The following is a 57671-nucleotide window of genomic DNA, read 5'->3' on the forward strand; positions in this document are numbered from 1 at the left end:
AATAGCCAACGCACAGTTGAGTTAGAAGGTGGAAATCTTTATACCGCAAATAACCAAGTAACGTTTTCTGCAGATGCGAAAGAAGGCACAACATCAGGGGTTGTTGAAGGTGCTTTCTTTGGTGAAAGCGCAGAAGTGTTAGCGGGTATTGTGGTGTTTAGTTCGGATCACACAAAAGATATCGGTTTTGGTGGTACGAAAAATAGCAGTGAAAGTGAAGAAACAACAGCAAGCACGGATGCTTCTTAATTTTTTCAAAAATAATATTATAAATTTGTTTGGTAATACAATCGGTTAATTCTTTTAAAAGTGGTATTAGTGGTCATTAAGCTAAATGTTAGCAACAGATAATCTGGTATAGGGTTATCTGTTTTTTTTTATCAAAAATAAATCAATCTTAAGGGATAGGTCGGTTTTTATTATAAGGATATACCATGAATTATTATCGACTTTTAATAAGACGGTTATTGGCTTTACTACTCATTTTATTATCATTGAATAGTATGGCGATAGAAAATAATGATAAATTATTGCGTGAGCAATTTAATAAAAGAAGTGTCGCGGAAATTGGTCAGCAACTTTATCACTATTTGCAACAACAGCAGTGGCAGAAAGCAGAAAAATTACTGCTTTATTATCAACAGCTGCCTCAATATGAAGTCTTACTTGTCAATTATGCAAAGGCGTTACTGGCACAAAACAGAGGCGATTTTTTAAATGCTGAATTTTATTATCAGCAGCAACTTAAACAAAAAGCCGATTTTATCCCAGCTCAAACAGGGTTAATTCAGCTTTATTTTCATTTGCGAGAATATAAAAAAGCACAAGTACAACTCAATCAACTGAGCAATGTGGTTGATTTACCTAAAGATATTATCCACTCTATTGAGTTTTATAGGGTTAAGTTAGCCTCTTATTTTCAAGGCCAACGTTTCTATCAACTTAGCTTCTTTTATGATGATAATATTAACCATGCTCCTGATTTACCTGAGCAAATCGTCTCTCAATCTACTCAAAGAAAAATAACACTAAGAGGTGCTAAACCCATTGCATCAACAGGCCTTACTCATTATTTTTCTTTTTATCAACCTGTTATCATTTATTCTTACCATACTTTTTCTTCTTATAATTATGTACGATATATAGATTATCACTCTCATCGTAGCGCTAATTTTTTTGCATTATATACACAACTGGGTTATCGCTATCAAAAACCTCAATATCAATGGTTAATGACACCTTATTACGAAATAAAAAAATCACAAACTCAATATGAATATCAAGCATGGGGAAATGAAACACAATTTTTTTATTTTATTAATAAAAAGCAAACTATTAATTTAGCTTTTGATTATAAAATAAAGAAATATCAAATAGCGTTAAATAATTTAAATAGTCAGCGACTTAGTTATAGTGCTAATCATAACTATTATTTAAATAATAGAGTGCATTTAGTTAATCAATTAAATTATCAATCAGGTCGTAAAAAAAACACTTTATTAAATTATCAGCTGTATGGTATAAAAACAGGCGTTTATTATCCATTGTTAGAAAATTGGCAAGTATCTCTTTTTTTACAATATCAATTTAAACACTTTAATAATTATAATCCTTTATTAAAAAAGAGAAGAAAAGACAATAGCTTTGTTTTTACAACTAATATTAAAAATAAATCACCCTTTATTTTAGGGTTTTACCCCGCAATAGAATTACGTTATACCCGAAGATTAAGCAATGTGGATTGGTTATATCAGTATCAGCAACATGAAGTGTTATTTAAATTAGAAAAACAATTTTAATTAAATAAGTTACTTCCTTTATCAATTGAATAGGTAAAACAATGCATATAATGCTTTTTAGAAAGCGGAAAATTGTTTCAATCTTCGTTTCTCTCTCGCTATTTTCCCCTTGCTTTTATCTGCAAGCCAAAGAAGATAAAACCGATCTTGGTCATATTCAAATTTCAGATAATAAAGAAAAAGATAAACAAGGGTATGCTCAAGTGTATGAAAAAGATGTCTCTAATGTTTATTTAGGCAAAGAACTATTAGAGCGTTATCAAGGGGTATCACCAGCGGACTTACTAAAAAGTGCAATTGGGGTTTATAGTGGTGAAGCGCGTAATGGTGGGGCGCTTGACCCGAATATTCGCGGTATTCAAGGGCAAGGGCGAATTCCTGTTACTGTTGATGGGACAGAGCAAGCGATTACTGTTTATCGTGGGTATAGTGGTGCTTCTAATCGTAACTATATTGATTCTAATCTGATTAGTAGTATCTATATTGAAAAAGGTCCTTCATTAACCCCAGATATGAAAACAGGTATTGGTGGTGGTATTGCAATAAAAACCCTAGATATCCGTGATATTGTGCCTGTAGGTGACTCTTTTGGTATTAATTTTAAAGGGGATATGAGTAATAACGCTACACGGTATAAAGAAGTCTATTTAGATATGCTAGGAGATTACCGAAGTTATTCTCACTTCTATCATGAGGGAATAAAAATAATTGATCCTGCCTTAGAAATAACACCTCAAAAGAATAAAGCTTTGAGTTTTCATGATCATTCATTTCGTCTAGGTGTTGGGTTTGAAAAAGAAAAATTTAATTTATTATTTGCTTATGCACTACGAGAAAAAGGAAATTATTTAGCAGGAAAAAGAAATACAAAAGCCTATCTCGAAACCGATGATATGAAATCAATTCATTCTAATGATTATAAAGCAAGGTTAACACCTTATGTTCCTTTTATTGCCCATATTTATAGCCCCGGTAATGAAGTCCCTAATACATCTAGTCGTAATCGTTCCTTTTTAGTTAAAGGAGCATTATTCCCTGAATCAGCGCATCGTTTTTCCATTAATTACCGATACACTGACTTACTGTTTGGCGATATTATGCCATTACGATTAGAGTGGGCTCGTTACGAAAAAAATTTAGTAACTCAATGGCCATTAGCAACGATTAATCAACAGGCGGGAATATTAACTTATCAGTGGAAGCCAGAAGATAAGAAAGCGGATTTACTGTTACGGTTATGGGGTAATTTAACGTCTGGGCATACCAATACTCGTGGTGGTGAACCAAGAAGGCCTGTGCAGATTGATTATGACAAACGATTTTTTAATACATCACAATGGGATTTAAAAACAAATACTCACTTTATTGATACGGCTTCTCTTTACCAAGAAAATAATCGTTATGGTATTGATTTATCTTCGATATTTAAATTATCACCTCAATTTTCCATTTCATTTTCAAGTAACTATCAATTTGAAAAGTTAGATAGCGATGAAATTGAATTACCAGATAGATTTGATTTTGTTACCGCTGGGCGTGGTGGGCAACGCCATGAAATTAATTTAGCCCTTTCCACAGATTGGAAACCGCTTTCTTGGTTGGTCATTACTGCTGGCGGCAAATATCACTATTATCATTTAACAGATACTTTTTTAAATAATAAGCGGAAAAATAAAGTAAAGGGTTATGAGAAATCTCCCTCAATAAGAGGCTTTATTCTTCCTTATCGACGTACATTAACTGCGGAGGAGTATTTATTATATAGAGCACTTCACCAGATTGATGTGGAGACGTTACCTGAAGAGCTTAAAAATTATCGACGTTATCCAGAAATAGACAAAAAAATGCGTGAGTTTTTACAATCTAAATTTGTTTATCCTGAATATGAAAAATTATCACCTGAAATAAAAGAAAAGATTATTAATAGTAATGAAGTTAAAAGAATTCAGATTGATATGATGCAAGAAGATTTTCTTCGTGATGAACAAGGAAATCTCAATATACAATCTTCTCAAGAACGTCCTATGCTCACGGAATATACCGTCATACTTTATGACAAAAATGGCGAATTATCCAAAAGCAACAATATGTTCTTAAATGGTCATCTTAATACTAATGAAAAAGTACCCGATCCAATTACAGGTAAACGAGTTAATAAATATGAAATGGGTGTGACAAATCCAATCCCTATTTATCTTGATGATGATAAAGATAAATTTGCACCTGAGCCTAGCTATCAACATGGGGCATTTTCACCTCTAGTTTCTGCGACGGTGTATGCCAACGAGATATTACGTTTTTATGGACGCTATACTGAGCAACTGCGTTTACCTAATTTATTTGAAGATACTAGCGGGTTTTCAGGCTCTAAAGCTCGTTATTACGGTTTTAAATTAAAACCAGAACGCGCCAAAAGTACAGAGTTTGGGGTCGTGTTTGATTTTACCGATTGGCTTAATATAGAGCGCCATGCTGACGTTAAAATTAATTATTTTTATACCAATATTGAAAATGTGTTTGATAGAGATGCGAATTGGCAAATTAGGCAATTTGAAAAGCAAAAATTAGAAGGGTTGGAAGTTCAAGCGCGTTTTGATAACGGTTTTATCTTTATGGATACCGCTCTTGTTTATAGTCATAAAAATAAGGTATGCGATAAAAATGCTTTTAGTAACTATGATCCCTTTGGTTTCTTGGGTATTAAAGAGTGTATGACAGGGGGGTATCCCGGTGGTTTTTTACGTACCTCTATTCAGCCTAAATATTCAGTTAATTTACATTTAGGGACTCGTTGGTTAGATAATAAATTAGAAATAGGTAGCCGTTGGCTCTATTCATCAGAAGTAGAAAATAAAGATGAAAAATGGCTAAAAGAAAAATTACCAAGAGAAATGTATGGCAGAAATAATAACCCGATGCGTTGGGCAAAAGTCTTTACCGTTGATGCCTATATTAACTATCAATATAGCCCTAATTTATCTTTTGAAATAACGGGCAGTAATTTATTAAACGAATATTACATTGATCCATTAACGCGATCAGGTATGCCTGCACCAGGAAGAACGTTCCGATTCGGTGTGACTGCACAATTTTAATTAAAAGAGAGTAAGGAGCTTTTATTTATGTTGGCACTTTCTGTCAGGCATCCGTTTAATATTTATTATTGGCTAATAGGGATATCGTTAGTTTATATCGCCATATTAAGTTGGGTGTTACGTTCACTTTCTATGACAGAAAGTGCGCACCATATTCATCAGCAACAAGAAAATACATTATCTGTCTATCAAGTGGTATTTTCACCACCTCAACAATCGACAGTCGTGCCGGAGCCTTTAGTGGAAACGGAACCTCAAGAAACGCCCATTGTTTTACCCAGTGCAGAAAAAGGAGAGTTTGTTGAAGCTCCAAAGAAAATACCTGAAAAACCCAAAGAAAAACCTATACCCATAAAACCAATCACACCAGTGAAAAAGCCTGTGGTACAAAAAAAAGTAGAGCCAATAAAACAGCGTGATTTAGAAAACCAAATAGCACAAACGACATCTGAATCATCGGCAGAAAGCTTAACGCAACATACTGCAAGCTCGTTAGCAGGAAGAAGTCACGCATTAAGCGAGAAAGGGATAGGGCAAGGTGAATCTGACAATCACTATATTAGTTCACTGCGTCGAGAAATAGAGCGCCATAAACGTTATCCCTCACAAGCGCGTCGCATGCAACATGAAGGTCAGGTAGTGGTGAGTTTTTCACTAACATCAGAAGGTGCGGTTTCAAGGGTTGAGATAGAAAGTACTTCAGGTATTTCTTCTCTTGATAATGCGGCCATTGCGGCGGTTAAACGCGTAAAACCCATTGGCCCTAAACCCGAAGGCCTATTGAACCCTTTAATTGTTGCATTAGATTTTCAATTAAATTAATGAGCTAACGAAAACACCTAAGCGTGATTTTGACTTAGGTGTTTTTATTAGAATTGATGGCTAAAACAGCACAGTAATATCCGCTAATACCGTATCAGGTTTAGAAAAGTGTAAATAAAAATAAAGATTGGATTCGTTTTCACGTATGAATAAATAGTCTAATTCAAGCTGATAAGTACGAAAATAGGCTTTGTTATTTGTTACTGGATGATTAAGTAGAGGCGTTATTTTATAAACGACATTGTCCTGATTTAGGCCAAGTGAAAATGTATTTGAAGCAATTAAGGTACCGTTAATGGCATTACCTGTTCTCACTGAAACTGAAAGTGACTGTTCACTTTCAGCTGCACACTGTAATAACACCTTCATTTTTTGTGAATTATCTGTTTTTCCAATAGTTTCTTCTGAAGGCAAGCAAAAATAGGCTTCTTGATTTAACAAAATACAATTTTTACCTACCAGCATATCACTATACCCATACTGAGCTTTACTTAGTTGCGTATCAAACCCATGATTTAAATCCAGTTCGTAACTTTTTTGTGGTATTGGTAAGTGGTTTTTAGTTTCTAGCGTAAGAGATGCATAACCGTCATAAAAACGGAATATAGGTGCCGATTCTGTTAGCCAAGCACCAGAATCATCATGGCATTGTTTGCCATTATGTCGGCTTAAATAAAGGTTTACGCCATTAAAACAGTAACCAGGAATATTGAGATAAGACTTGTTCTCGCGACCGCCTTGACCAATGGTAAAACTATTATTGTTTACGTCATCAAGTACCATATAGTGTAATGCGCCCCAAGGGGTGTCAGAAATATAACGTACAGAAGGTAAAATTTGATTGGGTGATAAATATGACTTACTGCTATCTGGCGTAAAAAAGGTTTCTGTTTTTAATACATCACGGCTATCACCGGTTACACCATAACAGCCTTCATATTGAGAACTATCTGCTATTTTTTCAATACTTAAGTAGTTGTGTTTAATACGAATAACGGCATCAATATGAGAATAGGTTTCGATACTCTGTAACATTGATGTTCGGTGTAATATATCTTTGCCTATATCAAAATAAGCTTTGTAATAGCTGATTTTAGGATCATGGCTATAATCGTTTCCATATAGCTCTAAGCTATTCCAACGAGAAAAAGGAGTGTTAAATTCGATTTCAAAACTCTTTTTTATCCAAGTCTGATAAAAAGATAATCCTGATATATAAATACCAGATAAAAAGGTATTACTTTTATTGTAATCATCTTTAAATACACCAGAGGTTTGCTGATAAATTGTAGTGTGAATAGCACTATTAAATTTATCTATACTTTCTCTTAATGTTTTTAGATTGCTTTTAAAGTAATTATCACTTAACTCGAGTTTATCTTTATTGGTGAGAATATCGTAGTGTGCCGCAACAAAAAGGGCGCAACAGTGACAATAAAAAGGTAAGCCTGCTGATTGCGCTAAATTTAATACTAAGGGTTGTTGAGAAACAATAGTAGTAATGACATCATCAAAACGGTTGAGTACTTGTTCCCGTAAATCTTGTTTTTGTTGAGCCGAATAACGCATTGTGGGATCAAGATAACGAGCAAGTGAATCAGAAAATAACTGATAAACGTCAGATATTCCCTCTGTGGTAAGTTTGATTATCTTAACGTTATTATCAGCGATTTTAGCGTCAATAATACGAGAGACATGTTCGATAATTTGATTAGCTAACGAACTATCTTTCATATTTTTATTCATCAAACCAAAGAGCGCAGAGGTGATTTTTGATAATGCACCACCGACAACAGGGATTAAGCCAATAATATGCCCGATGACGGTTTGCCCTACAATCATGGGGGCATTTAAAGGATCTTGCTCATTGAATTTATCTACAATGGTGGGTAAGACATTACTGTTGCGGTTAATCATATCCAACATACCTTCTTGGAGTTCTTGGTAGTCGATACAGATTAATGGCTGTGTTGCGGGTAGTGATGAAGGACTAATGGCGACTTTTAATGGGTTTAAATACATAACAAACACTCCTTGTTTAAAATTAGTTCCATTGTTCGATTAATTGAGGTTGTCCTGATAGTCCGTTATAAACAGCAATAGAGAGTTGTGAGCCATTAACTCCAACAGATAAGTAATCCCCTTTAAATAAAGCGCCACTGTTATAAACGGGAACATCACCAAATATTTCACTACCACCATAACGGTTATCTTGCCCAACATAATGCGTATGGCCGACGAACACCGCTTTCACGCCATAATGCTCAAGCATATATTTAAAGAATGAGAGTTCTTCTTGTGAGGAGTTTTCAGGAAAATGTTGGTGACCATCATGAAAGTTTAAAATAATAGTTTTATTGCGATTCCGTGCTTGGATTAAATCTTTTTCTAACCAATCAATAGAGTCTGTCACATTAATGGTCGATGCTGCCCAGTGGTCGAGTACGACATGATAAGTGGGATAATTTTGTAATTGGACAAAATGAATATCGCCATATTCCCACGAATACGCTTTACTGCCTGAATATTCGCTACTGTCATATCTAAAATTACCTGAAGTCGAATAACCACGGTATTCTTCAATACGATAATGCATATCAAATACCATGCCTCGCGCACAAGCATTCATACTTAAATCAGAATTACTGGGTTCAGAGCAATCACCCACGTTATTTTGATAATCGTGATTACCAAGACCAACATAAGTAATAAACCCTAAGGGGGAAGGGGCAAAAAAAGAGCGAAAACTTTCACGTTGATAACGGCGACCAAACTCTGTCAAATCACCATTAATAATGCCAAAAACAAAAGATTTTTCATGGTGTAATAATTGAATACTATCCCTTACTTTTTTTATCGTTGATTCCCAACGAGATTGATCATCATTAGGATCATTATTATCTAAGTCTAGCCTCCAAGGCTGAGGATCTGACATCACGATAATATTGTAGTTTGTTGATTGTGTTGCACTCATAATTAATTTCCTTTTAAATGTGTCTTTCTCCCTTTATTTTTTGACGGAAATTTAAAATAAGCACAATATTAAATATTGTTAGTTAATTATAATTTTAATAACAAATGTCTTTATTTTTATCATTTTAAATGACCAATATATGATTTTTTAAATATAAATTATCTTCTAATTAAATTAATTTAAAATATCAATATTAGCGCTTATGGATATACCTTAGATTGATTTTAGATAATGTCTTTTGAGGAGATAAAAAAGCGGCTTTAGCATGACTAAACACCGCTTTTAGATTTGCGTTAGCATAAATAAATTACGCTGTTTTCGGCCATTTATTGGCAACCCAAAGCCCACTCATTTTCATCGAATAACCAAATAAAACACCAACGATTAATGAAGGGATAGTTTGAGCTAAATCCCCTTGTGCTGCAAATATTGTACATGCCCCAATAAATGTACCGGGGATATAAGCAAGTAATGCACTTTTAGCTTGAATACACATCACAAAGGCAATAACACCTGTTACTGCATACCCAAAAATAGATATATCACTAAAGACTTGGCTACCATAAATAATCGCCAATGCCCAAATTACGCCACTCATAATGGTAGCCATAGTAACGGCTAATCCTTTAATACCCTCTTTAGGATAAGCAAAATAGGCGGTACAACCTAAAAAGCCAGCCCAGCTTAATAAGTCAAATTGATTAGCAACAAATGCCCAAATGGCAGAAAGAATGCCTGTTGTCAGTGCAGTAAAGTAAAGCGTTCTCACGATAGACTCTTAAATAAAAGGGGGATATTTACCCAGTTAACTAAAAACGAAGTTTAGCATTATCATTAGTTGATTTACTATATTTAGATCATTAAAAAGCATAATTAAGATGCGTATTTATGCGATATTTAAAATCTATTTTTATTAGAAAAAATAAAGAAGATAAAGTAAACGTTTGCGTTGTTGATACACTAAAAAAAGTGTGAGAATAAATATTTTTTAGTTAGCTTAATAGTATTTATTAATATTCAAGTAACTATTATTTTTCAATAATATGAATATACAGTGTTCGAAGAGTGGAGGGTGAGTTGTTTTCTATTTCGATTAAGGTGAAACCATGATATTTATAAAGTTGAAGTAGCCTTTCATTATTTTCACATTCTAATATGATAATTCTACCACCAATAAGTTTTTGAGCTTCTGATAATACAGCATAAATTTCTTGTAAGATAAGTGCTAACGAAATAGGGTTATCAACTATTAATGTATTTTTTCCTATCTGCCCAATAAGAAAAGCTTTAACTTTTTCTGCAGTTCTAGAAATACCATCAAGTTGCTGTCTCTTTGTTTTACTTATTTTAACGTTATCAAGTATAAGCTCTTTAAAGGATAGAGAAAAATAAGCAAGAATTTCACCACTATCATTTAAAATCAAATAAGTTCTCGCATTATTGGTTTTCTCAAATCTAATTGCTTTAGTTGGAGAGATTAAAAACTTTTCAACATCGCTATTTAATTTATTAGAAAAACTGCGTAAAAGCTTAATTGTTGCTTCTTCACCAAACTCTTTTAGCAGTTCTCTAAGTTGGACAATCGTTGTTTTAATAGCGCAATCCCTTGTTTATTTTCTGCTTTGTAATTCCGTTTAACTATTTTTACATGGCGTGGGTAGCTTAAATCATGTTGGATAAAATCAATAGATTGCTTATCTTTAACAATAAAGCTTTTACTAAAAGAAGTAGTAGCCATAGGTATCTCCTATCGGTTTTCCTGTTTGAAAATATAGCAATATAGAGGGGTAGAAACAACTATTTTTGTTTAAAAAACGAACTACGAAAATAAATAAGAATATCACTTAGTTGTTTTTAAAGAGCCTATAGCGTGTGGTTAATTTTCTATTTACACGCCATAGGTAGTGGAAATGAGGCTTTACTTCCCAATACAGAAACTAGAGAAAATACGGCCTAATAAGTCATCAGAGGTAAATTCACCAGTGATTTCACTTAACGCTTGTTGAGCTAGTCTTAACTCTTCTGCCAATAATTCACCTGATTTTGCATAAACCAATTGTTCATGACCTTGCTGTAAGTGCTCTGCTGCGGTATTTAAGGCTTGTAAGTGGCGACGACGCGCTAAGAAACCACCTTCAGTATTACTATTAAAACCCATAGCTTCTTTTAGGTGATCGCGCAGCAATTCAATACCCATTCCATCGCGTGCGGATAAGCGGATCATCGGGTAATTACCTTGAGCCGTGATCTCAACATTCTCACCCGTTAAGTCTGATTTATTACGAATAACAGTAACAGGCAAGGTATTTGGTAAACGAGCCATAAATTCAGGCCAGATATCTTCAGGGGTTGTTGCATCAGTTGTGGTGCTATCAACCATAAATAACACTCTGTCTGCTTGCTCAATCTCTTTCCAAGCACGCTCAATACCAATACGTTCAACTTCATCACTGGCTTCACGTAAACCCGCTGTATCGATAATATGCAAAGGCATACCATCGATATGAATATGTTCACGCAATACATCACGCGTTGTACCAGCAATATCCGTAACAATCGCCGCGTCTCTGCCTGCTAATGCATTCAATAAGCTTGATTTACCCGCATTAGGGCGACCCGCGATAACTACTTTCATCCCTTCACGCAGTAAGCTGCCTTGGCGTGCTTGAGCCCGAACATCATCTAATTCTGCAATAACAGCGTTAAGTTTTCCTTCAATGATACCGTCAGAAAGAAAATCAATTTCTTCATCAGGGAAATCAATGGCCGCTTCAACATAGATGCGTAAGTGAGTTAATGACTCTACCATCTCGTTAATATGAGAGGAGAATGCACCTTGTAATGAATTAATCGCTGAACGTGCCGCTTGTTCTGAGCTGGCATCTATTAAATCAGCAATGGCTTCGGCTTGTGCTAAGTCGAGTTTGTCGTTTAAGAATGCGCGTTCAGAAAATTCACCAGGATTGGCAATCCGCACACCAGGAATTTGTAAGATACGTTTTAGTAATAAATCCAGAATAACGGGGCCGCCATGACCTTGTAGTTCTAGAACATCTTCGCCTGTAAATGAGTGCGGATTTGGGAAGAAAAGAGCGATACCCTGATCAAGCACGGAGTTATCATCATTGCGAAATGGCAGATAATCGGCATAACGAGGTTTAGGTAATTTACCTAAGACAGTTTGTGCCACAAGTGCTGCTTTAGGGCCAGAAACGCGTAGGATACCAACACCGCCTCTTCCCGGAGGTGTGGCCTGAGCGACGATAGTATCAGTGCTATGCATGGTGTACTCGCTTAATCAGAATAATCATATCAATATAAAAAACAGAAGGCGGTCATTGTAGACCGCCTTCGCTATTTTATGTCACTTTCCTTTGAATGTAACCAAGGAAGAGGTTTTTCCTCATGTGACCTTATTTTTTGTCTCTGCTGTGTAAGCCACGTTTTTCCAGACCGCGGTAAATTAACTGCTGCTGGATAATGGTCACTAAGTTACTGACGATATAGTACAGAACCAGACCTGATGGGAACCACAGGAAGAATACAGTAAACACAACCGGCATAAAGGTCATGATTTTTTGTTGCATCGGATCAGTCACTGCTGTAGGAGACAGTTTCTGAATGATGAACATTGTCACACCCATTAATAATGGCAGGATGTAGTACGGATCTTGCGCAGATAAGTCTTGGATCCATAACATAAATGGCGCATGACGTAATTCAACGGAACCCATCAGCATGTAATACAACGCAAGGAAGATTGGCATCTGGATAATTAGTGGTAAACAACCACCCAGAGGATTCACTTTCTCTTGTTTGTATAACGCCATCATTTCTTGGCTCATACGTTGTTTGTCATCACCAATACGTTCACGCAGTGCAGCCAGTTTTGGTTGCAGTAAACGCATTTTCGCCATGGAGGTGTACTGCGCTTTAGTCAGCGGGTACATGATACCACGAACGATAAAGGTGATCATGATGATGGAGAAGCCCCAGTTACCGATAAAGCTGTGAAGGAATTTCAGCAGTTTAAACAGTGGCTGAGAGATAAACCATAACCAACCGTAGTCTACAGATAGGTCTAAATGTGGCGCAATGGCTGACATTTCTGATTGAATTTCAGGACCGACCCATAATGTTGAGCTGATATCAGCACTGCTATTTGGTGCAATTGTCACTGGTGCTGATTTATAACCAATCAGAGCAATAGATTTGTTTTCTAAAGTGATTGAGTAGAAGCTATTGTTCTGACTCTCTTTAGAAGGAACCCATGCTGTTGCAAAGTATTGTTGTAACATTGCAACCCAACCATTGTTGGTGGTTATAGATAAGTTTTTATCTTCGATATCACCAAAGCTGTATTTTTTATAGTTGGTTTCATCTGATGAGTATGCCGCACCACGATAAGTGTGTAGCGCAAAGTTGCTGCTACCTGTATCACGGCTTTCTGGCAATTTAACAGATTGTTTTAACTGACCGTAGAAGTTCATGGTCAATGTTTTATCTGTTGTATTCTCAATTTTGTAATCAATACCGATATCGTACTGACCTTTCTTCAGAATGAAGGTTTTGACGAATTTTACGCCTTCTTCATTTACGAAAGTCATAGGTACGCGTAATTCATCTTGATTTTCACCAAGTACGAATTCGTTTTTATCAGCACTATAAACTGGGCGAGATTTCTGATCTGGACCATCTGGGCCGATTAAGCCACTTTGAGCCTGATACAGGAATTGTGGTGTAGTTTCCAGTAAACGGAAAGGTGTTGTCGAATTAAGCTCGGCGGGATAGGCTAACAAATCAGCCTCATCGATAGTACCGCCCTGAGTATTGATGCGAAGATCAAGTACGTCAGTTTTTACGGTAATCAATTTTGCCTGCTCATTGCTGTTACCAGTTACAGCAAGACTATCACTGCTTGGCACGTCCGCTTGTTGCGAGACCTGTGCGGTAGTGGTGGTGTTTTGTGAAACTTTATCACCCTCCCACTGCTGCCAGATCAGGAAAGAAACGAACAGCAAAGCGATGAATAGAAGATTGCGTTGCGAATCCATCGTTAATTTTCTCTGTTATCGTCGTTTTTTCTAGGTGGGACAGGATCATCACCACCTTCGTGTAAAGGGTGGCATTTTAATATGCGTTTCACTGTTAACCAACTACCTTTTATCATTCCAAACCTGCGCAATGCCTCAATTCCGTAATGAGAGCACGTAGGATTAAAACGACAACGAGGCCCCAACAGAGGACTAATCCCCAGTTGATAGCCCCTAATCAGCAAGATCAGGACTTTTGAGCCAAGCGACAATGACGACGCCATAATTTACCCAACACTTCCGTCAATTGATGGTTATCAAGTTCAGCAACCCCTTTTCTTACTAATAACACAAAATCCATCGGTGGTAATTCATGCTGATGTAAACGAAAGTATTCACGGGCTAATCGTTTAATACGATTGCGCTCATGAGCACGTTTAACGTTTTTCTTTGCGATTGTTAGACCGATGCGGGGATGCCCCAGCTCATTCTGGCGACCCAAAATAGTAACTTCTGGAGAACTCGCACGTTGTGGCTGCTGGAAAACAAAATTGAAATGCTTGGGAGTTAACAAACGTAACTCCCTTGGAAAAGCGAGCTTAACCACGGAATGGTTAGCTTTTATTATTTCGAAGAAACGGTCAGACGAGCGCGGCCTTTCGCACGACGGCGAGCCAGAACCTGACGACCATTTTTAGTGGCCATACGAGCGCGGAAGCCGTGGTTACGGTTGCGCTTCAGTACAGACGGTTGAAAAGTGCGTTTCATGGCGATTTCTACCTACTTAATATAATTACTGATTCAGCAAATGCGTTGACAGACGGGCGTGCAATAAATAAACAAACCAGTACTTCAATCGCAGCATCAATGATGGAAAGATGCGGGATTGTAATAAAATCACTCAAATGCGTCAATGAAGATGACGCTTTAAGTACCGATTTTTGTCGTCTTTTTTAGCAAACCCGATAATCAATCCTGACTTATGCGCAACGAGTACGCTTATTAGCGACCTAAAAAAGTCTTAATAAGTGACTTTGTTGGTACAAGCACGCAGGGTGCAAGATTATACGGACTCACGGTGAAAGCGCAAGGATCTTTAGCGGATCAAATGAGAGATATTTGATCACTTACTATAAGAAAGAGATATTTATGCAAAGAGAAAGTTATCCCCAATTGCTATTTGTAGGACGACTCAAGTACACTAGAACGCCTTTGCATATTTCATTTGGTGAATTATCACAAATCGGCAAGCCTGTGGATAAAAACCATAAAAACTGTGCAAAAGAAAGAGGATCTTCGTTTCATTTTGCGATATGATCCCCCGTCACGATCAGAATAGCCAGTCTGCGATCGTGAGTCACGATGTAAAAAAATCGTTGTCACCAAGAGTTGTTCCTTATTAAGAATTGAAGAGGAACGGTGTTGTGCACTTTGTATTTAGGCGCACAGTGTTTAACTGCATTTTTCCTGTTTATTTTTTAGTCTTGTTTTTTTAGGGGAGTTCGCCGTGTCACTTTCGCTTTGGCAGCATTGTCTTGCCCGATTGCAGGATGAGTTACCTGCCACTGAATTTAGTATGTGGATACGTCCCTTGCAGGCAGAACTAAGCGATAATACGCTGGCGCTGTATGCACCTAATCGTTTTGTCTTAGATTGGGTGAGAGAAAAATACATTAATAATATCAACGCATTATTAGTGGATTTTTGTGGCTCTGAAGTCCCTTCTTTACGTTTTGAAGTGGGTAATAAACCCGCATCTGCACGTACTACAGAAAGTATTCCTAAAGCTGTTGTACATCCGACAGTGAATACCGCTCCAACACATAGTCAGCCTGTTCGTCCTAGTTGGGATAATCAACCGGCATCTCAGCTGCCTGAACTCAATTATCGTTCTAACGTTAACCCTAAACATAAGTTTGATAACTTCGTTGAAGGTAAGTCAAACCAGTTAGCAAGAGCAGCGGCAAGACAAGTTGCTGATAACCCAGGTGGAGCTTATAACCCACTCTTTTTATATGGTGGAACAGGGCTTGGTAAAACGCACTTGTTACACGCCGTGGGTAACAGCATTATGGAACGCAAAGCGAATGCAAAAGTCGTGTATATGCATTCTGAACGATTCGTACAAGATATGGTAAAAGCATTACAAAATAATGCGATAGAAGACTTTAAACGCTATTACCGTTCTGTGGATGCACTATTAATTGATGACATTCAATTTTTCGCCAATAAAGAGCGTTCACAAGAAGAATTTTTTCATACCTTTAACGCATTGTTAGAGGGAAATCAGCAAATTATTTTAACGTCAGACCGTTATCCTAAAGAGATAAATGGTGTTGAAGACAGATTAAAATCGCGCTTTGGTTGGGGATTAACGGTTGCTATTGAGCCACCTGAACTTGAAACCCGAGTGGCGATTTTGATGAAAAAAGCGGATGAAAACCAAATTCAGTTACCTGACGAAGTGGCCTTTTTTATTGCTAAAAGACTTCGTTCTAACGTCCGTGAGCTTGAAGGTGCATTAAACCGAGTAATTGCTAACGCAAACTTTACAGGTCGTGCGATTACTATCGACTTTGTACGTGAAGCATTACGTGATCTGCTCGCTTTGCAGGAAAAATTAGTCACTATCGATAATATTCAAAAAACGGTTGCTGAATATTATAAAATTAAAGTCGCTGATTTACTGTCAAAGCGGAGATCCCGATCGGTTGCCCGTCCGAGGCAAATGGCAATGGCGCTGGCGAAGGAATTAACAAACCACAGCTTGCCTGAAATCGGGGATGCCTTTGGTGGTCGTGATCATACAACAGTCCTTCATGCATGCCGAAAAATAGAGCAATTGCGTGAAGAAAGTCATGACATCAAAGAAGATTTTTCTAACTTAATCAGAACATTATCATCCTAGCGCTATGAAATTTATCATTGAACGTGAACAGCTTCTTAAGCCGCTACAACAAGTAAGTGGCCCTTTAGGTGGTCGTCCAACATTACCTATTTTAGGTAACCTATTGCTTAAGGTCACTGAAAATACCTTATCGCTAACGGGGACTGACCTTGAAATGGAGATGGTGGCAAGAGTTAATCTTAGCCAATCTCATGAAATTGGCGCCACAACTGTTCCTGCGCGTAAGTTTTTTGATATTTGGCGTGGGCTACCAGAAGGTGCTGAAATTAGTGTTGAGCTCGATGGTGATCGCCTATTAGTGCGTTCAGGTCGTAGTCGTTTCTCCTTATCAACATTACCTGCATCTGATTTTCCTAATTTAGATGATTGGCAAAGTGAGGTTGAATTTACTTTGCCTCAAGCAACATTAAAACGTCTGATTGAGGCCACTCAATTTTCAATGGCGCATCAAGATGTGCGTTATTACCTCAACGGCATGTTGTTTGAAACTGAAAATACAGAGTTACGCACAGTTGCAACAGATGGACACCGTTTAGCGGTATGTTCAATGGATATTGGGCAATCTTTACCAGGACATTCTGTTATTGTTCCTCGTAAAGGTGTTATTGAATTGATGCGTTTACTTGATGGTGGTGGTGAAAGCTCACTGCAATTGCAAATCGGTAGTAATAATATACGTGCTCATGTGGGGGATTTTATTTTCACCTCGAAGTTGGTTGATGGTCGTTTCCCTGACTATCGTCGTGTATTACCGAAAAATCCAACGAAAACAGTGACTGCGGGTTGTGATATTCTTAAACAGGCATTTTCTCGTGCTGCAATTTTATCCAATGAGAAATTCCGTGGTGTGCGTATAAACCTCACCAACGGTCAATTGAAAATTACAGCTAATAACCCTGAGCAAGAAGAAGCAGAAGAGATTGTTGATGTTCAATATCAAGGTGAAGAAATGGAAATTGGCTTTAATGTCAGTTATCTCCTTGATGTACTTAATACATTGAAATGTGAAGAAGTTAAACTTCTACTAACAGATGCTGTTTCAAGTGTTCAAGTAGAGAATGTGGCAAGTTCTGCGGCTGCTTATGTTGTTATGCCAATGCGTTTATAATAGTCACTAACATGATTTTATCCCGTTTATTGATCCGTCATTTTAGAAATATTGAACAGGCGGATCTGCCATTAGCGGATGGCTTTAATTTCCTTGTTGGACCTAACGGGAGTGGTAAAACAAGTATACTTGAAGCGATTTACACGTTAGGCCACGGACGCGCATTTCGTAGTTCTCAAGCTAATCGCGTGATCCAGCATGATGAAAATGAATTTATTCTTCATGGGCGCTTAAGTGGGCTAAATGAAGAGAGCCGTGGCTATGCGATTGGATTAAGTAAAGATCGCGAAGGCAATAGTACAGTGCGTATTGATGGCAGCGATGGTCATAAAATTGCAGAATTAGCAAAATTGTTACCTATGCAATTAATAACACCTGAAGGCTTTACACTTCTGAATGGTGGGCCTAAATATCGTCGCGCTTTTATTGATTGGGGTTGTTTCCATAATGAACCTCGATTTTTTGCTGCATGGTCAGATTTAAAACGTGTATTAAAACAACGTAATGCAGCACTGAGGCAAGCAACGTCTTATAGACAACTGATGCCTTGGGATAAAGAGCTTATCTTATTAACAGAACAGATAAGTGAATGGCGAGCTCAATATACCGAAGATATCGCTAAAGATATTGAAGAAACGTGCCGTCTGTTCTTACCTGAATTTTCGTTGAAAGTGAGCTTTCAACGGGGATGGGATAAAGAAACTGATTATGGTGAGTTGCTAGCACGTCAATTTGAACGTGATAAAATGTTAGCGTATACCTCACTTGGTGCTCATAAGGCGGATTTACGTATTAGAGCAAACGGCACGCCAGTAGAAGATATGTTGTCACGAGGCCAGCTCAAGTTGTTGATGTGTGCTTTGAGGCTGGCACAAGGTGAATATTTCACTCGTAAGAATGGGCAAAGATGCCTGTATCTGCTCGATGATTTTGCTTCCGAATTAGATGCGAGTCGGCGTCAGTTATTAGCCGAGCGTCTAAAGTCTACGCAAGCTCAAGTGTTTGTCAGTGCGATAACACAAGGGCAAGTGAAAGATATGCTAGATGTAAATAGCAGGCTATTTAGCGTAGAACGTGGCAAAATAGAGGTTAAACCATAGGAATAAAGCGAGAAACGTTGATGTCGAATACATATGACTCCTCAAGTATCAAAGTATTAAAAGGGCTGGATGCGGTGCGTAAGCGCCCGGGGATGTATATCGGGGATACAGATGATGGAACCGGTCTGCATCACATGGTCTTCGAGGTGGTCGACAACGCAATCGACGAAGCCCTCGCGGGTTTCTGTGATGAGATAATTGTCACTATCCATTCAGATAACTCCGTCTCTGTTCGAGATGATGGTCGTGGAATTCCAACCGGCATTCACCCAGAAGAGGGTGTCTCAGCAGCAGAGGTTATTATGACCGTTCTGCATGCGGGGGGTAAATTCGATGATAACTCCTATAAAGTCTCTGGTGGACTTCATGGTGTAGGGGTTTCTGTTGTTAATGCGTTGTCTGAAAAACTTGAACTGACAATCCATCGTGATGGAAATATCCATCAACAAATTTATCGTCATGGTGTGCCTGATGATCGCTTAAAAGTGATTGGCGATACTGAAAAATCAGGGACATTTGTACGCTTCTGGCCAAGTCTTGAAACCTTTAAAGGTGAGACTGAATTCCAGTATGAGATCCTAGCAAAACGTCTTCGTGAGTTGTCATTCTTAAACTCAGGCGTTTCTATCCGTTTAATTGATAAACGTGATAACCGAGAAGATCATTTCCACTATGAAGGCGGTATTAAAGCATTCGTTGAATACTTAAGCCGTAACAAAACGCCTATTCACCAAAATGTATTCTATTTCTCAACAGAAAAAGACAATATTGGTGTTGAAGTGGCAATGTTGTGGAATGACGGTTTCCAAGAGAACGTTTATTGCTTTACCAACAATATTCCACAACGTGATGGTGGTACTCACTTAGTTGGTTTCCGTACTGCAATGACACGTACGTTAAACAACTATATGGATAAAGAAGGTTTTAATAAGAAATCGAAAATCAGTGCAACGGGTGATGACGCTCGTGAAGGCTTGATTGCGGTTATCTCTGTTAAAGTCCCAGATCCTAAATTCTCATCACAAACAAAAGATAAACTGGTTTCTTCAGAAGTGAAAACAGCGGTAGAAACGCTGATGAATGAGAAGCTGGTGGAATATCTGTTAGAAAATCCAAATGACGCGAAAATCGTTGTTGGTAAAATCATTGATGCTGCTCGTGCGCGTGAAGCGGCACGTAAAGCGCGTGAAATGACACGTCGTAAAGGCGCATTAGATTTAGGTGGCTTACCAGGTAAATTAGCGGATTGTTCTGAACGTGATCCTGCTTTCTCTGAACTGTATTTAGTGGAAGGGGACTCTGCGGGTGGCTCTGCAAAACAAGGGCGTAACCGTAAAACACAGGCTATTCTTCCGTTAAAAGGTAAAATCCTAAACGTTGAGAAAGCACGCTTTGATAAAATGCTGGCTTCTCAAGAAGTTGCAACGTTAATCACTGCATTAGGTTGTGGTATCGGTCGTGATGAATATAACCCAGATAAACTGCGTTATCACAGCATTATCATCATGACGGATGCGGACGTCGATGGTTCTCACATTCGTACTCTGTTACTGACCTTCTTCTATCGTCAAATGCCAGAAATTATCGAACGTGGTCATATCTTTATTGCTCAGCCACCTCTTTACAAAGTGAAGAAAGGTAAACAAGAGCAATACATCAAAGATGATGACGCAATGGACGAGTATCTGATGTCGATCGCTCTTGATGGCGCAGCACTTTATGTGAGTGAACACGCACCCGCAATGCACGGTGAGCAACTTGAAAAATTGGTTGTTGATTACCATGCAGCGCACAAGATTATTCGTCGTATGGAGCGTATCTATCCACTTAGCATGTTAAGCAGCTTGGTGTATCACTCAACGCTGACAGAAGATGCGTTATCTGATAAAGCCAAAGTTGAAGAGTGGATGAGTGGCTTGGTTAACCGCTTAAACGAAGCCGAAGATCAAGGCAGCACTTATAGCTACACCATCGCTCAAAATGATGAAAATCGTCTGTTCGAACCTGTATTACGTATTCGTACTTATGGTGTGGATACAGACTACAAATTGGATTATGACTTTATCCACAGTAGCGAATATCAACGCATTACGCATTTAGGTGACATTATCGGTAACCTAATTGAAGAGGGTGCGTTTATTGAGCGTGGTGAGCGTCGTCAGCCAATTTCAAGCTTTGAAGAAGCACTTGAGTGGTTAACAAAAGAATCACGTCGTGGTCTTGCTGTACAGCGTTATAAAGGTCTTGGTGAAATGAACCCAGAGCAATTATGGGAAACCACCATGAATCCAGATACACGTCGTATGATGCAAGTCACCGTGAAAGATGCGATCGCAACTGATGAATTATTTACCACCTTAATGGGTGATGCAGTTGAACCTCGTCGTGCCTTTATCGAAGAGAATGCGCTGAAAGCGGCAAATATTGATATCTAGTTTTATTCTAAATTAGATAAAAAAAGCGGAGCTGTGAAAACGGCTCCGCTTTTTTGTTGGCTACAACAATCACACTATCCGCGTTGTCCAGCCAAACGGCACAGCATTTCTGTCACTAAATAGCTCTTTTCAAATGAGCTAACAGGTAAAAATTCAAAACGAGAGTGGAAATTCAGTGCACCAGTGAAATAGTTTGGTGTGAGTAATCCTCTTGCTGAAAGCGCAGAGCCATCTGTACCTCCTCGCATTGGGATCACATTAGGTTGAATATTTAATTGTTTTAATGCTTCAAAAATAAGTTCGATAGCAGTGCGATCTTCTCCAATCGAATCACTGATATTGCTATACACATCGACAATCTCATAGTTGATTTGTGCACGAGGATGGCGAGCTTGGATCAAAGCAACAGACTGTTTAATAAACTGTTTACGAGCTTCATAACTTTGTTTATCAAAGTCACGAATAGCCATTTTAATCACTGCATTATCAGGATTGGCTATTAAATCGGTGACATAGAAATAACCTTCTCGATGCTCGGTATGCTCTGGTGTATCAAAGCGGTCAAAACAGCCAATAAAATCATGAGCAACACGAATTGGGTTTAACAATACATTTTTCGCGGACATTGGGTGCGCAGTAACACCTTTTACAGACACTTTAATTGACGCGGCATTGAAGGTTTCATACACCACTTCACCTAATGCACAACAATCAATAGTGTAAGCAAAATCAACGTCAAAGCGAGATAAATCCATCAGTTTAGAACCGCGTAATCCAATTTCTTCATCGGGTACAAACGCGACATAGATATCGCCACAATCAAAATCAGCTTGTTGCAGTTTATCCATTAATTCCATCACAACGGTGATCGCCGCTTTATTATCAGCCCCTAATACACTTGTGCCATCACTGAAAATAATCTCTTCACCGATATAAGGCACAGCTTCAGGGTGTTCTTGAGCTTTAAACCAGATGTCTTTCTTTTGGTTCAAGCAGAGATCTATACCTTCATAACGCAGTGTTTGAGGGTGAATATTGGGTGATATTCCCACATCAACCGTATCAAGATGAGCAACAAAACCCACTTTAGGAGCATTGGGATTATTACCTGGTCTCATCGCATATAAAATGGCATGAGAGTTGATATAAATATCTTTTAATCCATAAGTTTCTAGCTCTTTAGCCAGTAACTTTGCTAGCTCAAGTTGCCCTTGTGTGCTGGGTACCACAGAAGCAGATGCATCACTTTGGCTTTCAACTGCCAGATAACGGAAGAAACGCTGTTCTAACTTTTGACCTAGGGTGTTCATTATAATGTTGTTCCTAATACTGTTATTTTATAAGAATGATTTATGCAGGTTGCCATGTATATCCACTGTCAAAACCAAGAGGGATATCTAATCCCCAAAAGATAAACAGTGTGGTGGTTAATACAATAAGCAAGCCAATAGTAAAGGGGATCATCATTGAGCATAGTGTACCGATACCTGCACCTTTATAGTATTTTTGGCAATACATCAAAATCAGTGGATAGAATGGGAACATTGGTGTGCTCACATTCATTGCAGAATCACTAACACGGAACGCGGCTTGCGTTAATTCAGGTGAAATTCCGACAGCCATTAACATTGGCACTAATACTGGTGCAATCACTGCCCATTTCGATGTTGCTGAGGTGATCATGATATTTAAGATTGCAGTCAGCAATATCACACCCAACACAGTCATACCTGAAGGCATATTAAGCGTGCGCAGTAATTCCGCACCTGATAATGCTAATAGTGTACCTAAATTTGAGTGCTGAAAAGAGTAAAGAAATTGAGCCGCAAAAAAGGCGAAAACGATAAATGGGATCAGTGATTTGGTGATATTTTCCATTGCTTTGACAATATCTTTTGTAGACGCAAAAGACTTTGTCATATAGCCATAAATTAAACCGGGTACAGAAAAGAAGATAAACAGTAAAGGCACCACAATTTGCATAATTGGGGCTTTAGGGCTGGTTAAACTGCCTTCTGGTGAACGTAATGGTGAGGTTTCTGGTAATAACAGTGCAAATAAACCAATTCCCATTAGCACCACTGCCCAACCCGCAAAACGGAATGCCCGTTTTTCTATTGGTGTGATTTCACCTAACTCTGCATCTTTAATATCAATACTAGAAGAGAAAGGGCAGTTTTTATTTAACCAAGGCTCTACAATTTTTTCAGTGATATACCAACAAGTTAAAATAACGCCAAATGTTCCACCTACGCTAAAAAAGTAGTTACATAAAACGTTAACACTATATCCCGGAGCCATAATTTGTGCTGCTTCTTGAGTAAAGCTTTGCATTATTGGGTCAATAATTGACGGTGTATAACTTGCTGTAAATCCACCCGCCAAACCTGCAAATGAGGCTGCGATACCAGCTAAAGGATGACGACCACTGGCATAGAACATCATCGCAGAGACTGGCATAAGAATAACGTAAGCAGAGTCGGAAGCTAAGTGTGCAACAATACCAACAAAAACAACCGTTGGTGTCAGCATTTTAGGAGAAATAAACGAAAGCATTTTTTTTAGAGCCGTTTTAATAAAACCGCTGCTTTCTGCAATACCAATTCCTAATGTTGCAACAATCGTTATTCCAAGTGGAGGAAAGCTAATGAAATTTTTCACCGCACTTGTCACAAATAATATGATCTCTTCATATTGAAACATATTAATAACGGCGATTTTCTCTTTAGTCACTGGGTGGAAATAATCAAAATGTACAAATGAGAGGAAGAATGAAAATATCCAGCAGATCACTAAGGCGTAAACGAACAACATCGTAACATCAGGCATGATATTACCAATGCGTTCGACTCGGTTTAAAAAACCTTTTTTATTGGGTTGTGTTTGTGTTGTCATATTTATAATGCATCTTTTTATAAAAGTAATAAAAATCACCTTAAATAAATGACAATAAAAAGTAAATTTATTTTTAAATAATAAGTAGTTACCGAGGTTCATATAAAAGAAAGAGAAAAGGAATAATATATTAGAAATTATTATATTTAGATTTTTGTCGTCATTATTTTTCAGTTGTTAAAAAATGCTTTATTTATTTTTACACTCTATTTTGAATAAAAATAGGTGGATTATGCTGAATAATCATCCTGAATTCTTTAGAGTTGTTTTTGAAATTATTGTAGAAAACTTGTTTTATAAAGATCTATAAAATTAAAAATAAATAAAATAAGAAAAATTAAAAAATAGTTTTATGAGAAAAAGATGTGAGGAAAATAAGAAATGAAGCTAATAACTATTGAAAATAAGAATATCAACCATTTCTATTTTCTTAAAATGGCCGATATTCTAAAGAATGAATTTTAACGCAGAATATTCAACATACGACGTAAAGGCTCTGCGGCACCCCATAACAGCTGGTCACCCACTGTAAAGGCTGAAATAAATTCAGGGCCCATATTTAGTTTACGAATACGGCCTACTGGTGTGCTCAATGTACCTGTGACTGCTGCTGGTGTTAATTCACGCATAGTTAATTCACGATCATTAGGAATGACTTTAACCCAATCATTATGGCTTGCGAGTAACTGTTCAATCTCTGCAACAGGTAAGTCTTTTTTCAGTTTTAAGGTGAATGCTTGGCTATGGCAACGTAATGCACCAATACGAACACAAAGACCATCCACAGGAATGATATTAGAACCTGTATTTAGGATCTTGTTAGTTTCAGCTTGCCCTTTCCACTCTTCGCGGCTTTGGCCGTTTTCTAGTTGTTTATCAATCCAAGGGATCAAACTACCTGCAAGAGGAACACCAAATTGTTCGGTAGGCATTGTACCGCTGCGCGTAAAGTTAGTGACTTTACGTTCAATATCTAAGATTGCAGAGGCGGGGTTTTCTAGCTCTTTAACCACTTGATTATGTAAAGAACCCATCTGTGACAGTAGCTCTCTCATATGACGAGCACCAGCCCCAGACGCCGCTTGATAAGTAGATACGCTTGCCCATTCCACTAGATTGTTAGCAAACAGACCACCTAATGACATTAGCATTAAACTGACGGTGCAGTTACCACCGACAAAGGCTTTAATGCCTTTATTTAAGCTGTCTTGAATATGTTGTCCATTAACAGGATCGAGAATAATCACTGCATCATCATTCATACGCAGTGCTGATGCTGCATCAATCCAGTAACCTTGCCAACCGGCTTGACGCAGTTTTGGATAGATTTCATTGGTGTAGTCACCACCTTGGCAACTAATAATAATATCGAGTGATGCTAAGGTATCAATGTCATAAGCATCTTGCAGAGTACTACGGTGATTACCATAAGCAGGTGCTGCTTCACCTAATTGAGATGTGGTGAAGAAAACAGGGTTTATCCCATCAAAATCACGTTCTTCAACCATTCTTTGCATTAAAACGGAGCCGACCATACCACGCCAGCCCACAAAACCAACATTTTTCATTGTAATTACCCTGTCTTTGTCTGTAGGAATAGTGAGAGACCTCACACTAACCTGACAAAATATAGAGATAGGTGCAAGTGAATTTATTGATTATTTGCCAAAGAATTAGAAGCGTTTCTTATAGTCTGCATAGAGTTAACAAAAGGAAACCACAGAACGAACAAATATCAATAATTTGTTAAAAGCAAAATGGATGAGTCATTAAAGTGTAAGAATATTCTGTTATTTCTTATTTCGTTTTTTTAATAAATAAAAATATATTCTTGTTTAAGAAAATAGAGTAAAAATAGAAAAATGTAAAATAGTGTAATATATAAGAAAAACGTATTTACTTAGATATGGCTCCAAGCTTTATACTGAAAAACGTTATCCAAGAGATGACATAAATTCATAAATAAAAAATAACGATGAATATTCTTCATTTTATCTGATTTTTATTTTACCTTGATAAAAAGGTTTTAGGAGGCGCAAATGGATATATCTACATTCATTCCATTATCTACGTATTACTCATATTTAAAGCGGTTTGTGATTTCACCAACCACAATGGGTACTATCGCACCTTCATCTCGTTGGTTATGTTATGAAATGCTGGATAAACTCAACTGGCATCAAGATGTTCAAATTGCAGAATTAGGTGCGGGTACTGGCGTTATTACGCATCAAATTCTAAAAAGAATGTCTGCACATTCATCGTTGGATGTCTTTGAAATAGAACCGAGTTTCGCCACTGAACTGCGTAAAATTGATGATAAACGCTTAAAGATTTATACCACATCAGCAGAGAAATTAGATAGTCATTATAATATGATTATTTCAGGGCTTCCTTTTCTATCTATTAATCGAAAATTAGGATTAAAAATCTTAAAACGGGTTCATAGTGAGTTATTAAAAACACAAGGTTGCTTTGTTCTTTTTCAATATACAACGCGATATGAAAAGACATTATCTCGTTATTTTCATTTGGAAAAAAGACGTGTAATACGAAATGTTCCTCCTGCTTGGGTTTATTATTGCACACCAAAAATAAAATAGGGTGAATATAAAGCTTATTCGATTTTTATATTGTAAATAATCAATATTATTTATTCAGATAAAACTTGAGCAAGCCGCATAATACTGTTTTCAATTTCGGTAGGATTATGAGCCGCATATCCTAATAATACGCCTTGTTTAGGATAAGCTTGTATACAGTAACGTGATAAAGGCTGTATAGCTAAGCCAATTTCTTGCCCTTTTTTAACAATATATTCTTCTGTGTAGCCAGCTAGTAGCCAGCAGATAATATGGATCCCAGAGTCTGTCGGTTCAACACAGAAAACATGAGATAAATGTGTTTTTATGGCATTAGTTAATACTTGATAGCGTTCATAGCAGGCTTTTCGTATTCGCCGAACATGGCGTGCATAATGACCTTGAGAAATAAACAGCGCTAATGTTGCTTGCTCTAAAAAGCCTGAGTGAGAGTCGGTGTAGTATTTAGCGACTTTAAAAGCGTCAACTAAAGTTTGAGGCACGACTAAAAAGCCTAAACGAAATCCGGGATACATCATTTTTGAAAATGTACCGGCATAAATAACGCGCTGGTATTTATCTAAACCTTGTAGAGATTGAATGGGTTTAGAGTGATAGCGAAATTCGCTATTGTAGTCATCTTCAAAGATCCACACATCATGGGATGATGCCCACTCTAATAACGCAATACGGCGTGAAAGTGAGAGGGTATTACCTAAAGGGAATTGATGTGAAGGTGTTGTAAAAACAAGTTTTGCTTCAGGACACTGCTCTATTCCTTGAAAAATATTCATTCCATCAATATCTGAATTTATTGGGTGTGATTTTATACCATAAGATGTGAAGATCCCTCGTGCGCTGTCATAACCAGGATCATCTAACCAAACGGCATCGCCTTCTTTTAATAATACTCTGGTGGTGAGGTTAATCGCTTGCTGTGTTCCATTTACAATAATGATTTGTTCAGGTTGGCAATAAAGACCACGAGTTGATTGCATATATTGGCATATCATCTCTTTTAATGGGGTATAGCCTGTTGGCGAATTAAATGTTGCGAGTGCTTTTTTTGATTGCCGCCAAACACGCCCTAATAATCTTCCCCAAAGTTCATGTGGAAAAAGATCAACACATCCGACTCCGACGTGAAAAATAGGGTTACTGTTTATATTGGGTTGCGATTGTTGCCAAAAATCCTGTGCTTTTTGCATATTCGGATTTAGCATTTCTAACGGATTTTCTATTAACAAAGAAGAGGCTGGATTGGTTGTTTTAACCCACTTATCAGAAATAATGGCATCAGGGATTGTACTTGCGACAAAAGTACCTGCACCGCGTCGAGTAAATAAATAACCTTCATCAATTAAACGTTCAAATCCTGCAATAACCGAATTACGGGAAATCGACATCATTTCAGCTAAGGTACGGCTTGATGGTAAGCGACTACCAGAAGATAAACGCCCATCTAAAATAGCTTTTCTAATCGCGTGATAAATCTGAGAACCAATAGGTCCTTCCTCTAAAACAAGGTTAGGAAAATAAGCTGTTTTTTTCTGTTTCATAAAGTGGATCCTATAAAAACACAAAAAGTGTACCTTATTGAGAACCAAAATTAAACGTACCATGGCAACGATTAAAGGCAGGGTGATACCTTTTGTTTATACCGTTTATGAAAGTAGAAGGAAGCGAAGAGATGAGCACAACACCAATAACTGTTTCAATTCAGTTTGTTGAACAAGCGCATTATGCTCAATGGTTGCCACATTGGTTAAGTTATCAAGCATTTTATAAAGTTGAGTTATCAGAAGAAATTACATTAAAAACATGGGCACGTTTTTTTGATGAAAAAGAGCCTGTTTATTGTGCCGTAGCGATGGAAGGTGAAAAGGTATTGGGTTTTGTTCATTACCTTTTTCATCGTTCAACATGGGCTGAAAGTGATTTTTGTTATTTAGAAGATTTATTTGTTTCACCAGATATACGCGGTCGCCACGTAGGTAAGCAACTTATTGAATTTGTTAATCAACAAGCAAAACAGCGTGATTGTGCTCGTTTATATTGGCATACACAGGAAACCAACTTACGCGGTCAACGTTTATATAACTGGGTGGCAGAAAAACCAGGTGTGATTGAATACCGTATGGCGCTGTAAAAGAACGTTAGGTAGGGCAGATAGGGTATAAAAGAGATGGCAATATTTACCATCTCTTTTCTGAGTTAGGGTTATTTATTAGATTAAATTTCGGTTAATTAAATGCTTGTTGGCAATAGAATTCATTGCCAACTTTTTTGGCTTCTTCACAAGCCTGTTTCATTAATTCGTCAGCTTTTTGCTTATTTGGTTCGATAATATGATATTGACCAGAGAACATAAAAGAGGCCATTGCTTGAGCAAATCCTTCAAAAGTTATTTCGTTGGCTTTTGCAAACCACATATTCGCTTTTTTAGTATCTACAGGGACATTACCTACTCCGCTATAAAGAACACCTAACCAAATCGGCGCATAAACCAGTTCAGGTTGATGCGTTGCTGCGGCTTCTTCTAATAACGCAATTGCTTTTTTATAATCGGTTTCACCAGATAAAGGTGCTATCAGCGCTGTTGCTAGACTTATTTTTCCTCTTATGCTTCCTTTATTCGTTGCGATTGTTGCTAATTTTCTTGCATCAACATAATGATTTTTAAAATAAGGGTCAGTATTAAATAAATAGAGATCAGCAAGTAGTGCGTAGGCATCGTCATAATCATTTTTTATGGCTTCATTAGCCCACAGTTGTGCATTGAAGAGATTTTTTTCTACACCCGTTCCCATTAAATACATTTCAGCCAATTGATATTGAGCTTGTGCATTATGGTTTAGTGCTTCTGTGCGGGTTTGTTCAAACACTCTTTTTTCTTGTTCTTCAAAATTAGCATGCAAAGAAAAAGAGAAGAAAAGGGTCATTAAACTGATAAAGGTCGAAATAGATTTAATAAATGTCATGTAGAGTACCGTTTGTAATGATTTTGAAAATCTTACCAATAATAATGGTATAAAAGCAGTTTATTTCTTCGACTTAATCAAACAAATAACAATATTGGGAGAGCGATAATGGCGATTGACCTTAGCAATCTTGTCACTGAAAGTAGAAATCATAACAGTGAAAATATAGACACACTTTCAACATTCGATATGCTAAAAGTCATCAATAATGAAGATAAAAAAGTGCCATTAGCAGTCGAGAAAGCGTTACCTGAAATTGCTCAATTAGTTGATAAAGTTGCAATTGCTTTTTCTCAAGGTGGTCGCCTTATTTATTGCGGAGCAGGTACATCGGGACGATTAGGGATTTTAGATGCCAGTGAATGCCCTCCAACTTATGGTACACCTCATGATATGGTGATTGGTTTAATTGCTGGTGGACACAAGGCTATTTTACAAGCTGTCGAGAATGCAGAAGATAATATTCAATTAGGTGAACAAGATTTACGCCAACTTAATTTTAATGAAAAAGATGTATTAGTGGGTATTGCTGCGAGCGGCAGAACCCCTTATGTCATTGGTGCTTTAAATTATGCAAAATCATTAGGGGCGACAACAGGTGCCATCAGCTGTAATCCTGAAAGCCCTATTGCACAAATTGCAGATATCGCTATTACACCGATTGTGGGAGCCGAGGTAGTCACGGGATCATCACGAATGAAAGCGGGCACAGCACAAAAACTTATTCTTAATATGATCACGACAGGTGCGATGATAAAAATCGGCAAAGTGTTTGGTAATTTGATGGTGGATGTTGAAGCCACCAATGCCAAGCTTGTTGAGCGCCAAGTTCGTATTGTGATGCAAGCAACAGAGTGTGAAAGAGCTATTGCAGAAGAAGCGTTATCACAATGTCAGCGTCACTGTAAAACGGCAATTTTGATGATCTTAGCAAACGTAGATGCACAGCAAGCCACGCAGATGCTTAACCAAAATAAAGGATTTATTAGAAAGGCGTTGGGTGAGTGATTTTCATTTATTAAAGAGAATGTTAAATTTTATTCTTGATAAAAGCCAGCTAATACAAGATATTGGCTGGCTTAATGATGGGCTGTAAACAGCTAAGAAATCTTACTCAATATTTTGGATCTGCTCGCGCATTTGTTCAATTAAAACTTTTAATTCAATGGCTGAATTGGTGACTTCAGTATTAATTGATTTTGAGGCTAATGTGTTGGATTCACGGTTAAATTCTTGCATCATAAAGTCAAGACGACGACCTACCGCTTCTTTTTTAACAAGAATTTTGCGCGTTTCTTTAACGTGAGCTTCTAATCTATCCAATTCTTCTGCGACATCTAAGCGTTGCGCTAACATCACTAACTCTTGTTCTAAACGATTATTATCAATTTGAACCTGTGCTTCTTCTAATTTGCTGGTTAAGCGCTCGCGTTGCCATTGTAAAATTTCTGGCATTTGAGCTCTTACTTTAACGACTTCTGCGCTAACCGCATCTAAACGTTGCTCGATAAGTTCTTTGAGTGATTGTCCTTCGGCTTCACGACTAGCAATAAAAGCATCGATTGCTAGATCTAATTCGGCTAAAAGTTCAGTACCAATCGCATCTAAGTCTTGCTCTTGTGCTGAAATCACACCCGGCCAACGTAAAATATCAAAAGGGCTGATAGTGCCTTCATGGCTATGGCTTTTTACCCAATTTGCAGAAACAATCAGTTGTTTTGCGAGATTTTCATCAAGATTTAATTCACCTTGAAAGCGAGCATTAAGATCAAAACGTAAGTTACATTCAATTTTACCGCGCGTTAAGCGATTACGTAGACGTTCACGAATAACAGGCTCTAAACTACGTAATTGCTCAGGTAAACGAATATAAGTTTCAAGGTAGCGCTGGTTTACGGAACGCAGTTCCCAAGCGGCAGTGCCCCAGTCTTTTTTGATGTCTCGGCGAGCAAAAGCGGTCATGCTACGGATCATAATAGGGTCTCAATAATGTAAAAGATGATATGATTATAACCCTATGCATCAATACAAGGATAGGCATAAGCCATTTTAGGTCGTATAATGCGCCCCCAATATGTCAGAGAAAGCGGAGATAACACCATGCGTCCAGCAGACAGACAAGCAAACCAAGTACGCCCTATTACCATTACTCGCCACTATACAAAACATGCTGAAGGTTCTGTATTAGTCGAATTTGGTGATACTAAAGTCTTGTGTAATGCCACTGTAGAAGACGGTGTACCTCGTTTTCTGAAAGGACAAGGGCAAGGATGGGTGACCGCAGAATACGGCATGCTTCCTCGCGCAACAAATAGTCGTAATGCTCGTGAAGCGGCTCGCGGTAAACAAACGGGTCGTACTATGGAGATCCAGCGTTTAATCGCTCGCTCATTACGTGCCGCGGTTGATTTAAAAGCACTAGGTGAATTTACCATCACTGTAGATTGTGATGTTATCCAAGCGGATGGCGGTACACGTACTGCATCTATCTCTGGTGCTTGTGTCGCATTAGTTGATGCTTTAAATAAAATGGTTGAAGAAGGCAAACTGAAAAAAAGCCCTCTGAAATCAATGGTAGCTGCAGTCTCTGTGGGTATTGTTGATGGTGAACCATTATGCGATCTTGAATATGTTGAAGATTCAGCAGCAGAAACAGACATGAATGTGGTGATGATCGATGATGGTCGTATGATTGAAGTTCAAGGTACGGCAGAAGGCGCACCATTTAGCCATGAAGAATTACTTGCTTTACTCGCCCTTGCGAAGGGGGGATTAGAGAAAATATTTGAAGCGCAAAAAGAGGCGCTTAAGCAATAAATTCTATTTTTAAAGGCGACTGAGAAGTCGCTTTTTTTATGCCTAAAATTTGTCATCAAGTAACGTAGAGAGGAGAAAGAAATGAAAGCCTACCAACGCCGCTTTATCGAACTAGCATTAGCAAAAAATGTCCTGAAATTTGGTGAGTTCACGCTGAAATCAGGAAGGGTGAGTCCTTACTTTTTTAATGCCGGTTTATTTAATACAGGGCGTGATTTGGCTTTATTGGGGCAGTTCTATGCGCAAACATTATTAGATAATAATGTGTCTTGTGATGTGTTGTTTGGACCTGCTTATAAAGGGATCCCTATTGCAACTACAACGGCAGTCGCATTGGTTGAACATCATGATATCGATATCCCTTACTGTTTTAATCGCAAAGAGGCTAAAGATCATGGTGAAGGAGGAACATTAGTAGGAAGCCCATTGAAAGGTAATGTAGTGATTGTTGATGATGTCATTACAGCAGGTACTGCAATTCGTGAGTCAATGGAAATCATCAAACAGCATGATGCAACGCTTTCTGCGGTGTTATTAAGTTTGGATAGACAAGAGAAAGGGCGAGAAGAACTTTCTGCAATACAAGAGTTAAAACGTGACTATCAATGCCAAGTGTATTCGATTATTACTTTGGATGATTTAATTAGCTACCTAAGTGAGAGTGAGACTCTGTCTGAGCATTTACCTGCGGTTAAAGCTTATCGTGAACGCTACGGTGTGAATTAATAAAGTTAATACGCGATAAACGAGTTGGCCGATTATAGATAAAAAAAAGCCCTCGCCCAATTATGGGCGGGGTGAGTAGTACAATGAATCTTCTGCGACAATTATCACAGATATTGAAATATAAAAAGGACTTTTACAGCAGGGGCAAAGCGAGTCGCTAATGCCACAATGTAGGAACTGCACGAGTGCCATTCCTGATAAATACATTTAGGTAACTATGTACCAGAGGACGCATGTTAACACAAATAAGAAAAAAACGGCATATCTGTAAATTTCAAATTGTTGAGTTAAATCACGAGTCCATCATTTCATTGTAACTGTGCCAAAATTAATGGCCAGCGGGCTTCAAATTCTTGAGTGGGTTGATAGCGAAATTCTGTGCGTACAAAGCGCGCTAGCATGCCTTCACAAAAAGCGAGTAATTGTGAAGCAAGTAATGCTTCATCATGTAAGAAGGCACTCCCTTCACGAATTTTACGTTCTTTGATAACTTGTCGAAGCTGGACTTCAATGCGTTCATAAAGCTGGTTTATTCGCCCTTGTAATCTGTCTTGTTCAAACATCAAAGCATGACCCGTTAAAATACGAGATAACCCTGGATTTTTTTCAGCAAAACCAAGGATCAAGACAAGAATTAAGCGAATTCTTGCCACAGCGTCTTTTTCGTCTTTTAAAATCAAATTAATACGAGAGACTAAGCTATCTTCGATAAACTCAATTAAGCTATCAAACATTTTGGTTTTACTTGGAAAATGTCGATAGAGCGCAGCTTCAGATACACCAACAGTAGCGGCAAGCTTCGCCGTTGTAATGCGCTGACTACCGTCACTTGATTCCAACATTTGGGCAAGTGACTGTAAGATTTCATCCCGTCTATTTCTTTTCTTTTTGGTTTCTTTTTCTTCTGCCATGACTGATAAGGCCCCTGCTAAAAGCAAAACAAATCAGTAAACCTTTGCACTAAGGTTTTTAGTGCAAAGGGAGTGATATCGTCATTGATATAATTAATGCAAGACGTCTTTATTATTGGCGGCCAGAGTGACCAAAGCCACCGCTACCACGTTCCGTTGCAGTAAAATCTTCAACAATATTAAATTCAGCTTGAACTACGGGCACGATGATCATTTGAGCAATACGTTCACCCGGTTCGATGGTGAATGCTGTTTGACCGCGATTCCAAACTGATACCATAAGTTGACCTTGGTAGTCAGAATCAATCAGTCCAACTAAGTTACCCAATACAACACCGTGTTTATGGCCTAAACCTGAACGAGGAAGCACCATTGCTGCTAATCCTTCATCGGCAATATGTACAGCAAGACCTGTAGGTAATAATTCGGTTTGCCCTGGTTCAAGAACCAATGGTGTATCAAGGCAAGCGCGTAAATCTAAACCAGCAGAGCCTGTTGTGGCATAAGCAGGAAGTGGATATTCTTGACCAATACGTGCATCAAGGATTTTAACATCAATTTTTTTCATCATAATGTTTGGCTATCTCGTCAAGTAGGCGATGGCTAAGTTGTGCTTTACTACTGTGTGGTAAGCGCGTTTCTCCATTAGCCCAAATAAGGTGTAATGCATTATTGTCACTGTTAAAGCCTTGATTTTCTGCTGAAACATCATTGGCACAGATCAAGTCGAGCTGCTTTTGTTCTCGTTTTTTGCGGGCATATTCTTCCACATTCTGGGTTTCAGCTGCAAATCCAACAACAAAAGGACGGTGTTCAAGCATTTTTCCAACACTCGCGACAATGTCGGGGTTTTTTACCATAGTGATGGTGACTTCATCACCTTGTTTTTTTATTTTTTCAGTCGCGATAAGTTTAGCGCGGTAATCGGCAACAGCTGCACAACCAATAAAAATATCTTGTGAAGGTGCGATTAACATCACTTGTTCGTACATTTCTTGTGCGCTTTCAACGTCAATACGTTTAACACAAGTCGGTGTCGGTAATGTGACAGGTCCTGCGATAAGTGTGACATCAGCCCCACGTAATGCGGCTGCATGTGCAATTGCAAACCCCATTTTTCCTGAGCTATGATTGCTGATAAAACGCACGGGATCTAAGGCTTCACGAGTAGGCCCTGCGGTTATCGTGATTTTTTTACCGGCAAAATCTTGTGGCGGTAAAGCAAGTTGTTTTTCAGCTAATGAGACGAGAGTTAGAGGATCTAACATTCGTCCTGGGCCTACATCACCACAAGCTTGACTACCAGAGTCAGGCCCCCAAATTAAACAGCCACGTTGTTCTAAAGCAGATAAATTTTCTTGTGTAATTGTGGCTCTGTACATTTGCTGATTCATTGCAGGCGCAATAGCGATAGGCGCGCTACTCGCTAAACAGAGTGTGGTAAGTAAATCATTTGCCATACCCACTCGTAAACGTGCAATAAGATCGGCAGTCGCGGGTGCAAGTAGAATTAAATCAGCCCATTTACCTAATTCAATATGTCCCATAGCGGCCTCTGCTGCTGGATCAAGTAAATCATCAGCAACAGGAAAACCAGAAACCGCTTGTAGTGACAAAGGCGTCACAAATGCATGAGCAGCGGGTGTCATTACAACTCGTACAATTGCGCCTTTATCACGTAAACGGCGTACAAGTTCTGGTGCTTTATAGGCCGCGATACCACCACTGATACCAAGAATAATCTTTTTGTCGTGAAGTGTAGTCATGATGAAATGCCTAAGTACATAAATAATTGCCCGTAATTTTACCACAAGGTAATCGTGAATTCGGAATTCTATGTAACTTCATGTTTTATAGGTTAAATTTTTGCGATTCATCTCGCATAAATTTGATATGTGTCTTTTTTATACAAGATTAGCAGTTTATAGTAAATTAACTGTATAAAACAACAGTTGTTTTGCGATTAGCATTTAATGATGAGTAATGTTTCCCCTAAATCCTATTGCTTATGTGAATAAATAAAATAGATCATTAATGCCACTACCTTTACTTATTAAGGAGTCCACGGATGGAAAATCAATCGATTAGTGAACTTTTACCTAGAGAAAAACTATTACTTTATGGCGTGGAATCACTCACTGATATTGAGTTATTGGCGCTCTTTTTACGCACCGGCACTTATGAAAAATCTGTATTAGAGCTTGCTGCTTTTTTACTTAAAGAATGTGGCTCTCTTTATCACGTTATTAATGCTGATTATGAAACATTAGGGCGTTTTAAAGGTGTTGGCGTGGGAAAGTTTACCCAGTTGCAAGCTATCAATGAAATGGCTCAGCGTTTTTCTACAACACAATTTATGTATAAAAATGTACTTTCTTCTTCCGAAGACACAAAATATTACTTGCAAAAATTACTTCATTGGCGAGACCGAGAGGTGTTTGTGGTGTTGTTTCTTGATAATCAAAACCAATTGATTGCATTTGAAGAAATGTTTAAAGGAACAATTAACCGAGTAGAGGTTCATCCGAGAGAAATTGTCCGTCAATCGATAAAAAAGAATGCAACATCTATCATTCTTGCTCATAATCATCCCTCTGGTCATTCAGAACCAAGCCTTGCAGATAAACAATTGACTGAAAAAATTTTTACTGCTTGTCAGTTGGTTGGCATAAATGTACTCGATCACCTTGTGATAGGGCATGATAACTGTGTTTCTTTTGCAGAACGTGGTTGGTTATAGCAAATATTTTTGTAATTATTGTCAATCTTTATTTGTACGGGTCTTGAGCGTTGAGGCCATTGGGCGTATACTACGCCACCTTTGAGGATCTTGGGTTTGGCGAGAAGAGCCTATCTCAGCAAGTTTTTTCTGAGGTGTTTACACAGTTTTTCAATCGTTAAAAGTTGCTGAGATGGGCTCCAAAGCCTGACGAGGCGGTCAAACCTGATATTAAAGCTCGAGCTGATTAGATTTTTGGAGAATAGACATGTCCCGAGTCTGCCAAGTTACCGGCAAGCGTCCTGTGAGTGGAAACAACCGCTCTCACGCATTAAACGCGACTAAACGCCGTTTTCTGCCAAACCTGCACTCTCACCGTTTCTGGGTTGAGTCTGAGAAACGTTTCGTAACTCTGCGTGTATCTGCTAAAGGTATGCGTGTGATTGATAAGAAAGGCATCGAATCTGTATTAGCAGATTTACGTGCCCGTGGTGAGAAGTTCTAAGGAGCTGAAAAATGGCTAAAGGTATTCGCGAGAAAATTAAACTCGTTTCTTCTGCTGGTACAGGTCACTTCTATACCACTACGAAGAACAAACGCACTATGCCAGAAAAACTGGAAATGAAAAAATTCGATCCAGTTGTTCGTCAACATGTGCTTTATAAAGAAGCTAAAATTAAATAATTTTAGTTTTCTTAAAAAACCCGACCTTAGTGTCGGGTTTTTTGTTATCTGGAGCCCGCTAAGTATAACAAAGTAAAGCTATTGTGATCTTCGCTTACTCTTTAGTTATACTATGGCTCTTTTAAAATCATCGGGTGAATGGATTGCGGATGAGCAAGTCAGTATTATCAATATTACACACAGAGTCATCTTGTGGCTGGGGTGGTCAGGAAATTCGAATACTGACGGAATCTCAAGGCATGATCCGCAGAGGGCACCGAGTTGCATTAGTGTGTTGCCCTACATCTAAAGTTGCTAAGGCTGCACCGGATTATGGTATTGAGGTTTTCACTCTACCGATTGAAAAAAAACGCGGTTCAGCATTAAAAGCACTTCGCCAATGGTTAAAGTTACATCGTCATCAATTTGATGTTATCAATACCCATAGTTCAACTGATGCATGGTTAGTTGCCGCTTCTTGTGCCACATTACGTCATTCACCCGTTATTGTTCGAACTCGTCATGTTTCTACGGATGTTTCACGTTTATTACCAACACGATGGCTTTATCTTTCATCCAGTGCCCATATTGTGACAACGGGTGAGAAATTACGCCAGACACTCCATCAGCATAATAAATTTCCATTAGAAAAAATGACATCAGTTCCTACAGGAATTGATTTGCAACGTTTCTTTCCACAAGATAAACAAAAAGCTAGAGAGAAAATTGGAATACCAAATAAACCGACATTAGGTATTGTTGCGACTATGCGAGTATGGAAGGGACATAAATATTTAATAGAAGCATGGAAATTGTTACATCAGCAGTTTCCAGACTGGCAATTAATTTTTGTAGGTGATGGACCTCAGCGTAAAAACCTAGAGCCAATGGTGAAAGAGGCTGGTTTAGAACAGAGTATCTTTTTCCTTGGTAATCGTAATGATGTGCCTGATTGTTTAAATGCAATGGATCTCTTTGCGTTACCCTCTTTTGGTAATGAAGGTGTGCCACAAGGTATTATGCAGGCGATGGCATGTGGTTTACCTGTCGTGTCAACTACGGTTGGCGCGATTAGCGAAGCAGTTATTGATGGTAAAACAGGATTTACATTAGTACCGCAAGTACAAGAATTATTAACCCGTCATTTAGCTAAATTAATGAGCTCAGATGAATTACGTGAACAAATGGGAAAAGCAGCGCTTGAACATGCCGTTTCACGATTTAGTTTAGATAATATGTTAGATAAGATGGAAAGGATCTTTATTCAGGCAATCAACAATAAAAATAAATCAGTATGATTCATGTTGATAATAAAGCCGTGAAACGATTATCTCTATTATCAACTTGGTGTATTCATCTTATTGATGAATATTTGTAATACTTTTTAGTGTATAGTCTGAGAAGTAAATGTATCATTTAAGCCAAATAAAAAGCATATGGATCCGAAAAATATATTGGTTATAGCGGTAGCGCGTTTTGGTGATACATTACTTATCACTCCCGTTATTCATGCCTTAAAACAGCGCTGGCCCAATGCTCATATTCATGTATTTGCACATAAGCGTAGCGCATGCATTCTTGAGCATAACCCTGATATTGATAGCATTAGGCATTTTTCTAAAAAAAGGGCGGTTTGGGCTGGTTGGTTACCTCATAAGCCTTATGATTTGGCTTTGGTATACGGTAATGATCGTGATTTGGTGAATTATGCTCGTCGCCAATCTCATCATACCGTTGCTTTTGCTGATATTTCTCAGCAACAAGGCAATGTGACTTGGGTTGCTCGTCCCAAGTCGCCGATAGTTGCACAAAAAGAACGTGCCTTATTAATTAATGCATTAGGGATTTATCCGAGTTGTTGGCAATTGCGTTACTTTATCAATGAGGAAGAAGCGACTTTTGCACAACAGTTTTTAAAAGATAATTCATTAATTAATAAGAATATTATTGGTTTTCAACTGCAAAGTTTTCCAGCTAAAGCCTATCGAGATTGGCCTGTGGAAAATTTTCTACAATTAGCAAAACAGATTATTACCCATGACGCGAGTGCGTACTTTTTGCTATTAGGTAGTAAGGAAAGTGAACAATTATCCATTGATTTAGCTAAACAAATGGGTGAACAACATTGTTTAGCCTTAGCGGGTCGAGTTTCAATGCGGCAAAATGCGGCAATTATGGCGAATTTATCGCTTTATGTTGGGGTAGATACAGGTCCCACACATTTAGCTGGGGCTTTAGATATCCCAATGGTGGCGTTATATCATAGTTATCACCCAGGGTGTTATTTAGCGCCATTACAGCATTCTTGTTGTCAGGTTATCCAGCATCCAACGTCGTTGGACAATGCCCGCCGTGAAGATAATATGGCTGATATATCAGTCGAAGAAGTGTGGGGTGCAGTGCGTAATATCATTGATGGAATGAAGGTGAAAAAGTAATCCATGAAGATCGGTATAATTGATGTCACAATCACCATGTCTTATGGCGGGATCCAAACAGCGGTTTGGGAACTGGCTAAGCAATTGCATGATGCGGGGCATGAAGTTCATCTTTATGGTGGTAATGGCGATATTCGACACAATCTGGAAGGACGCCAAATACAGGTACACACTTATCCTTATACACCGCGAGATAAAGTGCTTGATCTTGGTGGTCGTTTTCGCCGTATTGTTGAACGCTACACTTTTGCACGACACGCTAAAAAAGATGTTATTAGTCAAAAATTTGATTGGGTTATTTTAACGAAACCTTTTGATTTTTTTTGGCCTTCTATGATGCCTAAATCATCTTCAACACGTTTTTGTTATATGAGTGGAGGCACTAGCTTTTTTAAAGGTGACCGCAGGTTAGGTAAAAAGATTTCAGCATGGGTAGCATGTAGCCATTTTAATGCTTGGCAAATCCAACATCATTTTAAGCAATTCCCTCGTGTGATTTATAATGGTGTGGATATTGAAAAATTTAAACCTATGGCGACCTCGTTACGAGAGCAATTAGGAATAAGTGAATCTACTTTTTTACTCTCATTTGCTGGACGATTAGTCGGTTGGAAAGGCTTGAGTGTCGCGATCGATGCCATTGAAAAGCTAAAAGGTGAAGATGTGAAGCTCTTGATTATCGGTACAGGCGATGATCTAGAACGATTGAAGAGTAAATCGGTGACGAAAGGTATTGCTGAACAAGTTATTTTTCATCAACCCGTTGAACATAACCAATTACCTAAATTTTATGCAGCTAGTGATGCTGGTATTTTCCCAAGTACTGGGGATGAAGCATTTGGTATTACGATTGCAGAGGCAATGGCGTGCGCCAAACCGGTTATTGCGAGCCATATCGGGGGTATTCCTGAAGTGGTGGGTAATGAGGGCACTGCAGGGTTATTGGTCGCACCAGGCAATGCAGATGAAATTGTGATGGCAGTTAATCATCTTCGCCAATTACCCGATAGAGGAAAAGCAATGGGCGAGAATGCACGTTCACGTATAGAAACACGTTATACTTGGCAACATTCTGCACAACGTTTATTACAGACATTGGCGTCATAATAATGAAGATTGCCTATCTTGATCCTTACCCAGTTCCTGACTTACGAGTTGCTTCATTGCAAATTTTGCAAAATGTTGATGCTTTTGCCAGAGCGGGGGCACATGTCACTTTAGTTACACCAAAAGGACAATATCGAGATAGCGATATATTAGGTCGTTCAATCCATGCTAATGCAAGTTTAGTTTCCTTAAGAGATATTCGTCGTAAATGGTATTTTCCATTTAATTCACAAAAACTTTTCTCATTACAGATAGCGCGTTGGGTTAAGCAAAATAATGTTGATGCGTTGTTTACCCGTAATTTAAAACTGGCTTGTTATCTTTGTGAAAGTTATCCAGAAATTCCTCTTTTTTTTGAAAGCCATGAAATATTTGCGCAATCTTTTGCCGAGTCTCATTCATTTGAGAAAAAAAAGAATCGTGCTAAATATCATAAGTTATTAAAAATGGAAAAATTGGTTTACAGCCAAGCGACAGGTATTTTTGTTCTTACTTCATTACTCAGAGATGATATTGTTTCGCAATATCAAGTTACTACACCAATAACGGTTGTCCCTGATGGTGTTGATTTACATGCCGCGACGGATTATCAGATTACTCCTTCTTTATTAGATAAAACTATAACTGAAGTGCTGTATTTAGGTAGCCTGCATAAATGGAAGGGTATTCCTACCATGATGCGAGCAATGAAATATCTTGATAACGCACGGTTGAATATCGCAGGGGGAACGCCAGAGCAGATCGGAGGATTAACCTTATTAGCGCAAGAAATGGATGTAAAAGATAAGGTCAATTTTTTGGGGTTTATTGATCCGAAAAAACGCTTTGAAGCGATTGCTCAGCACGATATCTGTGTACTCCCACTGACGTTAACCAGTATTGGAAGCCGTTATACTTCACCACTTAAGTTATTTGAGTATATGGCGATGGAAAAACCTGTGGTGATTTCAGATTTTCCTTCAATCCGTGATGTTGTAGATGAAAAATCGGTAAGTTTTGCAGATAGTGGCGATGCACAAAGTTTTGCAAAACAGATAATACAGTTAAGAGATAATCCACAACGAGCAAGTGAAAAAACCGCCCATGCCCGCTCATTAGTTGAAAACTATTACAACTGGGATAAACGGGCTGAGGTTATTCTAAAGACAATAGAGACGTTAATTCAGTGATCTAGTGCTGTTTATCTAACAGTGTTGCTGATTGATTATTGAGTAAAGCGTGTCGCAACGCCAACATTAATCCCACCAAAATACCCACCTGATTGATATAGGCATTTTCAAATAATCCACGCAGTACATAAACACCTAAAAATGACATCAATAACACTAAAGCAGCTTGGCGAATAATACCTTGGTTTTTTCTTATTAGCTGAATACCTTGGGCAATAATGGAAGAGCAAAAATAGAGAATACCAATCAACCCTAAAATACCACCTGCAAACCAGAAAGCTAAAAAGACATTGTGAGGTCCAATGGATTTTTTGAATATCCAATTCTTATGTTCTTTAATGCGTTCATTATAGACGTTATGGTAAAGTTGATTGCCATAACCATAGCCTTTTATCGGGTGTTCTAAAATAAGATCTAAAGCTGAACCTTGTGTGCCATTATCAAAACGCAATCCACTATTAGTTTGAGTTAATTTATATTGAAGTAATTTGCTGACAACGGGATTTATGGGTAAATTCGTCGCCCCAATAAATAATAAGGCACAGGTTAATGCACTTATTATCATCAGTAACCATTGGCGATTAATAACTAAGATAAGTAGCGTACTAATTGCTAATGCGATCCAAGCACCACGAGCTAATGTTCCTAACATTATAAAAATAAAAGATAAACTAACGGCAGCTAACAGCAACCAATTAATAACTGAGTTTTGTTTTTTTAAAGCCCATAAAGCCAATATAATAGGAAAGAAAAAAAGAAGGGCATAGGATATTTCTCTATGAATTAACTGACTTTTTATTGTAAAAGGCCAAATACCTTGTTGATACTCCAAATAATACAGTACCAGTTCCTTAGCCATAATCACTAATAGCCCAATTGCAAAAGCTATCATCACCATCTTTGCAATATCGGTAGGTTTTTCTTTATACAATATAATCGGAAAGGTAATAGAAAATAGCAGTAAGCCATTTAAAATAGGCTTATTTACTTCTTTAATACTAATACTGGGCTCGACAGAAATTAGGATGGAATAACCAATAGTCAGTAATAAAAACAGCAGTGAGAATGACAGGTTATTTTTAAATATTTTGCAGATAGTCTTAAAATCACGTACCAGATACCACAAAGCTGTTGCACCAATCAATCCCATCACAATATTTTTATAGCGAGTGATATCTGGTAAGTAGATCAATATAATGTAAAGCCCAATAATGGATAAATTCCACAGGGATTTTTTACTATAGTCTTTAAACACCATCATAATAATCTGCCATCATCCTTTATACTTTTGATAGAGTGGCGATCATACAATAAAAATGTGTTTATCGCTGTATCTCTTATCTGATAATCATGGAGCAACCTGTGCCTGAATTACCGGAAGTCGAAACTAGTCGCCGAGGTATTGAGCCTCATCTTGTGGGCAATGTGTTGCACTATGCCATTGTACGTAATAGCAAATTACGTTGGCCTGTTTCAGAAAAAATAAAAACGTTACTGGATGAACCTATTTTAAGTGTAAAGCGACGTGCTAAATATTTGCTAATCGAACTTAATACTGGGTGGATCATTATTCATTTAGGAATGTCAGGGAGTGTTCGTATTCTATTAGAGGAACAACCTGAAGAGAAACATGATCATATCGATTTGATTTTTCGTGATGGTAAAGTACTCCGCTATACTGATCCACGACGCTTTGGTGCTTGGCTATGGTGTGAAGATTTAGCCACAAGCTCTGTATTAGCGCATTTAGGGCCAGAGCCACTTTCAGATGAATTTAATGCCGAATATCTCTATCAACAATCCAAAAATAAAAAAACGGCTATAAAACCGTGGTTAATGGATAATAAATTAGTGGTTGGTGTCGGTAATATTTATGCTAATGAGGCACTATTTTCATCAGGAATTATGCCAGATAGAAAAGCCAATAGTTTAACGCAAGAAGAATGTGCGGTTCTTGTCACGGCGATTAAGCGCGTATTAACCCGTTCTATTGAACAAGGTGGCACAACGCTAAAAGATTTTCTGCAGTCAGACGGTAAGCCGGGTTATTTTGCGCAAGAGTTATTTGTTTATGGGCGTAAAGACAAGCCTTGTTTAATTTGTGGTCAACCGATAGAAAGTATTAAACAAGGGCAACGTAGCACATTTTTCTGCCGACATTGCCAACATAGTGAAAATGAGAGCTAAATTTTACCGAGTTTTTTTAGCATGGCGGTGGTGACAACTTCAGGTAAAAACGTAGAGACATCACCGTCATGGCGCGCCACATCTTTAATTAACGATGAAGAGACAAATGAAAGATTTTGAGAGGGCAGTAAAAATACACTATCAAGATCAGGTGCAAAGTGACGGTTCATATTCGCAAGTTGCCATTCATATTCAAAATCAGAAACAGAGCGGACACCGCGAATTAAAATGGTGGCTTGTTGTTGCTTAGCAAAGTTAGCCATCAGTTCACTAAATCCCACCACTTCAACATTAGGTAAATGGCTTGTCACTTCTCTGGCTAAATTAACCCGCTCTTCTAAGGTGAACATAGGATTTTTACGGGCGCTATCAGCAATCGCTAATAAAACCGTATCAAACATACCTGCCGCACGCGTTAAAATATCAATATGGCCATAAGTGATAGGATCAAAGGTTCCGGGATAGATAGCTTTATTTTTCATGATTTACAGTCTTCTGGCTGAGTTCCCATAAAGAGGCGTATTTATTAAAGGTATACTGTGCGTTAACAAATGCCAGTATTAATCCCTGTTTCCCATCTAAAAAACCCATTCTTAACAGCCATGTCTTAAAAAAAGCACCAGCGGTATGGCTTAAGATAGAACTATAACTTGTTGTTCTACCTTGTTGATGGCGTTCTTTTGCCCATTCGGAGGCATATTTTAGCTGTTTTTGCTGAAATTCCATTAAATCACGGCAGGTAAGATGCAGTAGATCACCCTGCAAGGTTTTTACTGTTGCATCTTTTGTTTCTAATGATTCATGCACTAAATTATCGTTATATTGATAATGCTCACGGGCATATAAACGTGTCACTTTATCGGGATACCAACCGCTGTGTTTCATAAATCGCCCCATAAATAAGTTACGGCGAGCACAGTTATAAACGACATTTTCTTCAGGTTGTTGCAATACTGCGAGGATACTGCTTTTGAGTTCAGGAGTGACGCGTTCATCACTATCAATCATAAAAATATAATCACCAGAGGCATATTGCTGCGCTAATTGGCGTTGTTTACCAAACCCAGGCCATTCACTGTTGATAAAGACTTTAGCCCCTTTCTCTGTCGCAATACGGCAGGTGTCATCTTGGCTACCAGAATCTAATACAATGATTTCATCAGCCCATTGTACTGAGTCTAAGCATTCACCAATGATATCAGCTGCATTTTTGCTGATCATCACCACAGAAAGGCGCTTACCTTGGCTCATTAGTGACTCCGTGGAGGAAGATAAGGTGAAAGTAAGGTAAGTAAACGCAGCAATGCCCCTTGATTTTCATGAAGCACTTCAACTGCATGACGACCATAATAACGGCGATAATCTTCATCATTAAGCAATGAAGCAATAGCAGTCGCCATCGATTCACTGTCTGTAACCGTAATTAATCCTTCAGCTTGGTCAAGCTTGGCACAGATATTTTTAAAATTAAAAGTATAAGGTCCCATGATAACAGGGATAGCGTGAGCGGCGGCTTCTAAAGGATTATGACCACCACGCTCAACCAAACTCCCTCCAACAAAAGCTAAATCTGCAATACCATAGAGCAACATAAGCTCGCCCATTGTATCGCCAATAACTACTTGCGTTTGTGCATCTGGCACAGCATCGGTACTTCGTAAGGTATATTTTAACCCTGCTTCGCGCGTTAATTGTTCGGCTTTAGGAAAACGCTCTGGGTGGCGAGGGACTAAAATTAACAAAAGCTGAGGAAATTGTGCCAGTAGCTTTTTATGTGTCTCTAAAATAATGGTTTCTTCACCCTCATGGGTACTTGTTGCAATCCAAACTGGGCGGTGAGCAGCCCATTGACGGCGCAAAGCAACCGCTCTTGCGGCTAACTCTGGGGTGACAGAAATATCAAATTTTAGGCTACCTGTAACATGTAAATGCGAACGTTTTAAACCGAGCTCGATAAATCGTTCACCATCTTCCTGATTTTGAGCAGCAATCAAAGTGATTTTTTGGAGCATCGTTTTGACAAAACTGCCTAATTTCTGGTAACCCGCAGCAGAGCGCTCTGATAAACGTGCATTAGCAATAATCAACGGGATTTTTCGTTGATGAAGTTTTGAAATTAGGTTAGGCCATAACTCCGTTTCCATAATGATCACCAATTTGGGGTCAACCGTTTTAAGAAAACGATTAACTGAACCCGGTAAATCATAAGGAAGATAGACATGGTAAACATCATCACCAAATGCAGAACGCACACGTTCTGAGCCAGTTGGTGTCATAGTCGTGACGGTAATGGGTAAATCAGGATAGTGATGACGAAGGGCACGAACAAGCGGCACTGCGGCGAGTGTTTCACCAACAGAAACGGAATGCAATAATATACCCTGAGGGACGACTTTGCCTTTGCAAAAGCCATAGCGCTCTCCCCACCGTTTACGGTAGGCGGGTGCTTTACGGCTGCGTAATAAAAGACGCAACCAAATCAGAGGTTGAATAAGGTAAAGAAGTACCTGATATAAACGCAACAACATGCTATCAAATTCACTTATCTGGACGAACGCTTATAGTATCACACTGTGTGAGAGAAAGTGTGTAAAACAAGTAAGCGCGGATTAAGGAATTAAAGCGATATACTGCTTTAAAATATGGTTTAGTTCAAATTTTGCATAGGATGATGGCAATATTTGAGGCTGTGAATAATACGCAAGGCGAAGTTTTTCTGCGAGAGAGTCACTATCCATTGTAGAGAGGTAATCAGAAAGTTCGTCTGTCATAATTTCGCTGACCCCACCAGGGCATCGAGTACTGACGATAGGCACACCACATATTAATGCTTCAATTAATACAGTAGGAAGCCCTTCACTATCAGAGCTTAATGCAACCACTTTAGCGCCTTTGATTGCAGGGAGAGGGTTTGGGATAAAACCCGCAAGTGTGACTTTCTCCACTAAGTTAAGTTGTTTAATTTGAGCTTCTAATTGCTGTTTAACGGTGGGAGTACCTTCACCTAATATAATGAGTTGGCAAGGTAAATCGGCTTTAGCAAAAGCCTCAATTAATCTGTCTTGTCTTTTTACTTCATGTAATCGACCCACATGCAAGATATAATCTTGTTCGGCAAATGGATTAGAAAGGGTAGCTTTTTGCTGTATTTCTTCAATATTAAATGGGTTATAAATAGTTTTTAGTTGTTCAGCATGAATACCAATGGCATTGATTAGATCATCTTTTACCGCATTAGAAACACAAACGAGATTTTTATCTCGATAAACTCGTTGGATTTTTATTTTTTTCAACCAATATGAAAATCCTGATTTATTACCAAGATAAGATTGAGAGTAAATGCCGTGAATACAGTACCAAACATTGCAGCTTTTTAGTTGTTTAGAGCGACAAACAATACGGTCTGTTTTATGTAAATTAGAAAGAACAAGCGCTGGGCGCCCTTTTTTAGCAAAAAGTTGAGTGAGTACATTATCAAGCGATTTTGCTCTACGCGATATTTCAGTTAATTTTCTAAAAATTCCACGATAGTTATCATGATCAACAATATAATCAATAAAATCAGGTAGTTCATACGCTAATTTATTATGTAAGGATAATAATGTGACTTGGTATCCTGCTTGATGAAAACCATTAGCTAGCCTGAGCGTGACATTTTCAGCGCCACCACCCGGTAATCCATCAATAATAAAAAGTATATGTTGTTGACTCACAAGGCTAATATCCGTTTATAAAGTGAAATAAGCTCGCCTGATAATCGTTGTGGTGTATAAGGGAGAATGGTCTCTCTCGCCACTTGTGACATCTCAGTCCACGCTGTTTCTTTTGGGATCTGTGTAATCGCATCAGTTAATGCTGAAATATCTAATGCATCACAAACAAATCCATTTTTACCATGTTGAATAAACTCTGCACCACCACAAGTCGTTGAGGTGATCACCGGTAAACCACACGATAATGCCTCAAGAATAACATTAGGAAAAGGGTCATAAAGAGTAGGAAGTAGTAATGCATCCGCGATTTGATAAAAATCGAGTGTTTTTTTCTGCATACCTAAAAAGAAAATGCGTTGCTCACAACCTAATTGTGTTGCGAGTTGTTCATATTTACGCTGATTTTTATCACTTCCAACTACTAACAATATAGCTGATGTCTTTGCTATTGCTGAGATAGCAGCTGCTAAGCCTTTACGTTCGAAGCCTGATCCCACATAAATAAAGCAAGGTACATCGTGTGGAATATTATATTGTGTTTTTAAGGTCTCTTTTTGAGAATTTGTTGCAGGTACGAAAGCATTATGGTCAATTGCATTATAAATGACAGTTATTTTATCGGCAGAAACACCAAAATCCTCAATAATTTCATTTTTAACCATCTGTGAATTACAGATAACTTGTTTTAATGCGGGATCGGCATACATCTGTTTTTCTGCATTCATTACATAGCGGTGGTATCTATCATAAAATAGCCAACGCCCTTTCCAATTAGGCAATATTCTTTGGCGTTGTAATAGCCATCGGCGATGTACACCATCACCAGCACGAAAAATATCACAACCTGCGATACGTTCATGGCTTTGAACAATATCAAAATGATTTTCCTGCCAACATGCTCTAGCTGCCTTAGCGAAACCCGATTCTCGGCTAATCCTGCCCAATTTTCGTGGATTGCATAAGTGAATATGCCAATCTGAATTAGTATCACCTTGCCATTCTCGCGTGATCACATTGAGTTCAAGGTCATCGTTGGATAATGCATCTAATGCGCGCGCAATAAAGCGTTCTGCTCCCCCATCTGGGCGATATTTTTGTCTGACAATGGCGAGTCGTAACGGGTGATTCATTAAGATAAATGCCTTATAGCTGTGTTGTAAACCACATCAACCGGAATAGCGGAAAGATAACGTTGTTGGGTGTCTGTCTTTATATGGTCTGGGTGTGGAATATCGTCATAATTGCCTGCCCATATTGTTTCACCTACTGCTTGCCAAGGGTGCCAATGTTCAAGTTTAGAAGGACCAAAAAGAGCAACTAAAGGCGTTTTTAATGCAGCAGCCATATGCATTGCGACAGAATCAACACCAATAAAAAGTCCTGCATTATCAATTAATACAGCAAGTTGAGATAAAGATGTTTGCCCAGCTAAAACCGTTATCACATCTTTGTTTGGGCAGCGTGCCAAAATAGTTTGTATCATCTCTAATTCTTTTGCTTCTGGGCCCGAAGTTAACACTACGGAATAATGATTTTGCTGAAGCTTTGTAATTAAAGTCGCCATTTTATCTTCATCCCAGCATTTGAAAAACCAGCGAGAGGTTGGTTGTATAACGATATAGTTTTTAGGGAGATGATATTTTTCAATAGTCTCAGTTAACCACTGTTTATCTGCTTCGCTATAAGCCATCATAACATCTGAAATAATAGGAATATTAAGTGGAGCAAGGATACTCAGATTTTGTTCAACAGTGTGTAGCTGTCCATGATCTGCCGTAGAGACAATAATATTGTGGCATTTTTGCCAAAACTGACTGTTTTTGCGCTTTTCAAATTCAAAACCTAAGCGCACTTGTGCTTTAGTGACTAAAGCAAAAATGGCAGCTTTCCACTGATCAGCTAAATTAACAACTAAATCATATTGTTGTTTTTGTAATATTCGACCAAGCTCCCACTCTTTTTTTAATCGAGTGAATTTACCTTGATGTTTCCAATTACGATCAAGATAAAAAATATTATTGATGAATGGGTTGTGCTCAAGCATAGGTAATGTTTCTTTGTATAATAAAACATCAATCGTTGCATTAGGATAAGCTGATTTTAATGAGCATATAACGGGCGTCGTTAATAACATATCTCCATGATGTTGGAGTTTAATAACCAGTATTCTATTAAATGATTGATTTATATTAGTCATAATTACTTTAGCTTTAGTGAGATACTCTAATTGTAAACAAAACAGCCAAAAGCATCCATAAAACCTAATTTATATTGATTGAATTGATGTTTTACACTGCATGCCATAGTATTAAATATAAATTTATTAGCCTATTATCCATTAATTGGCAGGGTATGCATGAAAAAACCAGCATTTATTATCACATTAGATACCGAAGGCGATAATCTTTGGGAAAACGAACGTGATATCACCACAAAAAATACGCATTTTTTACCCCGTTTTCAGCAACTTTGCGAGCATTTTCATTTTAAACCCGTTTGGCTAACAAATTACGAAATGGTAATGGATGATGCCTATATTGAGTTTGCTCGTGATGTTATTGCACGTAATACGGGTGAAATTGGTATGCACTTACATGCATGGAATAGCCCACCACTTGTACCTTTAACCAATGATGATTTACATCATCAGCCTTACTTAGTTGAATATCCTAAAGATCAAATGCGAGAAAAAATCGCGTTAATGACTGACTTACTTGAAAATAAACTACAAACCAAAATGTTAAGTCATCGAGCGGGTCGTTGGGCATTTAATGAAATTTATGCACAGCTTTTAGTTGAATTTGGTTATCAAGTTGATTGCTCTGTAACACCTAAAGTGGATTGGCGTTTTACCAAAGGTGATCCCGCACAATCGGGTGGAACAAATTACACTGATTTTCCAAGTCATGCTTATTTTATGGATCTAGAGGATATCACTAAAGCAGGAAATTCAACGTTGCTAGAAGTGCCGATGAGTATTCAATATAAGCACTCACCTTTAATGAATAAATTTAAGCAAGGTTACGATAAATTAAGAGGTAAACAGCGGGCACCTTCTGTAAATTGGCTACGTCCTAAAGGCGGAAATGTACACCAGATGATTGAAGTAGCAGAAAAATCTTTAGCACAAGGTCATGATCATATTGAGTTTATGTTGCACTCGTCTGAATTTATGCCAGGTGGTAGCCCCACATTCCGCACAGAAAAAGATATCGAAGGGCTATATAACGATTTAGAAACGCTATTTAGTTTCTTAAAAGATAAAGTGCAGGGCATGACGCTGGCTGAGTATTATCAAAGTAAAGTACAGGCAAAATAAAATGAAGTTGAAAAAACTGAAATGGGTACATAACTTCTTAAATATCTATAACCCACTTTTTGGCAAGATGAAAAAAACGGATACATTTTCATCAGATATTCAATTTAACAGCATTCTTATTTTTTCAACGACTGCGCTTGGGGATTTTATGTTTAATACCCCAGCGATAAGAGCCATTCGTGCGCATTATCCAGATGCTCATATCACATTAGTTTCGAGTGAGAAAAATAGGTTATTAGTTGAAAACTATGACCAAATAGACAGTGTGATTTATTGGGATAATAAAATAAAAAACTTACTTCCTATTGTCTTACAGGCAAAAAAATATAAGCCTGAATTAGCTGTAATTTTACATTCTCACCTCCCTTATGATGTGCTATTCGCAGTAATGGCAGGTTGCCAATATATTTTGCGTAATACTTTTCATGAACTTCCTAAGTGGTTTACAAAATGGATTGTTGCTGATCATAACACCACACCAGTACATCTTGTTCAAAGTAAATTAGATCTTGTCAGTCATTTAGGCATCACAAATGTAAGCACTGATATGGAGCTCCCTTGTAAGATAAAGTTATTACCAAAAATAGAATATAAAGTGATCGGCTTTCAGATGGGAACGTCAACGCCAGAACGGAGATGGGCTGTCTCTCATTTTGTCGAGTTAGCTAAAAAATTAATTAACAGTGATAATTCATTGATAATTAAGTTAATTGGTGCTCCTCATGAACAAGGTTTATCTGATGAATTTTTCAAATTACTTCCTGTTAATTATCACAAAAATATAGAAAACTTAGTTGGTAAAACGTCATTACCAGACTTATTAAGTCATATCAATATGATGAACGTATTAGTGACTGGTGATACAGGACCCTTACATTTAGCGATTACATTAAAACGACCAACTGTGAGTTTATTTGTCACCGCAAATCCTTGTTCAACAGGTCCTTACCAAGATCTTGAGCTACATACCGTGATTAAGAAAGAGCCTCTCTTTTGTGAAGCTCCAGAGTCGATTATGGATGTAATTACTGTTGATGAAGTCTTTAATGCAGTCAATAAAACCCTAAAAGGCTAGTGATCTTTAGGGTTTATAAGACTAAATATCAAGAAGGTCGAATATTTGCTGTGGCTTTATCTCACCAATATCTCCACCTTCTGCTTTCACAGACATTTGTGCCTTACCGTAACCGCCGATTAAACCAGGATCGGTAGGGCCAAATAGAGTGATATTCGGTTTATCTAATGCCGCGGTTAAGTGGCTTAACCCCGTATCCACAGAAACTACACTTTTTGCACCAGCAATCACTTGAGCAACATCCGCGAGCGACATTTTTGGCAATACATCAACATAGTCAAAATCTTTAGCTAGGCGGATAGCGCGTTGATGTTCATGCTCTGCGCCCCAAGGTAACTTAATGCGCAATCCTGAATCAGCGAGTAGGGCGATTAATTCTCGCCAATGAGATTCTGGCCAGTGTTTTTCATCACGGGTTGTTGCGTGCAAGAATACCAAATAAGGGCGTTCATCAAAGGATGGAAGTGAGAGAAAATGCTGTGCAATCCCATAATCACCTTGAGATTGTGGAATGGGATAATTTAAGCTCAGCGCAAAGAGTTGGCGAATACGTTCAACCGCATGCATTTTTTTGCTGACATCATGGCGAACATTGTAGAAAAAACTAGCTAAAGGCTCGCGGGCGCATTGACGAGAATAGCCGTGTTTAGTGCCTTTGGCGTAGCGTGTCACTAAAAATGCACTTTTTAGTAAACCTTGTGCATCAATCACAGCATCATAATGATGAGCTTGAATCGCTTGACGAAATTGTGAGCGCTCAGCACGAATAGGCGCACTAAACCAATTTTTACGCCAACGGCGTATTGCTACTGGAATAACAGTATCAACAGCTTGGTGCCAGCTTGGAATTTGTGCAAAGCCTTCTTCAACAGCCCAGTCAAAACGGATATCAGGATACGCATTTATTGCATCAGTCAATGCGGGCAATGTATGTAAAACATCTCCCATAGAGGAGGTTTTAACGATTAATACCCGCTTCACGCTGATGGCTCCGTTGACAACAAATGTTCAAGTTCCGCAAAGACTTGCTCTGGCTGAATATCAATTAAGCTTTGGTGATAGCCTTGTTCAGCATCCCCTTTACGGATTTTGTGATAACCTGTAATTAAACGGATCACACGCGCTTTATGGGATAACGGAGGTGTAAAATCAGGGCTACTTGGGCCGTAAAGTGCGACTAATGGGCGTTCTAATGCAGCTGCTACATGCATTAAACCAGAATCATTACTGACGACGGCTTTGCAAGACGCAATCAAATTAACCGCTTGTTCAAGGCTGGTTTCACCTGCCAGATTAAAACAGGCTTCACGTGCTTCTGGCGTTAGGGCTTGTTTTATCTCTTCACCCGCTTCTTTATCTTTTTGAGAGCCAAAAAGGAAAATCTGATAACCCTGCTCAGCAATTAATTTTTGTGCTAAAGCTGCATAATGATAATGAGGCCAACGTTTTGCAGGACCAAATTCAGCACCGGGGCAAAAACCAATTGCAGGGCGCTGTGTAGATAATGAAAATTGAGTCAATGTGGTAGATATATCACGCTCTGTAACCGATAACTTAGGCCAAAGCAGAGGTTGAGGTAAATCTGTCGCTTTTTGGACTTTTTGCTTGTCATAAGCTAGAGCCACATAGCGTTCAACCATCAGCGGGAAGGCATCTTTATCTAAAGGGCGTAAATCATTTAATAGGCCATAACGCATTTCTCCACGCCAGCCTGTGCGCTTAGGAATATCTGCAAAGAAAGGGACTAATGCAGATTTAAACGAGTTAGGTAATACATAAGCGTGCGTGTAACCATTTTCTCTTAATTGCTTTCCTAAACGACGACGCTCACCAATCGCTAATGCACCATGACCTAACGGCATTGGGATGGCATTATCAACTTCTGGCATTTTTTCAAGTAATGGACGGCACCACGCTGGTGCCATCACATCAATCGTTGCCGCAGGATGTAATGCTTTCAATGTACGATAAAGACTTTGAGACATCATCATGTCCCCGACCCATGAAGGCCCTACCACAAAGATTTTCATAAACAGCGATTACTTACCTTGATTTAACCATTGCATATAAAGCTCAACGCCTTCGGCAACCGTTTTAAATGGTGCGGTATAACCTGCTTTACGTAAGTTTGTGAGATCTGCTTGTGTAAAGGCTTGATAACGACCTTTCAATTTTTCTGGAAATTCAATATGTTCGATAGAGAGATCTTTATCTTTATGGTGCGCAATAACTGCGTTTGCAACCGCTTGGAATGATTCAGCGCGGCCTGTACCACAGTTAAAAATTCCCGATACATTATTGCGCCAGAACCATAAATTAACCGCAGCCACATCACCTACATAAATAAAGTCGCGTTGGAAGGTTTCGCTACCTTCAAATAACTTAGGATTTTGTCCAGCATTTACTTGGTTATTTAAGTGGAATGCAACACTTGCCATACCGCCTTTATGTCCTTCACGAGGGCCATAAACATTAAAATAACGGAAGCCACAAATCATCGATTCTGCTTCAGGTAAAATTTGGCGTACATATTCATCGAATAGGAATTTTGAATAACCGTAGACATTTAAAGGTGCTTCGTATTTTCTATCTTCGATAAAGTTATCTGTACGACCGCCATAAGTGGCAGCCGAAGAGGCATATAAGAAAGGAATTTGGCGTTCAAGACAAAAATGAAGTAGCTCTTTAGAATATTGATAGTTGTTATCCATCATATATTTGCCATCCCACTCAGTGGTCGATGAGCAAGCACCTTCATGGAAAACTGCATCGATATCGCCGAAATCATCACCAGCAACAACGCTCGCAATAAAATCTTCTTTATCCATGTAATCGGTAATATTCAGATCGACCAAATTCACGAACTTGGTGCCATCTTTAAGGTTATCAACAACCAATATATCGGTATAACCTTCATCATTTAATGCTTTAACAATATTGCTGCCGATAAAACCTGCACCGCCCGTGACGATAATCATGTGGCTACCCCTTCATATAAAAATCTAAAAATTAGCTCTAGGTCTATAATAACACTGAACAGCATTAACGGTAGTATTCATCACGGAACAACAGGCTGAAATTCTCGAAAAACACAGTGTGTATTAGTGATCTTAATTACATAAATAACATTATTTATTTACATTTGTCGTTTTTAATAGAACAAAGGCATAGAATAAGAAACAATAACGACTACATTATAATCAAAAATGTATGTTACCTCTTTTCGCCCTGTAGTCTTAGGAGAAAGTATGTCTACCCACTCTTTCTATCAACAAATTAATCAACAACTCGAACAAACTCGTCAAGATGGCCTCTTTAAAAATGAGCGTATCATCACTTCTTCACAAAACGCAGATATCGCCGTTGCTGACGGAAGCCATGTTATTAACTTTTGTGCTAATAACTATTTAGGTTTAGCCAATCATCCCAAATTGATTGAAGCGGCAAAAGCAGGTATGGATAGCCACGGTTTTGGGATGGCTTCAGTGCGCTTTATTTGTGGTACTCAAGATTCACATAAAACATTAGAAAATAAAATTGCTGAATTTTTGGGTATGGAAGATGCCATTTTGTATTCCTCTTGCTTTGATGCCAATGGTGGATTATTTGAAACATTAATGGGGCCCGAAGATGCGATTATTTCTGATGCCTTAAACCATGCTTCTATTATTGATGGTGTGCGTTTATGTAAAGCGAAGCGTTATCGCTACGCCAATAACAATATGGCAGAACTGCGCGCACAACTTGAAAAAGCTAAAGCAGAGAATGCTCGCCACATTATGATCGCGACAGACGGCGTATTTTCTATGGATGGTGTGATTGCAGATCTTAAAAGTATCTGTGATTTAGCGGATGAATTTGGTGCCTTAGTGATGGTCGATGATTCGCATGCCGTGGGTTTTGTGGGTGAACAAGGCCGTGGAACTCATGAGTATTGTGATGTGATGGACAGAGTCGACATTATCACGGGCACTTTAGGTAAAGCCTTAGGCGGTGCATCGGGTGGTTACACCGCAGCACGCAAAGAAGTGGTTGAGTGGTTACGTCAGCGTTCTCGCCCTTATTTATTTTCCAACTCGTTAGCACCTGCAATTGTTTCTGCCTCTATTGCTGTTTTAGATATGCTGAAAACAGGCGATGAAATACGTGCTCGTTTATGGCGTAACGCTTCGCTTTTCCGTGAAAAAATGAGTGCGGCAGGCTTTACATTGGCGGGTGCTGATCACGCGATTATTCCAGTGATGCTAGGCGACGCTAAATTAGCACAAGAGTTTGCAACCCGCTTACTTGATGAAGGGATTTATGTCACAGGATTCTTCTATCCTGTTGTACCACAAGGCCAAGCTCGTATTCGTACACAAATGTCGGCAGCACATACTACTGAACAAATTGAGCGTGCAGTGGCGGCATTTATCAAAATCGGCAAACAACTTAATGTGATTGCATAAGGTTCCCATATGAAAGCATTGTCAAAATTAAAAGCGCAAGAAGGTATCTGGATGACCGATGTTCCAGTACCTGAACTTGGTCATAACGATGTGATGATCAAAATTCGTAAAACAGCAATTTGTGGCACTGATGTTCATATTTATAACTGGGACGAGTGGTCACAAAAAACAATTCCTGTTCCTATGGTTGTGGGTCATGAGTATATCGGCGAAATTGTTGCGATAGGACAGGAAGTGAAAGGTTTTAATATTGGTGATCGCGTCTCTGGTGAAGGGCATATCACTTGTGGTCATTGCCGTAATTGCCGTGGTGGTCGTACGCATTTATGCCGTAATACCATTGGTGTGGGTGTAAATCGCCCGGGCTGTTTTGCTGAATATCTGGTTATCCCTGCCTTTAATGCATTTAAAATTCCAGACAATATTCCTGATGAATTAGCAGCTATTTTTGACCCATTTGGTAATGCCGTTCATACCGCGTTATCTTTTGATTTAGTGGGAGAAGATGTGCTGGTTTCTGGTGCTGGCCCAATTGGTATTATGGCTGCTGCAATTTGTAAACATGTGGGTGCACGTCATGTGGTGATCACGGATGTTAATGAATATCGCCTTGATCTTGCGAAAAAAATGGGTGTTACCCGAGCAGT

54 protein-coding genes (2 of these 54 cut by a window edge) are annotated in these 57671 nt (G+C 38.4%); 25 read left to right on the forward strand and 29 right to left on the reverse strand.

The genetic code is table 11. The annotated features are described in order from the left end of the window. The 4 genes from JEP36_RS08860 to JEP36_RS08875 all read left to right on the forward strand — a co-directional run. Positions 1-249 carry the 3' end of a Slam-dependent surface lipoprotein gene (locus JEP36_RS08860; RefSeq protein ID WP_198630097.1) on the forward strand. 528 nt of this gene lie to the left of the window's left edge, so the window shows 249 of its 777 coding nt (coding positions 529-777); the start codon falls outside the window, past its left edge; its stop codon occupies positions 247-249. A 185-nt stretch (positions 250-434) separates the two neighbouring features. Next, positions 435-1799, forward strand: coding sequence for a surface lipoprotein assembly modifier (locus JEP36_RS08865; protein ID WP_198630098.1), 1365 nt, complete (start codon positions 435-437; stop codon positions 1797-1799). A 41-nt stretch (positions 1800-1840) separates the two neighbouring features. Further along, on the forward strand, positions 1841-4894 hold the full coding sequence (locus JEP36_RS08870; protein ID WP_198630099.1) for a TonB-dependent receptor domain-containing protein: 3054 nt from the start codon (positions 1841-1843) through the stop codon (positions 4892-4894). Between the two features lie 27 nt (positions 4895-4921). Further along, complete coding sequence (locus tag JEP36_RS08875) at positions 4922-5716, forward strand: energy transducer TonB (protein WP_198620289.1); 795 nt, start codon at positions 4922-4924, stop codon at positions 5714-5716. A gap of 60 nt (positions 5717-5776) precedes the next feature. On the opposite strand, the gene JEP36_RS08880 is transcribed toward JEP36_RS08875, so the two are convergent. From JEP36_RS08880 to rpmH, 10 genes are all read right to left on the reverse strand, one after another. Continuing rightward, positions 5777-7738, reverse strand: a complete 1962-nt coding sequence (locus tag JEP36_RS08880) for a hypothetical protein (RefSeq protein ID WP_198620290.1) — start codon at positions 7736-7738, stop codon at positions 5777-5779. A 22-nt stretch (positions 7739-7760) separates the two neighbouring features. Continuing rightward, positions 7761-8690: a metallophosphoesterase gene (locus JEP36_RS08885; protein WP_109373354.1), complete on the reverse strand. Its 930-nt coding sequence runs from the start codon at positions 8688-8690 to the stop codon at positions 7761-7763. A gap of 307 nt (positions 8691-8997) precedes the next feature. Further along, positions 8998-9459 carry a DUF1097 domain-containing protein gene (locus JEP36_RS08890; RefSeq protein ID WP_109373355.1) on the reverse strand — a complete coding sequence of 154 codons (462 nt, stop codon included), beginning with the start codon at positions 9457-9459 and terminating at the stop codon, positions 8998-9000. A gap of 259 nt (positions 9460-9718) precedes the next feature. Next, entirely contained in the window at positions 9719-10114 is a 396-nt protein-coding gene (locus JEP36_RS08895; RefSeq protein WP_198626396.1) for an acetyltransferase, read from the reverse strand. Positions 10115-10248: 134 nt separating this feature from the next. Then, a complete protein-coding gene (locus tag JEP36_RS08900; protein ID WP_198626397.1) occupies positions 10249-10428 on the reverse strand; it encodes a hypothetical protein in 180 nt (59 codons plus the stop codon). Between the two features lie 180 nt (positions 10429-10608). Further along, complete coding sequence (mnmE, locus tag JEP36_RS08905; RefSeq protein WP_196533655.1) at positions 10609-11973, reverse strand: tRNA uridine-5-carboxymethylaminomethyl(34) synthesis GTPase MnmE; 1365 nt, start codon at positions 11971-11973, stop codon at positions 10609-10611. Positions 11974-12103: 130 nt separating this feature from the next. Further along, positions 12104-13744, reverse strand: a complete 1641-nt coding sequence (gene yidC / locus JEP36_RS08910) for a membrane protein insertase YidC (RefSeq protein ID WP_023583364.1) — start codon at positions 13742-13744, stop codon at positions 12104-12106. Between the two features lie 2 nt (positions 13745-13746). Next, entirely contained in the window at positions 13747-14007 is a 261-nt protein-coding gene (gene yidD, locus JEP36_RS08915; protein ID WP_072070482.1) for a membrane protein insertion efficiency factor YidD, read from the reverse strand. Next, positions 13971-14330: a ribonuclease P protein component gene (gene rnpA / locus JEP36_RS08920; protein ID WP_071788569.1), complete on the reverse strand. Its 360-nt coding sequence runs from the start codon at positions 14328-14330 to the stop codon at positions 13971-13973. The genes yidD and rnpA overlap by 37 nt, the downstream gene beginning before the upstream one ends. Positions 14331-14347: 17 nt before the next feature. Continuing rightward, positions 14348-14491 (reverse strand): 50S ribosomal protein L34, encoded by a 144-nt coding sequence (rpmH, locus tag JEP36_RS08925; RefSeq protein WP_004246509.1) that lies wholly within the window; start codon positions 14489-14491, stop codon positions 14348-14350. A gap of 739 nt (positions 14492-15230) precedes the next feature. Here rpmH and dnaA point away from each other — a divergent pair. Genes dnaA through gyrB form a run of 4 tightly spaced genes read left to right on the forward strand, consistent with a single transcriptional unit; the run spans position 15231 to position 21274 of the window. Next, positions 15231-16631 carry a chromosomal replication initiator protein DnaA gene (gene dnaA / locus JEP36_RS08930; protein WP_100157783.1) on the forward strand — a complete coding sequence of 467 codons (1401 nt, stop codon included), beginning with the start codon at positions 15231-15233 and terminating at the stop codon, positions 16629-16631. Positions 16632-16635: 4 nt separating this feature from the next. Next, complete coding sequence (gene dnaN, locus JEP36_RS08935) at positions 16636-17739, forward strand: DNA polymerase III subunit beta (RefSeq protein ID WP_198620294.1); 1104 nt, start codon at positions 16636-16638, stop codon at positions 17737-17739. Positions 17740-17750: 11 nt separating this feature from the next. After that, complete coding sequence (gene recF, locus JEP36_RS08940; protein WP_109373358.1) at positions 17751-18839, forward strand: DNA replication/repair protein RecF; 1089 nt, start codon at positions 17751-17753, stop codon at positions 18837-18839. A gap of 20 nt (positions 18840-18859) precedes the next feature. Continuing rightward, positions 18860-21274 carry a DNA topoisomerase (ATP-hydrolyzing) subunit B gene (gene gyrB, locus JEP36_RS08945; RefSeq protein WP_198620296.1) on the forward strand — a complete coding sequence of 805 codons (2415 nt, stop codon included), beginning with the start codon at positions 18860-18862 and terminating at the stop codon, positions 21272-21274. 74 nt (positions 21275-21348) lie between these two features. On the opposite strand, the gene pepT is transcribed toward gyrB, so the two are convergent. The 3 genes from pepT to asd form a co-directional block, all read right to left on the reverse strand. Next, entirely contained in the window at positions 21349-22584 is a 1236-nt protein-coding gene (gene pepT, locus JEP36_RS08950) for a peptidase T (protein WP_232805437.1), read from the reverse strand. Positions 22585-22624: 40 nt separating this feature from the next. Continuing rightward, positions 22625-24169, reverse strand: a complete 1545-nt coding sequence (locus tag JEP36_RS08955) for an AbgT family transporter (RefSeq protein ID WP_198630100.1) — start codon at positions 24167-24169, stop codon at positions 22625-22627. A gap of 461 nt (positions 24170-24630) precedes the next feature. Then, positions 24631-25737, reverse strand: coding sequence for an aspartate-semialdehyde dehydrogenase (gene asd / locus JEP36_RS08960; RefSeq protein WP_100157779.1), 1107 nt, complete (start codon positions 25735-25737; stop codon positions 24631-24633). Between the two features lie 471 nt (positions 25738-26208). Here asd and JEP36_RS08965 point away from each other — a divergent pair, with 471 nt between their 5' ends. After that, positions 26209-26772, forward strand: a complete 564-nt coding sequence (locus tag JEP36_RS08965; RefSeq protein WP_198630101.1) for a class I SAM-dependent methyltransferase — start codon at positions 26209-26211, stop codon at positions 26770-26772. Positions 26773-26822: 50 nt separating this feature from the next. On the opposite strand, the gene pdxR is transcribed toward JEP36_RS08965, so the two are convergent. Continuing rightward, positions 26823-28310 (reverse strand): MocR-like pyridoxine biosynthesis transcription factor PdxR, encoded by a 1488-nt coding sequence (gene pdxR / locus JEP36_RS08970; RefSeq protein ID WP_198630102.1) that lies wholly within the window; start codon positions 28308-28310, stop codon positions 26823-26825. 131 nt (positions 28311-28441) lie between these two features. On the opposite strand from pdxR, the gene JEP36_RS08975 reads away from it, so the two are divergent. Then, a complete protein-coding gene (locus JEP36_RS08975; RefSeq protein WP_109373364.1) occupies positions 28442-28900 on the forward strand; it encodes a GNAT family N-acetyltransferase in 459 nt (152 codons plus the stop codon). A 94-nt stretch (positions 28901-28994) separates the two neighbouring features. On the opposite strand, the gene JEP36_RS08980 is transcribed toward JEP36_RS08975, so the two are convergent. Beyond that, positions 28995-29732: a tetratricopeptide repeat protein gene (locus JEP36_RS08980; RefSeq protein ID WP_198630103.1), complete on the reverse strand. Its 738-nt coding sequence runs from the start codon at positions 29730-29732 to the stop codon at positions 28995-28997. A 108-nt stretch (positions 29733-29840) separates the two neighbouring features. Here JEP36_RS08980 and murQ point away from each other — a divergent pair, with 108 nt between their 5' ends. Further along, complete coding sequence (gene murQ / locus JEP36_RS08985) at positions 29841-30740, forward strand: N-acetylmuramic acid 6-phosphate etherase (RefSeq protein ID WP_198630104.1); 900 nt, start codon at positions 29841-29843, stop codon at positions 30738-30740. A 102-nt stretch (positions 30741-30842) separates the two neighbouring features. Here the strand turns inward: murQ and JEP36_RS08990 are convergent, their stop codons facing one another. Then, the gene (locus tag JEP36_RS08990) at positions 30843-31706 is read right to left on the reverse strand and encodes a YicC/YloC family endoribonuclease (RefSeq protein ID WP_196533674.1); all 864 of its coding nucleotides are present in this window, start codon (positions 31704-31706) and stop codon (positions 30843-30845) included. Between the two features lie 126 nt (positions 31707-31832). Here JEP36_RS08990 and rph point away from each other — a divergent pair, with 126 nt between their 5' ends. Both rph and pyrE read left to right on the forward strand, forming a co-directional pair. Next, a complete protein-coding gene (rph, locus tag JEP36_RS08995) occupies positions 31833-32549 on the forward strand; it encodes a ribonuclease PH (RefSeq protein WP_072064701.1) in 717 nt (238 codons plus the stop codon). Positions 32550-32630: 81 nt separating this feature from the next. Beyond that, on the forward strand, positions 32631-33275 hold the full coding sequence (gene pyrE, locus JEP36_RS09000; RefSeq protein ID WP_099073912.1) for an orotate phosphoribosyltransferase: 645 nt from the start codon (positions 32631-32633) through the stop codon (positions 33273-33275). A gap of 308 nt (positions 33276-33583) precedes the next feature. Here the strand turns inward: pyrE and slmA are convergent, their stop codons facing one another. From slmA to coaBC, 3 genes are all read right to left on the reverse strand, one after another. Further along, positions 33584-34186: a nucleoid occlusion factor SlmA gene (slmA, locus tag JEP36_RS09005; protein WP_109373373.1), complete on the reverse strand. Its 603-nt coding sequence runs from the start codon at positions 34184-34186 to the stop codon at positions 33584-33586. 112 nt (positions 34187-34298) lie between these two features. Further along, complete coding sequence (gene dut, locus JEP36_RS09010) at positions 34299-34757, reverse strand: dUTP diphosphatase (RefSeq protein WP_088494130.1); 459 nt, start codon at positions 34755-34757, stop codon at positions 34299-34301. Beyond that, positions 34741-35952 (reverse strand): bifunctional phosphopantothenoylcysteine decarboxylase/phosphopantothenate--cysteine ligase CoaBC, encoded by a 1212-nt coding sequence (gene coaBC, locus JEP36_RS09015; RefSeq protein WP_198630105.1) that lies wholly within the window; start codon positions 35950-35952, stop codon positions 34741-34743. The genes dut and coaBC overlap by 17 nt, the downstream gene beginning before the upstream one ends. A gap of 302 nt (positions 35953-36254) precedes the next feature. Between coaBC and radC the strand changes: the two genes are divergently transcribed. The 7 genes from radC to JEP36_RS09050 all read left to right on the forward strand — a co-directional run bounded on the left by radC (position 36255) and on the right by JEP36_RS09050 (position 42282). Next, positions 36255-36926 carry a RadC family protein gene (gene radC, locus JEP36_RS09020; RefSeq protein WP_198620306.1) on the forward strand — a complete coding sequence of 224 codons (672 nt, stop codon included), beginning with the start codon at positions 36255-36257 and terminating at the stop codon, positions 36924-36926. 247 nt (positions 36927-37173) lie between these two features. Further along, positions 37174-37410, forward strand: coding sequence for a 50S ribosomal protein L28 (rpmB, locus tag JEP36_RS09025; RefSeq protein WP_036914542.1), 237 nt, complete (start codon positions 37174-37176; stop codon positions 37408-37410). 11 nt (positions 37411-37421) lie between these two features. After that, a complete protein-coding gene (gene rpmG, locus JEP36_RS09030; protein ID WP_006534250.1) occupies positions 37422-37589 on the forward strand; it encodes a 50S ribosomal protein L33 in 168 nt (55 codons plus the stop codon). 149 nt (positions 37590-37738) lie between these two features. Next, on the forward strand, positions 37739-38866 hold the full coding sequence (locus tag JEP36_RS09035) for a glycosyltransferase family 4 protein (protein ID WP_198620307.1): 1128 nt from the start codon (positions 37739-37741) through the stop codon (positions 38864-38866). Between the two features lie 138 nt (positions 38867-39004). Then, positions 39005-40006 carry a glycosyltransferase family 9 protein gene (locus JEP36_RS09040; RefSeq protein WP_198620308.1) on the forward strand — a complete coding sequence of 334 codons (1002 nt, stop codon included), beginning with the start codon at positions 39005-39007 and terminating at the stop codon, positions 40004-40006. A 3-nt stretch (positions 40007-40009) separates the two neighbouring features. Then, positions 40010-41113, forward strand: coding sequence for a glycosyltransferase family 4 protein (locus JEP36_RS09045; RefSeq protein ID WP_198630106.1), 1104 nt, complete (start codon positions 40010-40012; stop codon positions 41111-41113). Further along, positions 41113-42282, forward strand: a complete 1170-nt coding sequence (locus tag JEP36_RS09050; RefSeq protein ID WP_198626439.1) for a glycosyltransferase family 4 protein — start codon at positions 41113-41115, stop codon at positions 42280-42282. The genes JEP36_RS09045 and JEP36_RS09050 overlap by 1 nt, the downstream gene beginning before the upstream one ends. Position 42283: 1 nt before the next feature. On the opposite strand, the gene rfaL is transcribed toward JEP36_RS09050, so the two are convergent. Further along, positions 42284-43543, reverse strand: coding sequence for an O-antigen ligase RfaL (gene rfaL / locus JEP36_RS09055; RefSeq protein WP_198630107.1), 1260 nt, complete (start codon positions 43541-43543; stop codon positions 42284-42286). A 101-nt stretch (positions 43544-43644) separates the two neighbouring features. Between rfaL and mutM the strand changes: the two genes are divergently transcribed. Next, positions 43645-44469 carry a bifunctional DNA-formamidopyrimidine glycosylase/DNA-(apurinic or apyrimidinic site) lyase gene (gene mutM / locus JEP36_RS09060; RefSeq protein ID WP_198630108.1) on the forward strand — a complete coding sequence of 275 codons (825 nt, stop codon included), beginning with the start codon at positions 43645-43647 and terminating at the stop codon, positions 44467-44469. On the opposite strand, the gene coaD is transcribed toward mutM, so the two are convergent. The 6 genes from coaD to rfaQ all read right to left on the reverse strand — a co-directional run bounded on the left by coaD (position 44466) and on the right by rfaQ (position 50379). Further along, on the reverse strand, positions 44466-44951 hold the full coding sequence (gene coaD, locus JEP36_RS09065) for a pantetheine-phosphate adenylyltransferase (RefSeq protein WP_109419621.1): 486 nt from the start codon (positions 44949-44951) through the stop codon (positions 44466-44468). The two genes, mutM and coaD, sit on opposite strands and share 4 nt — an antisense overlap. Further along, complete coding sequence (locus tag JEP36_RS09070) at positions 44941-45720, reverse strand: glycosyltransferase family 2 protein (RefSeq protein ID WP_198626405.1); 780 nt, start codon at positions 45718-45720, stop codon at positions 44941-44943. The genes coaD and JEP36_RS09070 overlap by 11 nt, the downstream gene beginning before the upstream one ends. Then, on the reverse strand, positions 45720-46997 hold the full coding sequence (gene waaA, locus JEP36_RS09075) for a lipid IV(A) 3-deoxy-D-manno-octulosonic acid transferase (RefSeq protein ID WP_198620314.1): 1278 nt from the start codon (positions 46995-46997) through the stop codon (positions 45720-45722). Before waaA ends, JEP36_RS09070 begins: the two co-directional genes overlap by 1 nt. Before the next feature lie 81 nt (positions 46998-47078). Next, positions 47079-48182: a glycosyltransferase gene (locus JEP36_RS09080; RefSeq protein ID WP_196533687.1), complete on the reverse strand. Its 1104-nt coding sequence runs from the start codon at positions 48180-48182 to the stop codon at positions 47079-47081. Continuing rightward, positions 48179-49312, reverse strand: coding sequence for a glycosyltransferase family 4 protein (locus JEP36_RS09085; protein WP_198630109.1), 1134 nt, complete (start codon positions 49310-49312; stop codon positions 48179-48181). Before JEP36_RS09085 ends, JEP36_RS09080 begins: the two co-directional genes overlap by 4 nt. Next, complete coding sequence (gene rfaQ / locus JEP36_RS09090; protein WP_198626409.1) at positions 49312-50379, reverse strand: putative lipopolysaccharide heptosyltransferase III; 1068 nt, start codon at positions 50377-50379, stop codon at positions 49312-49314. Before rfaQ ends, JEP36_RS09085 begins: the two co-directional genes overlap by 1 nt. A 159-nt stretch (positions 50380-50538) precedes the next feature. Between rfaQ and JEP36_RS09095 the strand changes: the two genes are divergently transcribed. Together JEP36_RS09095 and JEP36_RS09100 are read left to right on the forward strand one after the other, a co-directional pair. Beyond that, positions 50539-51501, forward strand: a complete 963-nt coding sequence (locus tag JEP36_RS09095; protein ID WP_198630110.1) for a polysaccharide deacetylase family protein — start codon at positions 50539-50541, stop codon at positions 51499-51501. 1 nt (position 51502) lies between these two features. Further along, entirely contained in the window at positions 51503-52576 is a 1074-nt protein-coding gene (locus JEP36_RS09100) for a glycosyltransferase family 9 protein (protein WP_198630111.1), read from the forward strand. Between the two features lie 21 nt (positions 52577-52597). On the opposite strand, the gene rfaC is transcribed toward JEP36_RS09100, so the two are convergent. Genes rfaC through rfaD form a run of 3 tightly spaced genes read right to left on the reverse strand, consistent with a single transcriptional unit; the run spans position 52598 to position 55554 of the window. After that, positions 52598-53557, reverse strand: coding sequence for a lipopolysaccharide heptosyltransferase RfaC (rfaC, locus tag JEP36_RS09105; RefSeq protein ID WP_198630112.1), 960 nt, complete (start codon positions 53555-53557; stop codon positions 52598-52600). Then, the gene (gene rfaF / locus JEP36_RS09110) at positions 53554-54606 is read right to left on the reverse strand and encodes an ADP-heptose--LPS heptosyltransferase RfaF (protein ID WP_198626412.1); all 1053 of its coding nucleotides are present in this window, start codon (positions 54604-54606) and stop codon (positions 53554-53556) included. The genes rfaC and rfaF overlap by 4 nt, the downstream gene beginning before the upstream one ends. A gap of 9 nt (positions 54607-54615) precedes the next feature. Beyond that, positions 54616-55554, reverse strand: a complete 939-nt coding sequence (gene rfaD, locus JEP36_RS09115; RefSeq protein ID WP_198620321.1) for an ADP-glyceromanno-heptose 6-epimerase — start codon at positions 55552-55554, stop codon at positions 54616-54618. Positions 55555-55824: 270 nt separating this feature from the next. Between rfaD and JEP36_RS09120 the strand changes: the two genes are divergently transcribed. Together JEP36_RS09120 and tdh are read left to right on the forward strand one after the other, a co-directional pair. Continuing rightward, positions 55825-57024: a glycine C-acetyltransferase gene (locus JEP36_RS09120; protein WP_198620322.1), complete on the forward strand. Its 1200-nt coding sequence runs from the start codon at positions 55825-55827 to the stop codon at positions 57022-57024. Between the two features lie 9 nt (positions 57025-57033). After that, positions 57034-57671, forward strand: the 5' portion of a protein-coding gene (gene tdh / locus JEP36_RS09125; protein ID WP_023583402.1) for an L-threonine 3-dehydrogenase. Its footprint extends 388 nt past the window's final position; 638 of the gene's 1026 nt are visible here — the first part of the coding sequence; the start codon lies at positions 57034-57036; its stop codon lies off the right edge, out of view.

It is taken from the genome of Proteus sp. PR00208 (assembly GCF_016238545.1).
GTDB lineage: Bacteria > Pseudomonadota > Gammaproteobacteria > Enterobacterales > Enterobacteriaceae > Proteus.

Excerpts from the sequence above, each read along its gene's own strand:
- JEP36_RS08865 (WP_198630098.1), top strand. The coding sequence starts at position 435 with ATGAATTATTATCGACTTTTAATAAGACGGTTATTGGCTTTACTACTC.
- JEP36_RS08870 (WP_198630099.1), top strand. The coding sequence starts at position 1,841 with ATGCATATAATGCTTTTTAGAAAGCGGAAAATTGTTTCAATCTTCGTT.
- JEP36_RS08875 (WP_198620289.1), top strand. The coding sequence starts at position 4,922 with ATGTTGGCACTTTCTGTCAGGCATCCGTTTAATATTTATTATTGGCTA.
- JEP36_RS08880 (WP_198620290.1), bottom strand. The coding sequence starts at position 7,738 with ATGTATTTAAACCCATTAAAAGTCGCCATTAGTCCTTCATCACTACCC.
- JEP36_RS08885 (WP_109373354.1), bottom strand. The coding sequence starts at position 8,690 with ATGAGTGCAACACAATCAACAAACTACAATATTATCGTGATGTCAGAT.
- JEP36_RS08900 (WP_198626397.1), bottom strand. The coding sequence starts at position 10,428 with ATGGCTACTACTTCTTTTAGTAAAAGCTTTATTGTTAAAGATAAGCAA.
- mnmE (WP_196533655.1), bottom strand. The coding sequence starts at position 11,973 with ATGCATAGCACTGATACTATCGTCGCTCAGGCCACACCTCCGGGAAGA.
- yidC (WP_023583364.1), bottom strand. The coding sequence starts at position 13,744 with ATGGATTCGCAACGCAATCTTCTATTCATCGCTTTGCTGTTCGTTTCT.
- yidD (WP_072070482.1), bottom strand. The coding sequence starts at position 14,007 with ATGGCGTCGTCATTGTCGCTTGGCTCAAAAGTCCTGATCTTGCTGATT.
- rpmH (WP_004246509.1), bottom strand. The coding sequence starts at position 14,491 with ATGAAACGCACTTTTCAACCGTCTGTACTGAAGCGCAACCGTAACCAC.
- dnaN (WP_198620294.1), top strand. The coding sequence starts at position 16,636 with ATGAAATTTATCATTGAACGTGAACAGCTTCTTAAGCCGCTACAACAA.
- recF (WP_109373358.1), top strand. The coding sequence starts at position 17,751 with ATGATTTTATCCCGTTTATTGATCCGTCATTTTAGAAATATTGAACAG.
- gyrB (WP_198620296.1), top strand. The coding sequence starts at position 18,860 with ATGTCGAATACATATGACTCCTCAAGTATCAAAGTATTAAAAGGGCTG.
- pepT (WP_232805437.1), bottom strand. The coding sequence starts at position 22,584 with ATGAACACCCTAGGTCAAAAGTTAGAACAGCGTTTCTTCCGTTATCTG.
- JEP36_RS08955 (WP_198630100.1), bottom strand. The coding sequence starts at position 24,169 with ATGACAACACAAACACAACCCAATAAAAAAGGTTTTTTAAACCGAGTC.
- asd (WP_100157779.1), bottom strand. The coding sequence starts at position 25,737 with ATGAAAAATGTTGGTTTTGTGGGCTGGCGTGGTATGGTCGGCTCCGTT.
- JEP36_RS08965 (WP_198630101.1), top strand. The coding sequence starts at position 26,209 with ATGGATATATCTACATTCATTCCATTATCTACGTATTACTCATATTTA.
- pdxR (WP_198630102.1), bottom strand. The coding sequence starts at position 28,310 with ATGAAACAGAAAAAAACAGCTTATTTTCCTAACCTTGTTTTAGAGGAA.
- JEP36_RS08975 (WP_109373364.1), top strand. The coding sequence starts at position 28,442 with ATGAGCACAACACCAATAACTGTTTCAATTCAGTTTGTTGAACAAGCG.
- JEP36_RS08980 (WP_198630103.1), bottom strand. The coding sequence starts at position 29,732 with ATGACATTTATTAAATCTATTTCGACCTTTATCAGTTTAATGACCCTT.
- murQ (WP_198630104.1), top strand. The coding sequence starts at position 29,841 with ATGGCGATTGACCTTAGCAATCTTGTCACTGAAAGTAGAAATCATAAC.
- JEP36_RS08990 (WP_196533674.1), bottom strand. The coding sequence starts at position 31,706 with ATGATCCGTAGCATGACCGCTTTTGCTCGCCGAGACATCAAAAAAGAC.
- rph (WP_072064701.1), top strand. The coding sequence starts at position 31,833 with ATGCGTCCAGCAGACAGACAAGCAAACCAAGTACGCCCTATTACCATT.
- pyrE (WP_099073912.1), top strand. The coding sequence starts at position 32,631 with ATGAAAGCCTACCAACGCCGCTTTATCGAACTAGCATTAGCAAAAAAT.
- slmA (WP_109373373.1), bottom strand. The coding sequence starts at position 34,186 with ATGGCAGAAGAAAAAGAAACCAAAAAGAAAAGAAATAGACGGGATGAA.
- dut (WP_088494130.1), bottom strand. The coding sequence starts at position 34,757 with ATGATGAAAAAAATTGATGTTAAAATCCTTGATGCACGTATTGGTCAA.
- coaBC (WP_198630105.1), bottom strand. The coding sequence starts at position 35,952 with ATGACTACACTTCACGACAAAAAGATTATTCTTGGTATCAGTGGTGGT.
- radC (WP_198620306.1), top strand. The coding sequence starts at position 36,255 with ATGGAAAATCAATCGATTAGTGAACTTTTACCTAGAGAAAAACTATTA.
- rpmB (WP_036914542.1), top strand. The coding sequence starts at position 37,174 with ATGTCCCGAGTCTGCCAAGTTACCGGCAAGCGTCCTGTGAGTGGAAAC.
- rpmG (WP_006534250.1), top strand. The coding sequence starts at position 37,422 with ATGGCTAAAGGTATTCGCGAGAAAATTAAACTCGTTTCTTCTGCTGGT.
- JEP36_RS09035 (WP_198620307.1), top strand. The coding sequence starts at position 37,739 with ATGAGCAAGTCAGTATTATCAATATTACACACAGAGTCATCTTGTGGC.
- JEP36_RS09040 (WP_198620308.1), top strand. The coding sequence starts at position 39,005 with ATGGATCCGAAAAATATATTGGTTATAGCGGTAGCGCGTTTTGGTGAT.
- JEP36_RS09045 (WP_198630106.1), top strand. The coding sequence starts at position 40,010 with ATGAAGATCGGTATAATTGATGTCACAATCACCATGTCTTATGGCGGG.
- rfaL (WP_198630107.1), bottom strand. The coding sequence starts at position 43,543 with ATGATGGTGTTTAAAGACTATAGTAAAAAATCCCTGTGGAATTTATCC.
- coaD (WP_109419621.1), bottom strand. The coding sequence starts at position 44,951 with ATGAAAAATAAAGCTATCTATCCCGGAACCTTTGATCCTATCACTTAT.
- JEP36_RS09070 (WP_198626405.1), bottom strand. The coding sequence starts at position 45,720 with ATGAGCCAAGGTAAGCGCCTTTCTGTGGTGATGATCAGCAAAAATGCA.
- waaA (WP_198620314.1), bottom strand. The coding sequence starts at position 46,997 with ATGTTGTTGCGTTTATATCAGGTACTTCTTTACCTTATTCAACCTCTG.
- JEP36_RS09085 (WP_198630109.1), bottom strand. The coding sequence starts at position 49,312 with ATGAATCACCCGTTACGACTCGCCATTGTCAGACAAAAATATCGCCCA.
- rfaQ (WP_198626409.1), bottom strand. The coding sequence starts at position 50,379 with ATGACTAATATAAATCAATCATTTAATAGAATACTGGTTATTAAACTC.
- JEP36_RS09095 (WP_198630110.1), top strand. The coding sequence starts at position 50,539 with ATGAAAAAACCAGCATTTATTATCACATTAGATACCGAAGGCGATAAT.
- JEP36_RS09100 (WP_198630111.1), top strand. The coding sequence starts at position 51,503 with ATGAAGTTGAAAAAACTGAAATGGGTACATAACTTCTTAAATATCTAT.
- rfaF (WP_198626412.1), bottom strand. The coding sequence starts at position 54,606 with ATGAAAATCTTTGTGGTAGGGCCTTCATGGGTCGGGGACATGATGATG.
- rfaD (WP_198620321.1), bottom strand. The coding sequence starts at position 55,554 with ATGATTATCGTCACGGGCGGTGCAGGTTTTATCGGCAGCAATATTGTT.
- JEP36_RS09120 (WP_198620322.1), top strand. The coding sequence starts at position 55,825 with ATGTCTACCCACTCTTTCTATCAACAAATTAATCAACAACTCGAACAA.